The sequence below is a fragment of the Bacteroides fluxus YIT 12057 genome (genome assembly GCF_000195635.1).
GTDB lineage: Bacteria > Bacteroidota > Bacteroidia > Bacteroidales > Bacteroidaceae > Bacteroides > Bacteroides fluxus.
Window position 1 is genome coordinate 1 of sequence record NZ_GL882611.1, and the last position, 57,671, is coordinate 57,671.

At 43.9% G+C, this 57,671-nt stretch carries 45 protein-coding genes and 1 pseudogene (1 of these 46 running past the window's edge); 18 read left to right on the plus strand and 28 right to left on the minus strand.

Translation table 11 applies throughout. The features are described from left to right. Positions 1-107 precede the first annotated feature (107 nt). The 13 genes from lgt to HMPREF9446_RS19270 all read right to left on the minus strand — a co-directional run bounded on the left by lgt (position 108) and on the right by HMPREF9446_RS19270 (position 16,911). Complete coding sequence (lgt, locus tag HMPREF9446_RS02260) at positions 108-962, minus strand: prolipoprotein diacylglyceryl transferase (RefSeq protein WP_009123766.1); 855 nt, start codon at positions 960-962, stop codon at positions 108-110. A gap of 67 nt (positions 963-1,029) precedes the next feature. Beyond that, entirely contained in the window at positions 1,030-1,980 is a 951-nt protein-coding gene (locus HMPREF9446_RS02265) for a ketopantoate reductase family protein (RefSeq protein WP_009123767.1), read from the minus strand. Positions 1,981-1,995: 15 nt separating this feature from the next. Next, entirely contained in the window at positions 1,996-3,099 is a 1,104-nt protein-coding gene (gene ychF / locus HMPREF9446_RS02270) for a redox-regulated ATPase YchF (protein WP_005833927.1), read from the minus strand. A 361-nt stretch (positions 3,100-3,460) separates the two neighbouring features. Further along, on the minus strand, positions 3,461-4,594 hold the full coding sequence (locus tag HMPREF9446_RS02275; protein ID WP_009123768.1) for an OmpA family protein: 1,134 nt from the start codon (positions 4,592-4,594) through the stop codon (positions 3,461-3,463). Positions 4,595-4,735: 141 nt separating this feature from the next. Further along, positions 4,736-5,395 (minus strand): hypothetical protein, encoded by a 660-nt coding sequence (locus tag HMPREF9446_RS02280; protein WP_009123769.1) that lies wholly within the window; start codon positions 5,393-5,395, stop codon positions 4,736-4,738. Positions 5,396-5,429: 34 nt separating this feature from the next. Beyond that, complete coding sequence (locus tag HMPREF9446_RS02285) at positions 5,430-6,278, minus strand: helix-turn-helix domain-containing protein (protein ID WP_039968290.1); 849 nt, start codon at positions 6,276-6,278, stop codon at positions 5,430-5,432. Positions 6,279-6,746: 468 nt separating this feature from the next. Further along, positions 6,747-10,343 carry a FimB/Mfa2 family fimbrial subunit gene (locus HMPREF9446_RS02290; protein WP_009123771.1) on the minus strand — a complete coding sequence of 1,199 codons (3,597 nt, stop codon included), beginning with the start codon at positions 10,341-10,343 and terminating at the stop codon, positions 6,747-6,749. A 51-nt stretch (positions 10,344-10,394) separates the two neighbouring features. Then, positions 10,395-11,651, minus strand: a complete 1,257-nt coding sequence (locus HMPREF9446_RS02295; RefSeq protein WP_009123772.1) for a hypothetical protein — start codon at positions 11,649-11,651, stop codon at positions 10,395-10,397. A 77-nt stretch (positions 11,652-11,728) separates the two neighbouring features. Next, the gene (locus HMPREF9446_RS02300) at positions 11,729-12,697 is read right to left on the minus strand and encodes a FimB/Mfa2 family fimbrial subunit (protein WP_039968291.1); all 969 of its coding nucleotides are present in this window, start codon (positions 12,695-12,697) and stop codon (positions 11,729-11,731) included. Positions 12,698-12,832: 135 nt separating this feature from the next. After that, positions 12,833-14,359 carry an Mfa1 family fimbria major subunit gene (locus HMPREF9446_RS02305; protein WP_009123774.1) on the minus strand — a complete coding sequence of 509 codons (1,527 nt, stop codon included), beginning with the start codon at positions 14,357-14,359 and terminating at the stop codon, positions 12,833-12,835. A 67-nt stretch (positions 14,360-14,426) separates the two neighbouring features. After that, the gene (locus tag HMPREF9446_RS02310; RefSeq protein WP_009123775.1) at positions 14,427-15,911 is read right to left on the minus strand and encodes a DUF3868 domain-containing protein; all 1,485 of its coding nucleotides are present in this window, start codon (positions 15,909-15,911) and stop codon (positions 14,427-14,429) included. A gap of 33 nt (positions 15,912-15,944) precedes the next feature. Then, entirely contained in the window at positions 15,945-16,541 is a 597-nt protein-coding gene (locus HMPREF9446_RS02315) for a DUF3575 domain-containing protein (protein WP_009123776.1), read from the minus strand. 223 nt (positions 16,542-16,764) lie between these two features. After that, on the minus strand, positions 16,765-16,911 hold the full coding sequence (locus tag HMPREF9446_RS19270) for a transposase (protein WP_009123777.1): 147 nt from the start codon (positions 16,909-16,911) through the stop codon (positions 16,765-16,767). A gap of 72 nt (positions 16,912-16,983) precedes the next feature. Here HMPREF9446_RS19270 and HMPREF9446_RS19505 point away from each other — a divergent pair, with 72 nt between their 5' ends. Then, a complete protein-coding gene (locus tag HMPREF9446_RS19505) occupies positions 16,984-17,118 on the plus strand; it encodes a hypothetical protein (protein ID WP_458692655.1) in 135 nt (44 codons plus the stop codon). Here the strand turns inward: HMPREF9446_RS19505 and HMPREF9446_RS19510 are convergent. Both HMPREF9446_RS19510 and HMPREF9446_RS02320 read right to left on the minus strand, forming a co-directional pair. Beyond that, on the minus strand, positions 17,104-17,220 hold the full coding sequence (locus HMPREF9446_RS19510; RefSeq protein ID WP_458692656.1) for a DUF4372 domain-containing protein: 117 nt from the start codon (positions 17,218-17,220) through the stop codon (positions 17,104-17,106). The genes HMPREF9446_RS19505 and HMPREF9446_RS19510 overlap by 15 nt on opposite strands. Positions 17,221-17,717: 497 nt before the next feature. Then, positions 17,718-18,587 (minus strand): AraC family transcriptional regulator, encoded by an 870-nt coding sequence (locus HMPREF9446_RS02320; RefSeq protein WP_039968292.1) that lies wholly within the window; start codon positions 18,585-18,587, stop codon positions 17,718-17,720. A gap of 268 nt (positions 18,588-18,855) precedes the next feature. Here HMPREF9446_RS02320 and HMPREF9446_RS02325 point away from each other — a divergent pair, with 268 nt between their 5' ends. From HMPREF9446_RS02325 to HMPREF9446_RS02340, 5 genes and pseudogenes are all read left to right on the plus strand, one after another. Beyond that, positions 18,856-19,740 carry a shikimate dehydrogenase family protein gene (locus tag HMPREF9446_RS02325; protein ID WP_050797276.1) on the plus strand — a complete coding sequence of 295 codons (885 nt, stop codon included), beginning with the start codon at positions 18,856-18,858 and terminating at the stop codon, positions 19,738-19,740. Positions 19,741-19,760: 20 nt separating this feature from the next. After that, positions 19,761-19,952 carry a hypothetical protein gene (locus tag HMPREF9446_RS02330; protein WP_245532237.1) on the plus strand — a complete coding sequence of 64 codons (192 nt, stop codon included), beginning with the start codon at positions 19,761-19,763 and terminating at the stop codon, positions 19,950-19,952. Next, on the plus strand, positions 19,952-20,098 hold the full coding sequence (locus HMPREF9446_RS18590; RefSeq protein ID WP_009123784.1) for a hypothetical protein: 147 nt from the start codon (positions 19,952-19,954) through the stop codon (positions 20,096-20,098). Before HMPREF9446_RS02330 ends, HMPREF9446_RS18590 begins: the two co-directional genes overlap by 1 nt. Before the next feature lie 113 nt (positions 20,099-20,211). Next, positions 20,212-20,640 (plus strand): PPC domain-containing DNA-binding protein, encoded by a 429-nt coding sequence (locus HMPREF9446_RS02335; protein WP_148345693.1) that lies wholly within the window; start codon positions 20,212-20,214, stop codon positions 20,638-20,640. Positions 20,641-20,677: 37 nt separating this feature from the next. After that, positions 20,678-21,034: pseudogene (locus tag HMPREF9446_RS02340) on the plus strand (carbohydrate kinase); the annotation flags it as partial. A gap of 641 nt (positions 21,035-21,675) precedes the next feature. On the opposite strand, the gene HMPREF9446_RS02350 reads toward HMPREF9446_RS02340, so the two are convergent. From HMPREF9446_RS02350 to polA, 3 genes are all read right to left on the minus strand, one after another. Further along, a complete protein-coding gene (locus HMPREF9446_RS02350; protein ID WP_039968294.1) occupies positions 21,676-22,302 on the minus strand; it encodes an HD domain-containing protein in 627 nt (208 codons plus the stop codon). A 437-nt stretch (positions 22,303-22,739) separates the two neighbouring features. After that, positions 22,740-23,132, minus strand: coding sequence for a DUF3836 domain-containing protein (locus HMPREF9446_RS02355; RefSeq protein ID WP_039968295.1), 393 nt, complete (start codon positions 23,130-23,132; stop codon positions 22,740-22,742). Positions 23,133-23,410: 278 nt separating this feature from the next. Next, positions 23,411-26,272, minus strand: a complete 2,862-nt coding sequence (gene polA, locus HMPREF9446_RS02360; RefSeq protein WP_009123791.1) for a DNA polymerase I — start codon at positions 26,270-26,272, stop codon at positions 23,411-23,413. 86 nt (positions 26,273-26,358) lie between these two features. Between polA and HMPREF9446_RS02365 the strand changes: the two genes are divergently transcribed. Continuing rightward, positions 26,359-27,333 (plus strand): polyprenyl synthetase family protein, encoded by a 975-nt coding sequence (locus HMPREF9446_RS02365; protein WP_009123792.1) that lies wholly within the window; start codon positions 26,359-26,361, stop codon positions 27,331-27,333. Positions 27,334-27,535: 202 nt separating this feature from the next. Here the strand turns inward: HMPREF9446_RS02365 and deoC are convergent, their stop codons facing one another. From deoC to mnmG, 6 genes are all read right to left on the minus strand, one after another. Continuing rightward, positions 27,536-28,438, minus strand: a complete 903-nt coding sequence (deoC, locus tag HMPREF9446_RS02370; RefSeq protein ID WP_009123794.1) for a deoxyribose-phosphate aldolase — start codon at positions 28,436-28,438, stop codon at positions 27,536-27,538. Next, positions 28,425-28,763 (minus strand): nucleotide pyrophosphohydrolase, encoded by a 339-nt coding sequence (locus tag HMPREF9446_RS02375; protein ID WP_009123795.1) that lies wholly within the window; start codon positions 28,761-28,763, stop codon positions 28,425-28,427. The genes deoC and HMPREF9446_RS02375 overlap by 14 nt, the downstream gene beginning before the upstream one ends. Continuing rightward, positions 28,763-29,215, minus strand: coding sequence for a D-aminoacyl-tRNA deacylase (gene dtd, locus HMPREF9446_RS02380; protein WP_009123796.1), 453 nt, complete (start codon positions 29,213-29,215; stop codon positions 28,763-28,765). Before dtd ends, HMPREF9446_RS02375 begins: the two co-directional genes overlap by 1 nt. A 69-nt stretch (positions 29,216-29,284) precedes the next feature. Further along, a complete protein-coding gene (gene uvrC, locus HMPREF9446_RS02385) occupies positions 29,285-31,126 on the minus strand; it encodes an excinuclease ABC subunit UvrC (RefSeq protein ID WP_009123797.1) in 1,842 nt (613 codons plus the stop codon). Positions 31,127-31,265: 139 nt separating this feature from the next. After that, positions 31,266-31,790 (minus strand): adenine phosphoribosyltransferase, encoded by a 525-nt coding sequence (locus tag HMPREF9446_RS02390; RefSeq protein WP_009123798.1) that lies wholly within the window; start codon positions 31,788-31,790, stop codon positions 31,266-31,268. Positions 31,791-31,846: 56 nt separating this feature from the next. Continuing rightward, complete coding sequence (gene mnmG, locus HMPREF9446_RS02395) at positions 31,847-33,721, minus strand: tRNA uridine-5-carboxymethylaminomethyl(34) synthesis enzyme MnmG (protein ID WP_039968331.1); 1,875 nt, start codon at positions 33,719-33,721, stop codon at positions 31,847-31,849. A 617-nt stretch (positions 33,722-34,338) separates the two neighbouring features. Between mnmG and HMPREF9446_RS02405 the strand changes: the two genes are divergently transcribed. The 9 genes from HMPREF9446_RS02405 (at position 34,339) to HMPREF9446_RS02445 (ending at position 52,570) form a co-directional block, all read left to right on the plus strand. Then, positions 34,339-36,156: a glycoside hydrolase family 2 protein gene (locus HMPREF9446_RS02405; protein ID WP_039968297.1), complete on the plus strand. Its 1,818-nt coding sequence runs from the start codon at positions 34,339-34,341 to the stop codon at positions 36,154-36,156. 86 nt (positions 36,157-36,242) lie between these two features. Then, positions 36,243-40,196: a hybrid sensor histidine kinase/response regulator transcription factor gene (locus HMPREF9446_RS02410; RefSeq protein ID WP_009123804.1), complete on the plus strand. Its 3,954-nt coding sequence runs from the start codon at positions 36,243-36,245 to the stop codon at positions 40,194-40,196. Between the two features lie 220 nt (positions 40,197-40,416). Beyond that, positions 40,417-43,746 carry a SusC/RagA family TonB-linked outer membrane protein gene (locus HMPREF9446_RS02415; RefSeq protein WP_039968298.1) on the plus strand — a complete coding sequence of 1,110 codons (3,330 nt, stop codon included), beginning with the start codon at positions 40,417-40,419 and terminating at the stop codon, positions 43,744-43,746. A gap of 11 nt (positions 43,747-43,757) precedes the next feature. Further along, entirely contained in the window at positions 43,758-45,578 is a 1,821-nt protein-coding gene (locus HMPREF9446_RS02420) for a RagB/SusD family nutrient uptake outer membrane protein (RefSeq protein ID WP_009123806.1), read from the plus strand. A gap of 93 nt (positions 45,579-45,671) precedes the next feature. Further along, positions 45,672-47,228 carry a sulfatase family protein gene (locus HMPREF9446_RS02425; RefSeq protein ID WP_039968300.1) on the plus strand — a complete coding sequence of 519 codons (1,557 nt, stop codon included), beginning with the start codon at positions 45,672-45,674 and terminating at the stop codon, positions 47,226-47,228. A gap of 122 nt (positions 47,229-47,350) precedes the next feature. Beyond that, positions 47,351-48,316 (plus strand): glycoside hydrolase family 43 protein, encoded by a 966-nt coding sequence (locus HMPREF9446_RS02430; protein ID WP_009123808.1) that lies wholly within the window; start codon positions 47,351-47,353, stop codon positions 48,314-48,316. A gap of 14 nt (positions 48,317-48,330) precedes the next feature. Continuing rightward, positions 48,331-49,335, plus strand: coding sequence for a family 43 glycosylhydrolase (locus HMPREF9446_RS02435; protein WP_039968302.1), 1,005 nt, complete (start codon positions 48,331-48,333; stop codon positions 49,333-49,335). Between the two features lie 41 nt (positions 49,336-49,376). Next, a complete protein-coding gene (locus HMPREF9446_RS02440) occupies positions 49,377-51,407 on the plus strand; it encodes a hypothetical protein (protein ID WP_009123810.1) in 2,031 nt (676 codons plus the stop codon). Positions 51,408-51,436: 29 nt separating this feature from the next. Next, positions 51,437-52,570 carry an aldose epimerase family protein gene (locus HMPREF9446_RS02445; protein WP_009123811.1) on the plus strand — a complete coding sequence of 378 codons (1,134 nt, stop codon included), beginning with the start codon at positions 51,437-51,439 and terminating at the stop codon, positions 52,568-52,570. A gap of 84 nt (positions 52,571-52,654) precedes the next feature. Here HMPREF9446_RS02445 and ybeY read toward each other — a convergent pair whose 3' ends face one another. The 3 genes from ybeY to HMPREF9446_RS02460 all read right to left on the minus strand — a co-directional run bounded on the left by ybeY (position 52,655) and on the right by HMPREF9446_RS02460 (position 55,419). Further along, positions 52,655-53,068 (minus strand): rRNA maturation RNase YbeY, encoded by a 414-nt coding sequence (gene ybeY / locus HMPREF9446_RS02450; RefSeq protein ID WP_009123812.1) that lies wholly within the window; start codon positions 53,066-53,068, stop codon positions 52,655-52,657. An 87-nt stretch (positions 53,069-53,155) separates the two neighbouring features. After that, positions 53,156-54,388: a nucleoside recognition domain-containing protein gene (locus HMPREF9446_RS02455; protein WP_009123813.1), complete on the minus strand. Its 1,233-nt coding sequence runs from the start codon at positions 54,386-54,388 to the stop codon at positions 53,156-53,158. 26 nt (positions 54,389-54,414) lie between these two features. Continuing rightward, positions 54,415-55,419, minus strand: coding sequence for a M28 family metallopeptidase (locus HMPREF9446_RS02460; protein WP_009123814.1), 1,005 nt, complete (start codon positions 55,417-55,419; stop codon positions 54,415-54,417). A 169-nt stretch (positions 55,420-55,588) separates the two neighbouring features. Between HMPREF9446_RS02460 and HMPREF9446_RS02465 the strand changes: the two genes are divergently transcribed. Beyond that, entirely contained in the window at positions 55,589-56,365 is a 777-nt protein-coding gene (locus tag HMPREF9446_RS02465; protein WP_273156796.1) for a DNA alkylation repair protein, read from the plus strand. 171 nt (positions 56,366-56,536) lie between these two features. Here the strand turns inward: HMPREF9446_RS02465 and HMPREF9446_RS02470 are convergent, their stop codons facing one another. Next, on the minus strand, positions 56,537-56,971 hold the full coding sequence (locus tag HMPREF9446_RS02470) for a DUF6078 family protein (RefSeq protein WP_009123816.1): 435 nt from the start codon (positions 56,969-56,971) through the stop codon (positions 56,537-56,539). 176 nt (positions 56,972-57,147) lie between these two features. Here HMPREF9446_RS02470 and ruvB point away from each other — a divergent pair, with 176 nt between their 5' ends. Further along, positions 57,148-57,671, plus strand: partial view of a Holliday junction branch migration DNA helicase RuvB gene (ruvB, locus tag HMPREF9446_RS02475; protein WP_009123817.1) — the 5' portion only. Its footprint extends 514 nt past the window's final position; 524 of the gene's 1,038 nt are visible here — the first part of the coding sequence; it begins with the start codon at positions 57,148-57,150; its stop codon lies beyond the right edge, outside the window.

Below are 57,671 nucleotides of genomic sequence, written 5' to 3' on the forward strand. Positions count from 1 at the left end.
AAAAATATTAGGTGTGTTTGCGGAGAATCAGAATTAAATTACTGAATTACGGGATTATCCGCAACAAAGGTATGAAATTATCTTGTTAGCCCGTTCTCTTCGAAAGATTATCTGTGCTTTCGCGTTTTGCCGTAGAAGCACATGAAGTAGATTCCGATGAGAATGAATGGAATGCTGAGCCATTGTCCCATGTTCAATGCCATGCCGTCTTCAAAGTCCACCTGGTTCTCTTTCAAGAATTCGATGAAGAAGCGGAAAGTGAATATTTCCGTCAGGCAGAGTCCGAAGAAGAAACTGCGATGGTAGTAGGGTGATGAGGTTCTTTGTTTCTTTTGTCCTAGCTTGTATAGGTACGCCATTCCGAGGAAGAAGATGAAATAGGCGATTGCTTCATAAAGTTGTGCCGGATGCCGGGGTAGCATATCGACACGCTCGAAGACGAAAGCCCAGGGGACGTCAGTCGGTTTACCGATGATTTCAGAGTTCATCAGATTGGCCAGGCGGATGCAGCATGCGGTGATGGGAGTGGCTACGGCTATCATATCCAGTACATCCATGTAGTGTAACTTTGTCTTGCGGCAATAGAGCCAGAGGGCGATGATCAGTCCCAGAGTACCTCCATGGCTGGCAAGTCCTCTGTAGCCAATCCATTGCCACTCTCCGTTTGGCAGGAACTTGACGGGGAGTATCATTTCCCAAAGGTGATTCAGAAAATATTCCGGTTGATAGAACAGGCAGTGCCCTAACCTTGCTCCAAGGGTAATGCCTATGACACAATAAAAGAAAAGGGGAGAGAATTTCTCGTCACTGATTTTCCGGTCCCGGTATTCGCGCTGTACAATGATGCAGGCAAGTAAAATTCCGATACCCCATAGCAGGCCATAGTAACGCAGGGGGAGATGGCCGAAGAGATTGAACAATTCAGGTTCTGGATTCCAGTTGATGGAGAGGAGTGGTAGCATACGAATATTCTTTAAAGTTGCTGAAGTCGGTGTTTCTGTGACAAAGGTACGAAATTATCTCGTTTACTCATCCTTTTTCGAATTTCTTTGCCACCATCCTATACGTCGGTACCTCAACGCCTTGTTCTTCTGCAGCCGCAATCATGTCGAAAAGCAAGCCTTGTATTTCACTCTGGTGTCCTTTGGCCATATCTTTCTGCATGGAGGCGGTGCTTTCGGGGGCGAGTTTGTCTATTACTTTGAGGTTATACTCTACTATATCCTCCTTGAATTCTATACCCAATTTCCTGCCCAAAGCTGCGCTCTCTTGTGACAGTCCGATAAAGGTGTCGCGTACCTCGCCGGGTTTCTGCACTTCGCCCATGGGTACGTCATAATAGGCTCCGGTGACTGCCATGGCGGAGATAAACGACCATTTGACGAATGTATCCCGTTTGATGTCGTCGGAGATTTCGGCTTTGATGCCGCTTTCCTGCAAATCACGCTGTACGGTTTCCAATGTTTCACGGGAAACAATGGTGTTGCGGTGTGCTCCATAGACGAGCCGGAAGATCTTTCCCATCTGCGTGATTTCTCCCCGTCCGGATACGAAGCCTACGATGTAGATGCAGCCGTCGAGTACCGTAACGCCGGGTACCAAACGCTGAATACGGGGACCGGTTCCGTAAACATTCAAGATGGGGATGACCACTGTACGTTCGTGTGAGGCACGCTTGATTAGTTCCGTAATGGAATCTACGGAATAGCCTTTGACGCAGACGAAGATGACGTCGGCCTGGTAGTCCGTAGATGCGGAGGCAAGGGTAGTGTATTCTTCTGCCGTATAGGCGGGTATCTTCAGTGTATGTTCGCCTTTCAAATCGGAGTGCAGTTGCAATCCGTTTCCTCGTATGGCGGCAAGGTGTTCGCCGCGGGCAATGCAAGTGACCTCTTTGCCGGATAATGAAAGAAAGGCGGCGATGCTTCCGCCTACGCCGCCGGTACCTGCGATGAGGTATTTTAAATTACTGTTTACCATCTGTAGTGAATATCATTACACATTGAAGCGGAAGTGCATAATGTCCCCATCCTGCACCACATATTCCTTACCTTCCACACCCAGCTTTCCCGCTTCGCGTACGGCGGCTTCGCTGCCATACTTGATATAGTCTTCATACTTGATGACCTCTGCCCGGATGAATCCCTTTTCAAAATCCGTATGGATGACACCGGCGCATTGCGGAGCCTTCCATCCCTTGCGGTAGGTCCATGCCTTTACTTCCATCTCTCCGGCAGTGATGAAGGTTTCAAGGTTCAGCAGGCTGTAGATAGCCTTGATTAGGCGGTTGCAGCCGCTTTCTTTCAGTCCCAGGTCTTCGAGGAACATCTGCTTTTCCTCGTATGTCTCCAGTTCGGCAATGTCGGCTTCGGTCTGTGCGGAGATGATGATAAGTTCGGCATCCTCGCCCTTGATGGCTTCGCGCACCTGCTCCACGTACTGGTTGCCACCGGCGGCGCTGACGTCATCTACGTTGCAGACGTAAAGCACGGGCTTGGTAGTAAGCAGGAACATCTGCTTGGCACATTGTTCCTCATCGTCGTTCTGCGGGATGACGGTGCGGGCGCTTTGTCCTTGTTCCAGGGCATCCTTGTAGCGGAGCAAGAGTTCATACTCTATCTTTGCCGCCTTGTCACCGCCTACTTTGGCAATCTTCTCTACGCGCTTGATGCGGTTTTCCACTGTATCGAGGTCTTTCAGTTGCAACTCGGTGTCGATGATTTCTTTGTCGCGCACGGGGTTCACTGAGCCGTCCACATGGACGATATTACCATTGTCGAAGCAGCGCAGTACGTGGATGATGGCATCACATTCACGGATATTGCCCAGGAACTGGTTGCCGAGTCCCTCACCTTTGCTGGCACCTTTTACCAGTCCGGCAATGTCAACAATGTCGCACACGGCGGGTACGATACGTCCCGGGTGAACCAATTCGGCGAGTTTCGTCAGTCGTTCGTCGGGTACGGACACTTGCCCCATCTGGGCGTCGATTGTACAGAACGGGAAGTTTGCCGCTTGTGCCTTTGCGCTGCTCAAGCAGTTGAAAAGAGTGGATTTTCCTACGTTGGGAAGGCCCACTATACCAGCTTTTAATGCCATAGTGTTATCTTGTTTTTTAGTTATTGTTCAGTTAATTGGATGCAAAGATAGTGCAAACCGGAGGTAGAATAAAATGAACTCGTTCATTTTTTATGCTGAGGTGCGTCCTATCTTCGCTTTTTTAAGCAAAAAAAATGCTTACCGGGCAAACTTACGGAAAAATGCTTGATTTTGTCAGTGCACCGTTCCCTCAATCTTTACTTTTCGATGCATGCTAAAAGCCAGTTACCGATTGGCAACTGGCTACATTTTAGGTGGATTATAATCTGCATCATAACCCATGGATTATATGAAATCTTTGATATTTAAGCCTTTTGCAGATTATACTGTAGTTCACGAGAACTCATAGTCCTATATATTATTACTTTTCCTGCAAAGTGCAGATACTAACCCTGTTCCAGTCCGGTTCAGAAAACATATCCCCTATACCTTGCCCCTCCGCAGTAATGCGTGAAGCGGCTATACGGTATTTTTTCGTAAGGACGGATTTGACAGACTCGGCGCGCGCACGGGCAATTCTCTCATTCACCTCAATACTTCCTTCCGGTGAGGAATATCCCTTGATGACAACCTTGGATTCAGGATGTCTGTTCATGTAGGAAGCTATCCGTTCCACATTGGGTAACTGTGAAGCGTCAATCTTGGAACTACCCTGACGGAAAGTGACAATAGACTCCAATGTCTTGGCTTTTTCAACGATAGTTTCAATGATTGGTTTCTTGTTTTGACATTCGCTCAACTGCTTCTGTAGCATGTCCGCCCGATTGGAGGCATCCTCAATTTGTTTCCGGCTGTTTGAAAGTTGACTACGCAGATTGTTGATGTCGGTATTCAGGCGATCTACTTCTGCCTGATCATACTCCTTTGCATAGGTGAAATGGTGTCTGCCGGAGTTTCCCTTCAGATAATAGGTAATCCCCGCGAGTAGTTCAACGTGTGCATTGTTGGTATTGAAACGGCTCTTGTGCCGGTTGAAGTCACCTTCCATATCGTATACCAATGAAGGCTTCAGGCTGATCGCCCATGCTTTTTCCTTCCCGATGTTGAAGTTAAAATCCATTCCCAACCGTGTACCCCAGGAGTTGGCATCTCCCGTGCCATTGACATAGCTATGAAGCCAGCCTATTCCGGCTACAGCCTCCATTTCGAATGTCCGGGGTGTTCCGGGATAACCACCGAAAAGGTTCATTATGTTGAACTTGCTTAAAAGTTCAATATTCGAAGCGTCAAAAGCCGTCTTGCTACTACTTGTATTGATATATCCCATGGCTGAAGTCCCCAAGCTCAAAACCGGTGTTATCCGTTTTGACAGCTCAACACCCACAGCGGGACGGGAATTTTTCCAGAAGGCACTGTGTGTCAAAGGAGTGGTCACTCCACCTTTGATTCCGACAGACCAGTTGTCCGTAAACTTTGTTCCTTTCAATAAAGTCTGTCCATTTACGGTCAGGGCAGACACTCCAAACATACATAAAATTAAAATGTTCTTTTTCATAATTTCTGTTTTTAATTAAACATAAGGGAATTATCCCATATTATCAGTATATTTATTCGTTTAGAAAATAGGGACAGGATATCAATCAAATTTATGACAATTGTAAATGTTTAGGTATAAATATTTTTGTTTTCTTGCATTCTAGACAAAGAGATAACGGAACAAGGTACAGGTCTCTTTGTTTTCCAGAATATTCTTGTCTTTCAATTTTTCATACAACTGTTCTACTGACTTGACTCCCATACCGGACATTGTACGCAGGGCATCAAATCCATTGTATTTTATAAATCGCAAAAGATCTTCAAGAAGGTAAATATTGTATTTTCTAAGTGCTCGCAAAACTCGGAAGTTTATTCCCAATTTTCCCAACGGGGTAACCAACAAGTCCACATACTCTGATGGAATATCCTGATCCCTGACAGCTATTATCACATTCCTGAAATTCTGTCTGGAAATGTCTTGAGGACTTAGCAGAAGTGACTTGTAATTTCTACATCTGACATATGCGTTAGCCAGTTCCCGCTTCCATTCGGAATAAGATTTCCATTCCGAATAGACCTCCCGGATTCCTTTCTTATACATATATGCCAAATTTCTGGGAGCGATACCTGTTCTTCTGGAAACGGTTTGGGCGTCACTCCCTGTCAGGAGGGAGTAAAAAACATCCCGTACCCGGACGTCCTTTATCACTTCCGACATTTCTTTGATGATTTCCTTGTATACAGGAATGCAGATTGTAGGCAGTTCCAGAAAGGCGCCACCTGTTTTCTGACTATGCAAATCATTTTTTGAATATTCCATAATTCTCCCGTCGTAATGTAATTAAAAAATCCGTTTATTTTTTACTTTTTTCTCTCAACAGGGTGGGAGGCATCCCATACATTCTCCTGCAGTATGCAGTAAGATGGGAAGGTGAGCTGAAATCGAACTCTCTGGCTATTTGTTGAAAGGAAAGTTCCGGGTCACAAATCATTTCTAAGACTCGTTCCGCTTTTTTCTTCTGCATCCATTTATAGGGACTTTCTCCAAAACAGGAATGAAACTTCCGACTGAAAGAACGCTCTGAAACATAATATAAATCGGCAAATTCTTTAACTGAGTTCACTTTTTTATAATTCTCCAAAACAAACTTTTCAAAATGTTGTCTGATACTGGTTGATGTGGAGAAAAAAGCAGCCAACTCTTTTTTTGTATAAAACCCTTTTAGCACAAGCAGTATTTCCTGTTGTTTCAATAAATGCATATGCTTGCAAAGCAGTCCAGCCTCCAAATACGTACCAATAGAATCCAGCACTTTCATCAGATTTTTCCTAATGGGAAGAATGAGATCATCCGCTTCCATATCCTTGTCAGAAACAGGAAGCGAACCCAAAAACAGCTTGTCACATACACTTACATTCCTGTCCCAAAATAAAAGAATGCACTTCGATTCCATTGTGGATTGCATCCGGATTTCTACATTTTGAGGTATAAATATCATTTGTCCTTGCATAATTCGCAAACCCTCATATTCTCCTGAATTAACACAAACCTCGCCTTCAATCATAAAAAGGCTGCATGATGACTTGCTGTTGTTAATCTGATACATGTCATCCTTTTTCAATTGATGATAAGCAAATCCCATATCTGGATTCATTTGGTAGTTCAGACAGGATAAATGTTCATTTAGATATAGTAATTTCATGTTTTTTTAATAATAACAAACTGGAATAGCACTTGTTTTATATAAAAAAGACATTAAATTGCATAAAAAAGACATAATTAATCTATGTACATTTAATGCATAACAAACGCTTTGGATATAATTGGGGATAAATAATCAAAGCAGTTCTTTTGTTTTTTATCCCATTATACAAGATGCTATTGAAGTATAATACAATTAATAATGCACGAATAACTCTTTCAACGCTATTCATGTATTGAACAGGGACTATGATATATGGGAAGGATACAGGATAACAACAATGGAATAACTTATTGACCAAGCTGTATATAGCAGGTGTGTCAAAATAAAGATTTAGAACACAAATAACACAAATTACCCCCCTTGCTTTTTAATGACTACTGATAATCAGCGATTATCAGATTCGCTTTTTTTGCGTAATTTGTGTAATTTGCGTTCTTTTATCAGTTTTGACACACCTCCCATTGTCTATTTGGGAAGATATTTTGTATAATCATCCGTCACTTCAGAATCAACCACTGGACGTATAGAGTAAGTCATGGCACGCCTGTAAAGTGTGCTATTATTGGACTCTGAAGTCCAACCGCCCCATGAACCCAGTGAATTGAGCAGATAACGCCCTGCATGTGCATTACCATTTGCCTGTGAAACAGCAAATATACATGATTTGCTACCAGAGTTACCGTTCATAAAAGAACCATCATAAATACTTCCGGGCAGAGGTGTTATCAAACCGTCTGAAGAACTGCTACCTTTATAATATGCATATCTTAAAGTAACAGATTCGTCCTGAGACATGATCCGAAATCCGTACGGGGAAGGGTCAAACACGGTCTTTCCCCCCACAGCCTGGGGATTACTGCCGTTATCGACAGGCTTGTTCCAAGGATATAAAAACACCCACCGTGCCTTGAAATAACTTACATTAGCATGGGGGAACAGTTCGTACTGCCAGAAACTTTGATGAGACACAATCGTATTTGGATTCTCAATGGAAGCTTTCATTGTCAAAGTTCCTCCCGCTGCCTGCAAGGCATTCTGCCTACCATAATCGGCTCGATCTCCTTTCTGATTTTTAATAAAATCAAATCGTCTGCCATCACCGTCATAAAAAGGTACATTCACATATACATCATATGAAGGGAAAGGGTCTTTTCTTCCCCACTGGTATTGCATGCCGAATTCACGATAAGCATCCCCGCTATAGGAAGACTTGGGCTCTTCGTATGCTCCTAAAAGATGTGACATCAGTTTGACTTGTACCGCTCCATCTCCTCCGGTCCTATTAAGTGTCTTTACCGTAGGATATTCGTCCACAATCCAGATATGCCAGCTCCAAAGAGTCTGTCTCCGTTCCAGCTTTCCACTGCGTAATTCTATCAACACATTGCCTGCCATATCTCCGGCCTGCAAATAAATATAAGAATTCGGTCCGGTTCCGCCCAGTTCTTTCAAGACCTCCAGACCTGCTCTTTGGATAGGGGTATCTCCGCTTTTATTTATATCTGTCCATACGATATTGACCGTCCAGTCGTCGTCATCATCCAGCCTGTTAAGCATGAACTCCTCTTTGTCTCCCGGCAAAAGTTGCTCCGCGTCACCGGTAAAGTCCGCATCATGATCCAATAGTTTCTTATAATAATCATATGCCGTATTTACACGGGAAACAGGAATCAGTATTCCTTGTTTAGAACCTTTCTTCACCATATATGTATTCGCTTCAGGCTGCATGATACCGGAAATCAGCTGAATGGTGAACTCTCTTGCAGGAAACAGCCCTGTTGGTGAATAAATCTTGAACTTCGCTTTACCCGAAAAAAGTTTTGGATCAGTCAGATCATCCACCGGCGTAAAGGGCACAGGAGTACCTGAAAGGCTCGGATTCCGATCATGGAAATCTGCAAACGTTGGTATTACCGCACCTTGCCCATTGTCGGCTTCTGCAGAGAGCATCTCTATAACGTATTCGCTATTCGCTTTTACATAGTATTCCTTCTGCCGACCGTCCATTACATATATTCCCTGAGCCTCTTCCAGCAAAGTATGGGACATGTTCCGGCCATAGTAAGGAATCGCATTGTATTCTTTCTGCAGCAGACTAAGTTTTGCCGATGCACTTTTGCCTGTAGCCATATGTGTAATGCTGCAGGTGTAAGCTGTATTGAAATTATCAAAATACTCCTCATTATCCGTAATATCAGGGGCGGTCACAGTATATTTCCATACTCCTCCGGCAAGTTGGTCCACTTTTTCAATATTAAACCTGTTAAGGGATTCTGCATGGAACTGGGGTTCCAGATTATGTGGCTCTGTCTTTACATAGAATGTAACCTTAGCACCCGCTTCTTCGGCCGTAAGCTGTTTGCCATTATCAATGACCACCTTATCGCCCTGTCCATAATTCTCGCCATACTGGCTGATCTCTATAAACTCCAAAGGCTGGCTGCAAGCTTCATCTGCAAAAATCTGCAAAGTAACATTCATATCCTTTGACTGCTCAAAACTAAGGAACCATTTCATACGTCCTGCCTCCACATAGGCGGTTTTCAATTCATTCTGGGCATCCTCCTGTTTTTCCGGCCATGTACGGTCCGCATCCACTTGTTCCGAGACCGTAAAGGTGACAATCTGCTCGTCAGTCGGAGCTGTCTTGCCCGGATCTGCAGGAGCCACGGAATAAGTGATCCATGCAGGCAGACCTTTCACCGTGAATCCCTCGGGCCAGGAGGTCTGTATTTTCGCTGTCAGGCTTCCTCCCTCCCTATAGAAAGTAAATTGGTCATTGCTGACCCCCAACATATATTGTCCGTCATACTGAACGTTGGACATGGTAGACTCGTTCCATACTACGACATTATACATGATATTGGCAGCGGGGCCTTTTTTTGCATCCTCTTCCGTTTCGAATCCGGGACCGCCCACTTCCGTGACATTCACCAAATAACGATGATTACGCAACAAGGGCAGATACTCATATGTAGCGGATGCCTCGGTACCTGTACGTTTTAAATAGTCTATCCGGAAGAAAGTCTCCTTGTCAGGACGATTCTTGTCAGCACCGGTAAGTCCGACCACAATATACGGGCGTTTCAAATAATTTTCCATATCCTGTTCCGGAAGGGTTTCGCCATTGGCTCCTTGTGTGGCTTTTGTAGGAGTATTGACGGCTTCCGGAACATACACCTCACGCAGAAGTATCTTCTCTTCCGCTATGGAGGATGTCCTGTCGATCTTTCCTGTCACCGTTGGGGCAGGAGCGGGGATGGAAGGCTGTTTCGCTTTTCTTCCTGCCTCATCCCAAACTGCTTCATCCTCGAAAGGAGCGACCCGCCCTTCTGTATTGGTATTATAAAAATAAACCTTGGTCAGTTTGATACCTTCAATGCCCTTGGCCTTTTCGTCGAACACGGCAGCCCCTTCGGACGTACTGCTCAGGTTGAGCCCCACGTCCACACGCGCCACGGCACGGATCATATAGATGGTGCCGAGCGTCGGGACGGCACCGGAATTGTGGTCGACCGTAATCGCTGCGGAACTACCCCACATCGGAAGGTCTCCATTGTTCCAAATCCCGTCTTCAGGCATGTCATAAGTGAAAAGTTCCATGACCTCTTCCTTTGTTTTTCCGGCCAAAGCGTCCGCGACTGTCGCTTCTGACCGGCTGACATTTGCAAGCATTACAAAAGTGCTGGTATTATCCGAAGGGGTATTCTTCGCCAAAAGGGTTATTTTCCCCTTGCTCTTGTGGTCATCAGGGTCAGTGGAGGGGGTAAAGGATGTCACCTTGGCCTCATATGAGAACTTTTTGTCCTTATCAAATACAAGCACTCTAATCCTGTCCATATCCATGCTGTTCTCACCCTCCGGAGTAAGGGAACGGGTGAGGGGATTACGAAGTCCTAAACCTTCAAATGACAGGCTGACAGGTATCCATTTGCCGTCAGACGGCATTTCCACCCCGTTTCTTCTAAATTCATCAAAAGGGTCACTGCACCCCTGTATAAGGGGTATCCCGATAATTGTCGCCAGAAAAGCGAATATCAAAGTATAGTGTCTGAATTTCATATGCTTTATTCTTAAAACTATTTTCCTGATGTTATTGATAATGATGTCCCGCTACCAGGGAATGTCCACATTGACATCCTCCCAATTGTCCACGACAATGTCAAATTTTATATTGTCAGGTCCTTTCAGTGTGGAGAAGATCCGGTAAACGGTATTGCGGCGGATATTGTGATACGCATTGTCCGACCGGTCAAGATCCGGATTATAAAGTGGAATCTCATATGTCTTGTCAGGCTCATCAATAGGATAATGAACTGACAGTGACAATGTCAATGCTTCGCTGCTGTACTCCCCGGGAGCCACATAGATATACTTTGGGTAGACTCCTGTATAAGGAAGCAGCCTCTTCTTACATCTGGCTATGAAAGATGGGGAGCCCTCCTCATTGGCCCCATCGTGGAAACTTTCCCTTTCCGGCAATAACGGAGAAGCAACACCGTTCGGAAGGTTGTCTGCATATCTGGCTCCCCTGATATCAGGATTGCCGTTACCGGTAGCGGTGTATTCCCCGGCAGAAGGCAGCAGGGAATAACCGGTGGATTCGTTTTTTAGAGTGAGTTTGGTAACTCTGGACAATGGCAGCAACGGTGAAAGATACTCACCACTCTCATCAGCGGTCGTGAGAATGAACTCGATACGTGCATGTACACGTTCCAGAAGGACATTGGGAGAAAGGGGAACCCTGCCATTTCCCGGAATATTTTCCGGTACACGCACATTACATTGACCAATCATGGGAAGATATTTACGGCTCTCACCCTTCAGCTCGTCAGAAGTAAAAATCCCGGTTGCCTCCGTCAGTCTTGCCGGATCGGGAATGACGTGATCATCCCTGATTGTTTTCAAACCGGATTCGCAATTTACCAGCAACACAAAATTATACTCACCGGCCATCAATTCCAGATCCAGAGCAATATCGGAAAGCTGTGTGTTATCGGACTCCCTCACCTCAAAACGGTCAATGCCGGTTATGCCGTCAAGCGGATTTACCGTACCTTGGGGATGATAAAATATGGTTTTCACCGGAGTGCCCTCGCCGTGTTTGTAGGCGAATAGGAGAATATGTCTGATTGTTTTTTCATATTCCTCAGCACCGATATAATCCTCTTTCCATTCCTCGGACGCACGCATGCCGCCTCTTACCGCCCGGGTAACTCCGCTGTTGCTTATTTCCGCCACGATACGGATAGGGATAGCAGAGTCAGATCTGCCGTATTCTTCCTCATTAGGCGCCGAACATCCTGCCAGTTGTATTATCGCTATACAAGTAGCCATTAACAGTCTTGTCACAGTTCTGTTCTTCATCATCTGTTGTTTTTACGAAATATTATAACTCTATTTTTAAGTCAGGGGATAACAAGTGCTTTTATCCACACCGTGCTATATCAGTTTTCAAGATCTACAGGACGGTAAACTACATTCCAGTCCAAAACGGTTGCCTGTGTCAGCACCCATGTTCCTTTCTCATATTTAAGTTTCAGAGTAATGGGAAAATCATGGTCACATTCCAGGCTGTAGGGAGGCTCGCCCGAATCTTCCCGAAACATGATGATATCCTCTACCAGATTGGCCCGATAGAGAAGCTTTCCGGTTGTCCTGTTGATAACAGACAGGAGCGCATTCCTGCCTTCATCCAATTTCATCAGCGTAAAATCGGCCTTTAAACGCCCTTCCTTGTCATGTGTAGCTACAGCCGTATACTCAAAACGCTCGCAAGGGACAATTTGCCCTTCAAAGTCATAAACGCCGTTGTCGTCCTCTATCTTCACGATGAAATCCTCATCATTCGGAAACGGGGCGGATATGGACTCGACGGTAAGATGTATTCGGTATGTCAGTTCGTGCATGCTGATGGGCACCCGCTCGTAAACGCTTCCCGAGTCCTCCGGACTGTCCAGCCATGCGGAGGCAAGTCCCACATAAAGAGCTCCGGGAGCTGAAGAAATGCGTTTGTTTTCCAGTTGCAGCGAGACCAGCATCTCCTGCTTGGTGGTGACACCTTTCTCAAAAGCAGTGAAGTCATAGGCGGAAAGGTCGTTGCCGCCCCAAGCCACAAATGTGAGTTTGCCTGAATAGCTGAATGTAGCGGACAGGAAATAATCCGCCGAAAGAACGGCTTTCATATCGGAGAATTCGCCCACCAGTACATTTCTGTCATCAAAGGCAAATACCCGGACTTGTCTGATTTCTGACGGATAACTGGGAAATTGTTCGCAAGGGGTCTGCCTGTAGAATTGGAAATTGACACCTTGCGGACAATCGCTCAAGTCATCAAATACGGATAAATTACATCCCATAAGACAGCAGACCAGTAACACGAACAACGTGGCAGGGTATATGCATTTGATTCTCATTTGGTATAGTTTATATTTTTTTACATTAAAAGTTTGGTATCGGTATTATTCCATTTTATGATAGGGAGAGGGAGGGAAAATCCCCCTCCCTACAGTCATGCCAATAATTGCAACAAAACTTGTTTTGTCAAGACGTCAATCAAGAACGACTTCACGTGAGACGAGGTTCCATTGGAGGACTTTGGCTTCAACACGCATGTATGTTTCTTCTTTTTCAATGTCCGGATTGTCCGGATTCTCAGGTTCCGTAGGATCTGTCGGTTTGGGCAGGTTCGGGTCATTGGGGTCGGAAGAATCCCATGGCATTCCCAATCCCTGGAATGCTTTGACAGTCAACATATAAGTATTATTACGACGGGCATCGGCATTCACGACGGTCTTTTCCGTATCATCTGTCTGACGATTCCACAAGGCACGGTAGGCACATTTTCCATCAGTATATGTATAGGCTTTCTGATTCGGGGCCAGTTGGCTTTTTTCTGCTGCCTCCTTGGATGCATAGATAAGACCGTCATTTTCACCGCGGAAGAATGTCTCTCCTTGAACACCCGGTTTGCTGACCAGCTTATCATTCTCCCAATGCCATACTTCCTTAGGAGTATATGTTGCATATACTTTGGCATAGGCCAAACGGTAGAAACCGTAATCTTTATTCTGGGATGTGAATTCATTCTTGTCCACAGAATTCTCTAAGAAATAAATACCTCTTCCTCCTTTTGCGGCATCGGTACTTGCTGCGACAGAAATTGCTTTATAATTTCCAAGATCATCGTTTGTCTTGTTATCAGATGCTGATGCAAGATTTCCCAAACGAATTAAATATTCTTTTGCTCGACCTGAAGGGTCTTGAGCATTTTGGAAATCGGCATAATCATCAATAGCTGATTTGAAATCCTTATAAAGACCGTCGGCTACTGTTATCGTGCGTTCTCCGGCTTTATTACGGAAAAGGTAAGTTTTTGCCGCACCGTTGACAGCTGCATAGGTGATGTTGTCAATATCTACCTTGCCTTTACCATCGGCAGTCTCAGCGTTCAGGGTGGTGGCTTTGGCTACCAGACCTTGTGACACTACACGCTCCACGTCAAATGAAAAAACATTGTCACTCTCACCTGTACCATTTTTGACCGTTGTCTCGTCAATACCGTCTGTTATGTCCTTCTGTTCGACTTTTGAAGTCATTACAAACTTGGCATCTGTAGAAAGAGCCGCAATATCATCCATAGCAGAGGCCGTGCTACCATACACAAATGTGGATGCCGTGGCAATATTTGAGACAATATTTCCTTTGTTGAATAAGAGAGCCATGGATTGGCTTCCGGAAGTTGTTTGCCATGGGGAAACCTTGAAAGTGCCGGAATTGGCCCCTGTTTCCCAGAATTTATTTTCCCCTTCACTTGTAGCGAAGTCCCAGCTTTTGAGTGTTCCTGTAGCAAGGAGATCCAATGTTGCAAGTTTGGATTCTTCTTCTCTCCCCTCATAATCTTCCTGTGAGTCATTTACCGCCCGTGTGGCATTGTCTTTCATGGCGGAAATATACATTCCCGCAAATGTCGTCCCTTCAGTTGGTTTGTCCATTGAAGGAACGTCCTCATTGTTACAAGCTGTCACGCCTAAACTTAAGGCTGCAACTCCTGCTAAAAATAAATTGTTTACTTTCATAACTTTAATTATTAATAAATGTTTGGTAAATAAATAATTTAATTATTTGGGTATATGAGTTATATCTTTACTTATCGTTGTTTCCGTTCTGGAAATCCTTGGCACGTTCATCTCCCAGATTCCAGGCCTCTTTCAACAATTCTTCCGCTTTCTGCCAATCTCCTTTCATGTCATAGGCAACAGCCATGGGATAAACGGAACGACTGTCACTTTTTACTGTTTCCAATATCTGCAAAGCCCTGTCCGCATCCTTTTCATATTTTAAAAGGGCACTGGCATAATTGAGTGCCGCCAAAGGATCAAGTGCAAACTGTTCATAGGCTTTCCTGTATACACCCACAGGACTTTTTCCGCATTTGACATTTTGTTGCGCCAACTTGTACATTTCATACTGGCTCAGACACCCGGGAACAGTGGCAAACACCTCCTCCAATTCTTCATCCGTATAGGGACGCACATCAAACTTCATACGGAAAGTGGTACGGCGCAGGGCAGGATAAACCGTTGCAAGCAATTCCGCATAGACTGTTCCCCCCCCCAGAGAGCGGATGGTCGCTTCCCGTTCCACGTCAGTATCATATTTCTGAATCGCAGACAATATTTCATCCTTGTATGCCATGGAAGACGCTTTTATGGCATCCGTTAGCCCCTGCCAGTCTTCACCGGCTCCCTCGGCCTCGTATACAGGAGCTTTCTTGAGCTGGGGATACTTGCTCAATATGTGATAGGAAAGCGTATGGGTACGACGTTCCGCCAAATGTTTATTGTAGATAAAACCACCTTCCGGAGAGGCGTATCCGGTAATATGTATCTCATGGAGCTTGGCTCCTTTGATCTGAAGCCCTTTGGATATAAATTTGTCCAAACGGGTCAGTTCTTCCCTGTTCTCTCCAAAATCAGGGAGCAGCTCGTGTCCGGCAGATTTGAAAGTGACTTTGCAATCAAATTCTTCCTCATAACATTTTATTTCCACCTTTTCAGGAGTATAAAAAATGTATTCATAATCTGCAGGACCGAAAAGTTTCAGTTCTGCCACCGGTATATCAGATTCATTTATGCCTTTGCCACATTCTGCACATCCGTATATCTCTTCACGGAGAGAGAGATGTCCCGACGCCATCCAGCGTTCAAAAGGTATTGTTTCTTGAAAGGAAGTCCCGGACTTCTTAAAGCTGCCGAATTTGTAAACTTTCTCTACGGAAGGTAATGTTCCCATGTCACCGTCAAGATGTTTTTTGCGCATAACAGCTCTGTATCTTTTCTTTCCGGATATACACAAGGGAGCGAATTCCCTCTTTATCTTACCGTCAAAGGAAACCAGAGAAGGATAAACATAGACAATCTCCTGAGAACCTAGCCGGAGCGTGGAAGCCACATCAAAAGAGACTGTCAGCGTTTCCCCGCCACCGCTACGTTCAGTCTTCATGTTTGTATATTCCAAACGCAGAACATTGCTCTTAAGGGATTTGTCTTTCGCTTGACCCGGCTGGGATATACAACAAGCACATCCCAGAACAGATAGAATTCTCACATAATATAATATTGGTTTCATTGATTATTTTTTTATGTTTATATATAAAGAGATTTATTTGAGCATATAGATGACCGATACGGCAATTTTTGTGGGACCCAAATAATCCGCACTTCCCTTGCCTGCCTTCTTACCGCAGGAACCACATTTAAACTTGTCATACTTTACGCGTGCATATCCAATTCCGATAGAGGCCTCCATGCTGAATCTGTTAGACAGAATCCAATGATAGCCGGTACTGATACCTCCACCATAGAAATAACCTTCATAGCGGTGAGCTTTCATCTCCTTATGATGATTCTGAAGAACAAAAGGAATATTTATACCTCCCACATTCATTTGTCCACCATGTGCATGAAGTCCCCAAAACCATCCGTTGAACACTTCACAAGTCCAGTACCTTATTTCGGGTTGTACAAGCCAGTGGCTCCATTTACTGGTCTTGTAACCGCTTGCCATGGCATTATCTTCATAAAAAAAGAAATTCATACCTACCTGGGTATCCAAAGTCCATTTCTTTCCTAATGAAAACTCCAACGAAAGGTTAGGGGTCAACAAAGCATCATATGCAAGATTATTTTTTATCGCAATCTTCTGTGAAAAAGCAGATAGATTGAATAGTAGGAAAAAGAAAAGACATGCTTTTTTCATATTGTCACTGATTGTTTTTTGGGTTTAAAAAGCTCTATTTTAGAGTATTAATTTTGACGCTGCAAAGTTATAAATACAGAACAACGCCTTTGTTATACGCATTAGACATATAATTATATAAAGCAGTCTTTTTTTTAAAAACATGTGTAAAAAACGAAAATTACCCAATTATATACTTTAATGCACCAATCACACAAAATAAAAGCCGCACCCAAATTCAAACTTAGGTACGGCTATTCTTAAACTTCATTGCTTTTGAATCGTGTACAGATGCTGTAGAGATGTGGGCGTATGCTGGAACTTGTGCTTCTAGGCTATACAACACATGAGCTTTTACACCACCTTTCTTCTTCCGAGCCTGCTCCATCATAAAGAATGCAAAATCTTCAAAGATGCGGTAATCTCGATTTTGGTTGGCTGAAGCAAATGTTGTTTTAGCAATATGATTTCATCCCATTCCAAGATGATAATATTGGGTATGATGCGCTTCCAGCGCCACGACTACATCGCGCAAAGTTTCACGATTGCTAAGCTGACCAAACATCAGTGCAAGAAGTTGGTTTCAGCACGTGAATGACTTGACATATCGATTACCATTGTATTTGTCAACCAAGTGACGAAACTTATCTTTATCGAGAATTTCAACCAACTGGGCGAAGACATATTTGTTTTTGTTCATATGGAGTCTATCATATTCTGTTAGAGCATCACGCAAAAAGCAAGGATGAAAAGAGCGAGCACGCAAAGGGAAAGGAAAGCGGAAAGATGCTCCACACGGCACGGATGAGGAAAACCACCACCGAAAAAACTACCAACATGGGTAACACACCACCCAAACCAATCGTCATACCACTGATAAAGGCACACACGAAATGCACTGCTACATAGACCACAAAGCCGACCAACAATCACTTCATCCAAAATTTTATGCCTTGTCAGTGGCTTCACTTTGCTCGTATCCGCTCCCCTGAACCACGCAAGGGCAAGTCATGACGGGGTAATAAAAATGAGGAAATTGTTATTTGAGGAAAAAGAGATAAGGAAATATAGCAAGATTCGAGAGGATTGTTATCGTCTCAATCAATACATTACTGTATTAGTTATTAAACTTTTTCAAAAAGATATTTTCAAAAGAAATTAAGGCTACAAACTTTTCCTTTATTATTCTAAAGTTTTTTATAATTTTTCTATTTGAGTACGATATTCTTTCGGGGTCCGTTGAGTTATGCTTTCAAATTGTTTGATAAAATATGGGACATTACCATACCCTGATTCGTAGGCTATTTGAGAGACGCTCAAATTGGAATATGATAGTAACTTACAAGCATGTTCCACTCTAATTTCCGCAAGGCATTGGAAAATACTTTTATCTGTCCGCTGGCGAAAATATCGACATAATGCTGATGGATTTTGCTTAACGTAATCGGCTATTTCTCGCAATGTGATTTTCTCCTTATAATGGTTGAATAAATAGGTATATACTTTACTGACAGGTTCATTGGCTTCTACGGTAGAATTCGTACTACTGTATGCCGTACCGGACAAAAGTTTCGTATTTTTACATGCAGACAACCGCTCCAAGATTTGAAGGAGAGCTATTATCCGATGGGTATATTCATAATAATCAATTTCTTGGAACCGTTGTCCTAATTCCTCAAATAACTCTTTATCATAAAAACGTATCCCATATTGGCTCTTTTGAAGCAACTGATAAATGCACTGATAATCTGGAACATCCTCTAAATTGAAAGGAAATATTATTGGATGGAACTGCAAAGCTTCTCCGGCACTTAAATCAAAGTCCATCGTAGGATTCAGTTTAGCATTGCAAAGATGCAAATGTGGCACATTACTACCGATTAATGCAATGTCGCCCTGCTGATAGTCAAGAACCCCTTCTCCGACAAACTGTTTTCCACTTCCTCGTGTAAACAGCATAATTTCATATTCGATGTGCTTATGGCGAGGCAATACGAATTGAGGATAAGGAATGTGACTACACAATGTTGTCCGTTCATGGATAATTTTACGTTCCAGTATGCCCATATTCTCTTCTGTTTTATTTCTGCAAATATAAGAAAGTATTTAGCAAATATAATAGAATTATATATTAAAAATATGCCCTACCTTTGCAAAGTCAAAAGATTGATATTTAAAGGTATGAATAATAAACTGATAGCATCCGATATGGACGGTACGCTCTTGGATTCAAACGGAATAATAGACTACCTATGCCGGACAAAAGTAAGATAACGGTACAATGTCCCGCCTTCCTGGAATTGTAGAATTTAGTAACCAATATAATTATCCGATTATGAGTATCAATGATCTAAAAAATTACACCCCGGCTCCCGATTTTTTGCCGGGACTGGTCGGTTCATTTGCAAAACCCGCGTCCGAAAATCCTACTGTGGCTATTATGGAAGCCGCTTTCAAACATCACGATATACATTACAGATATATCAACTGTGAGGTGGGACCGGATAATCTGGAAGCTGCCGTAAACGGAGCTAAGGCCATGGGATGGAGAGGATTCAATTGCTCAATTCCCAACAAGATCAAGGTTATACAATATCTGGACGAGTTGGGAGACTCTGCTAAAATTATCGGGGCTGTCAACACAGTCATCATTGGAAAAGACAAAAGGACCAGAGGTGAAAATACAGACGGGAAAGGCTTTGTGAAAGCCATTTCGGAAGTGACCTCTATTCCGGGCAAAAAGGTGGTGCTGTTCGGAGCCGGTGGGGCTGCACGTGCCATCAGTGTAGAAATGGCTCTGGCGGGAGCTGCATCCATTACTGTTTTGAACATTGATGATGCAGGGCAGGAACTGGTCAATTTGTTAAACGACAAGACGCCCACCAAGGCGGACTTCGTCTTATGGAATCATTCTTACCAGATTCCGGTAGACACGGACATCGTGATCAATGCCACTTCCGTAGGACTTTATCCGAATGTAGATCAGCGTCTGAACATGGATTCTGACACCTTTCTGCCTCACATGGTCGTAGCTGACTGTATCCCTAACCCTGCATACACCCATTTTGTCAAGGATGCAATAGCACATGGATGCCACCATGTACTTCCGGGCATGAATATGCTTGTCAATCAGGCTGTAATAGCCGTGAAATACTGGACAGGTGTGGATGTGGATGCCGAGGTCATGCGTAACGAACTCAAAAAGGTACTTGGATTGTAATTAAGATAATGGACTTTTCAATGTGGATACAATCGTCTTCCGATTGGGGAATATTGCTTTTGTCTGCCCTGCTTATCGGTATGTCTAAAACCGGTATTCAAGGTATCAGCCTACTTGCTGTACCAATGATGGCAATGACTTTTTTAGTGGTACTGCTCGTGATGTTCTGGTCGGATTGGAAAGGTAAAGAAAATACACTTTCCTTCCACTAGTGGTACGGACCTTACTTTTTGTTCCGGCATTGACTTTGGGAACCGCCACATTCGGTGGTACACATGGATTTGAAGGATGGGGACACACTGATGTCGCTGAGGCTACACGTATGGTGGACATGTGTCTGGATGCCGGTCTGAATTAAAAGCTCAGTTGTTCTTTTAATAGATTATAAGTATATCATAAAGCACTATATATTCTTTAATCTTATTGCTTAATTTAATGGCATTGCAAATTAATATACAGGAGACAAGTAAAATGTACACATATAAACAAATAGGTAATAAATATATTATCAGTATCAACACCAGTGAGGAAATAGTGAATGCTCTAAATCTTTTTTGTGAAGAGAGAAAAATAAAATCCGGAAGCATAACTGGATTAGGAGCTATCAATGAGGTGACTCTTCGTTTCTTTCATCCGGAAACTAAGACATTTGTGGATAAAACTTTTCGGGAACAGATGGAAATATCTAATCTGACCGGGAACATTTCTACCATGAATGGAAAACCTTATCTGCATGTACATATCACTGTGGGAACAGTTGATTATTCATCTTATGCCGGACATCTGTTATCTGCTGTTTTAAACGGTGTCGGAGAATTTGTAGTGGAAGATTTTGAGGAGAGTATAGAACGTACTTACAATCCTGCCTTAGGATTGAATTGTTATGATTTCAATAAATAGAAACACGACATGCGCTAAATTAATTGTATAATGGGATATGCTTCCTGACGGGCGCAAGATAGGCGGAGCTCCAGCCTATTTTGCATATCATACTTTTCAATTCGGTATTGACGGTTATGCCGTAAGTGCTGTCGGGCAGGATATTTTAGGCGATGAGGCAATTGAAATATTGGGACAACAAGGAGTCAAATGCCTTATTCGGAAAGTGAATTATCCTACAGGAACCGTGAAGATTACACTAAATAATCAGGGTATTCCACAATACGATATAGAGGAATCTGCTGCATGGGATAATATCCCTTTTGATAGCGAGCTGAAACGACTTGCTTTAAGAACTCGCCTTGTTTGTTTTGGTTCGTTAGCTCAACGTAATCCTGTGAGTCGTGATACTATCTGCCTATGTCTGTACGCAGTATGGTCCGATGCCTTCCCTGCCGTCTGAATTGAAAAAAGCAATCATAGATTAATATGAGTATTAATCAGAATAGAAATCGGAGTGAAATAATTGTTGTGAAGAATTGGATTGTTTTTCTTACAGTATTGTTAACCGGTATGACGGTTCAAGGATGTGTTGCCATAAATGGAGAAACTAAAGATTTCGGGATAGATGTTGGTAATAAAGAACAGTTAGTTATTTTCATAGAAGGGACCCCTATACTGGAAAAGTCGGGTGCTATTTTCAGGTACGGTGAATTGGGGTGGAGATGAACAAGAGTCAATTCCAGTTGAGATACGTTATTTCAATCGGTCATCCGTCAATAAAAACATGATTAATTCTATCAAAGTAGGCTACAAATGAAAATAGAAAAATATATGAAGAAAATAATTCTTATAAATACATTATTAGATCTATTTTCTTATACAAATTAGAGATAGTAGCCCTACTTTTAATGGAATTTGGATAAACAGCTAATAAAAACAGTATTCTCTTGTTTGAACAAACTGTTTTAATGGTCTGAAACGGAATTGGGTATGTATGCAGGAGAGTAAGAAATAGTTATTATTTGATTATCAGTAAATTGCAATTATGGCTGCTTATTGCTTTTCTTCCTTGAACATTAGGCTGAACTTCAATTTTAATAATTCTTTGTCTGCAATGATGGCTTGCAGTTCTTTCAGCCGTTCCGCATTCTTTCCGTCGGGAAACCAAAGTTTCAGATAGCCCCCGGGTGCGTACTTCTCCATGAGATGTTTATGGAAGCGTTGGTAATGCCATTCTTCGTTTGCTGTGGGATTTTGTTTCAATCCATATTGTACCGTTCGGCGTAAAGTAATGTCTGGGTCAATGATGCGGTCTGCTTCAGCGACAATCTTTCCGTAAATACTGCGCGGTTCATGGTCGGCAGAGGCCCGGTGGTCTTCTACGGCTTCTTTCATAAGGAGAAGTTCCTTTGGGGAAAACCACTGCCGCAGAGTAGTGTCTGCCATCAATATCTCACCGGAGACAAGGTGATGGGTGGCACGGTCGCGGCAGAGTCCTGTATCGTGATAGGCGGCAATGGTGTAAACCAAGCGTTTGTCTGCGTTGGCATGTTGGCTGGCAAGGATGAGGCTCTCTTCAATGACGGCTTGTACATGCGAGAGGTTATGTGCCTTGTCAAAACTTTTGTAGCGGGGAATGATTTCGGTTTCGATATAGGAAATCAAGGATTGAGGTATCATGTTTACATTCTTTTGAGATGCAAAGATAATTAATTGGATAGCAGGATTTTGATTTCTCTCATAAAAATATTAGCCGAATGAATATATTTGAGTAACTTTAGCCTTGAAAAACAGAGCAGTGGTGATTTTAACGCTGTACCGGAGTTCACAGCATTAGGGTCTGTAGAGATGTTATAATTGATAATAAATCTGATACTTTATTATGGATGAGATGGGCAAACTAACGCCAATCATCATGTGCGGGCCTACGGGCAAGTACGGCTATGATCGGGGAGTGGCATTTAGAATCCGAACCTACAGGATTTGACCATTGGAACATTCACCGGAATGAAAAGAGCCGGAATACATCACGTATTCCAGCTCCCGAAATTTTATAAAAAGGTTTTTGGTTATTGTTAGGAGTAAATTGATTCTTTAAGAGAAAATGCGCAGGCTGGTTACATATTGGGGTTATCCATGATAACCGTCATTTCGGGAACCAATACGTATTCACCTTTTTTATTGTTCCACTTATAATAAGTAGTAGTGAGGGTTTTGCCTTGATAAGTGTAACGGATGCATAAGTCATTGACCCATGTGTTCTTGTTGGCGTTCCACTTCAAAGTTTCACTTTCTGTCATACGGTTCTGGTCATCGTATTTATAATTGTACTTCATATAATTGGCAAGTGTGTTGCCTTCTGCCTTGTAAACGGTTTGTCCAACCATTACGCCATTTACTTCTTCCGAATTGTAAATGAGGTTGCTTTTGTTGTCAGCAGATGCGTTTAATCCACAAACTAAGAGAAGTGCTGAGATAATCATTGTTTTTAAAGATACTTTTGTTCTCATGGCTTTATTGTTTTTTTGTTATTACTTACTATTTTCTATCATTGCTCTCTTAAAAGCGCTGCAAAGGTACATATTTAATTGACATTAAAACTGATATTCAATTAAAAAATATCAAAATGCTATTATTGAGTGGTCGTATATGCTTTCATTTTGGTAAGATAGATGAATAAAAAAATATCCGGCAGAAAGGTTGCCGGATATTCTGATGAGCAAACTGTATTTTAAAGTTTTACTTCTGTTGCTTTCTGATTGTAAGTTAAATAACGTTATTGATAGGATTAATGTGCCTCCAACCAGTTATTTCCCCATCCGCAATCGGCTTTCAGGGGTACGTGCATGCGATATGCATGCTCCATTTCTTCAATTACAATTTGTTGTACAAGTTCTTTTTCAGAGGCTGGAACGCTGAAATTTAATTCGTCATGGACTTGTAAAATCATCTTTGCTTTCAATTTGTTACTTGTAATGCGTTGATAGATGTGTGCCATGGCTACTTTAATGATATCGGCGGCGCTTCCCTGGATAGGAGCGTTGATAGCATTTCGCTCAGCATAGCCGCGGACAACGGCATTACGCGAGTTGATATCGGGCAGGAAGCGTTTGCGGTGGAAGATGGTTTCTACATATCCGTTCTCACGTGCCACTTGGATACTCTTGTCCATATATTCCTTGACTTGCGGATAGGTTTCAAAATATCCGTCAATCAGTTCTTTGGCTTCCTGGCGGGATACGTTCAGACGTTCGGCCAGTCCGAATACCGAGATACCATATATGATACCGAAGTTGGCTGTTTTGGCTTTACGCCGCATATCGGAAGTTACCTCCTCTATATCTATTTTATATATTTTGGCTGCGGTGGCGGCATGGATATCATGTCCGCTGAGGAAAGCGTCAATCATGTTTTTGTCTTCGCTGAGGTGTGCCATGATGCGGAGCTCGATTTGCGAATAGTCGGCAGAGAAGAACTCACAGCCGTCATCTGGTATGAAGGCTTTGCGTATTTCCTTGCCGTCCTCATCGCGGATAGGGATGTTTTGCAGGTTGGGGTTACTGCTGCTTAACCGGCCTGTAGAGGTCACTGCTTGGTTGAAGGAGGTATGGATGCGTCCTGTGCGCGAGTTGATTAGCTGTGGCAGGGCATCGATGTAGGTGCTCAACAGTTTTTTCAATCCACGGTATTCAAGTATCTTTCCAATCACCGCATGTTTGCCTCGAAGACTCTCAAGTACTTCCTCGGAAGTGACGTACTGTCCCGTTTTGGTCTTTTTGGCTTTCTCTACGATTTTCAATTTGTCGAAAAGTACTTCCCCCACTTGTTTGGGCGAACCTATGTTGAATGTCTCTCCCGCAAGTTCATAGATATTCTTTTCAATCTCTTGCAGACGGACAGTAAAATGTTCTGATGACTGTTTGAGAGCTTCCGTATCAAGACGCATGCCGTTGGTTTCTATGTTGACCAGTACGGGAACGAGAGGCATCTCTATTTCATAGAACAGGTGTTCGGCTCCCTGTTCCTTTAATTCTTTTTCAAGGACGTTTTTCAGCTTTAAGGTGATATCCGCATCTTCGCAAGCGTAGCGATAGACATCTTCCGCCGGGAGGTCACGCATGTTTTTCTGATTCTTGCCTTTGGCTCCGATGAGTTCGTCAATATGGATGGTTTGATAGTGCAGATAGATTTCTGCAAGGTAGTCCATGTTGTGGCGGAGTTCCGGTTGAAGCACGTAATGGGCAAGCATTGTGTCGAAGAGGGCTCCCCGGACTTGCACTCCATAATTTTGGAGAACAATCATATCGTACTTGATATTTTGTCCTACTTTCAACGATTTCTCGTTTTCGTATAGAGGACGAAGCTCGTTTATAATTTTTAAGGCTTCTTCACGATTGGGAGGAACGGGTACATAGTAGCCTTTGTTTTCAGCGTCACTGAAACTCATTCCTACCAATTCTGCTTCCATAGGTTCGGTTCCGGTAGTTTCGGTATCTATTGATAAAATTTCAGTTGTAAGTAACTTTTGAATTAATTTCCTTCTTTTTCCTTCTGTATCAATGAGTTGGTAATCCACATCGAGCATTTCTAAGCGCGTCAGATTTGAATTTTTAGAGCTGTCCGCACCGTCGCCCGCAAAATTCGCAAACAAATCGCCTTGAACAGGTCCCTTGTTTTCAGTAGTTTCACTCTTTTGCTGTGCAAACAAGGTTCCGGCAAAAAGGTCGGGTGTAGAAGGGCTGGAGGAAGAAGTGGAAGAGGAGAGGGGAGTGCTGTTTTTTTTGAGTACACGGTCTATAAGAGTCCGGAATTCCAATTCCTCGAAAATCTTGCGAAGTTTTTCCTCGTCCGGTTCTTCACGAACCAATGCATTCATGTCGAGCGTGATGGGTACATCAATTTTGATGGTTGCAAGAAACTTGGAGAAAATGATCATTTCACGGTTGGTCTCCACTTTTGTTTTCAGTGCACCTTTCAGTCGGTCTGTATGTTCCAACAGATTTTCTATGCTGTCGAATTCGGCAATTAACTTTTGTGCGGTTTTCTCTCCCACACCGGGACATCCGGGAATATTGTCGGAAGAGTCACCCATCAGTCCTAACATGTCAATGACTTGTGCGGTAGATTGGATATTGAATTTCGCTTTCACTTCTTCTATACCCATGACTTCAAAACCTCCGGTATGTTTGGGGCGGTACATGAATACATTGTCCGATACCAGTTGGCCGTAATCTTTGTCAGGAGTCATCATATAGGTAGTGATGCCCTGTTTGCCCGCTTCGGTGGCAAGGGTGCCGATCACATCATCGGCCTCATAGCCGGAAACTTCCAGGATGGGGATGCGGTAAGCGCGGATGATATCCTTTATGACAGGTACGGACAAACGGATGGCTTCCGGTGTCTCTTCCCGTTGTGCTTTATACTGTTCGTAGGCTTCGTGACGGAAGGTAGGGCCCGAAGGATCAAAGGCTACTCCGATATGTGAAGGGTTTTCCTTCTTCAGCACCTCTTCAAGTGTATTGACGAAGCCCAGAATGGCGGAGGTATTGAAGCCTTTGGAATTGATTCGCGGGTTCTTGATGAACGCGTAATAGGCTCGATATATCAGTGCGTATGCATCGAGCAGAAAGAGTTTATCGGTTGAATTCATAGATTTATCCTTTTTTTCATGGTAAAAGTACAAAAAAATACCGTATTAACCGTTTTATTACTATTTTTGTAGGCAAATAGCGATGCATGGACAACTCATCACTTATAAAAGCTCCGATTTCTGTGGAATTGGAGGACTTCAAAAAACTATTTGATAGTTCCCTTTCCAGTTCTAACCTTTTGCTGAATAGTGTCATTGCGCACATCCGGCAAAAGAATGGGAAGATGATGCGCCCTATGTTGGTACTTCTGGCGGCAAAACTTTACGGTGAAGTTTGCCCGGCAACTCTCCACGCTGCGGTTGCATTGGAACTGCTGCACAATGCCAGCCTTGTACATGATGATGTGGTGGATGAAAGTACCGAACGCCGGGGACAGCTTTCTGTAAATGCTATCTTTAATAATAAGGTGGCGGTATTGTCGGGTGATTATCTTTTGGCAACTTCATTGGTGCAAGTCGGCCTGACCCGTAATCATGCGATTATTGATATTGTTTCTTGTCTGGGACAGGATTTGGCGGAAGGTGAGCTTCTGCAGCTTTCCAATGTGAGTAACCTCCAGTTTTCCGAAGATGTGTATTTTGATGTGATCCGTAAGAAAACGGCTGTGCTCTTTGCCGCTTGTACAAAAGCCGGTGCCCTTTCGGTGGGAGCCGACGATGAAAAGGTGGAATTTGCCCGTTTGTTCGGTGAATATATCGGTCTTTGTTTTCAGATTAAGGATGATATCTTCGATTATTTTGAAAGCAAGGAGATAGGTAAGCCTACCGGTAACGACATGATGGAAGGCAAGTTGACGCTTCCGGTGCTTTATGCACTGAATTCAACCGCTGATAAGGCTGCGGAGAAAATAGCTCTTAAAATCAAGAATGGAGAGGCTTCGTCTGATGAAATAGCCCATTTGATCGAGTTTACCAAACTGAATGGTGGTATTGAGTATGCCAATGAAACAATGTTTGCTTTTAGAGAAAAAGCCCTTTCCTTGCTAGCATCCATACCTGATTCTGATGTTAAAACCGCTCTTGCGGTTTATCTGGATTATGTGGTAGAGAGGGAGAAGTAAAGCCTCACCCCGACCCCTCTTCGAAGGCGAAGGGAGGAGGAAGCAAAGATACCATAGAACTGAATAAGCACTGAAGTTTTGTTATATAAAAGCCGGTATTTTACAATTGAAGGATCTTGTAAAATACCGGCTTTATTCATATTTCCCTATCCCTGCTTTCATTTCTCCCCTCGTCTTCGGAGAGAGGGGCGGGGGTGAGGTTTTAGAAGAACTTCATTTCTTCCCCTTTAATCTCTGAAAGCAGCAGGTTGGCAAGCCGGCTTGTTCCTAAACGGAATAGTTTGTTATTCAGCCATTCTTCGCCAAGCACTTCCTTGACTATGGTATAATAAACTAATGCGTCATTTACGCAATTGATGCCGCCGGCGGGTTTGAACCCTACTTTATTGCCTGTCTGGGCATGGTATTCCTTGATGGCCTGGCACATTACGTAAGCAGCTTCCGGAGTGGCGGCAGGCTGTTGCTTGCCAGTGGAGGTCTTGATGAAATCTGCACCGGAGTACATAGATAGGATAGAGGCTTTCTTGATATTGGAGGCTGTTTTTAAAGCTCCTGTTTCAAGGATTACTTTCATGTGGTGTTCCTTGCATACCTCTTTGAGTTCCTGTATTTCTTCACACAAGGTTTCATAGTCTCCTGCCAGGAATTTGCCCACTGAAATGACAATGTCAATTTCGTCTGCGCCTTCCATGATTGCCATGGCGGTTTCTGCTACTTTTACTTCAATAAAGGTTTGTGAGGAAGGAAAACCGGCTGATACACAAGCTATCTTTACACCTTCTACCTCTAGCGTGTCCTTTACAACTTCTGCAAAGTTGGGATATACGCAGATTGCTGCCACGTTCTTCAAGTCGGGAAACTCTTCGTCGAATTGATTCACTTTTTGAGTAAACTTCATGACGCTTTCGTCATTGTCCGTGCTGTTCAGCGTAGTGAGGTCAATGCAATTGAATAAAAATTTCTTTACGTCAAGTGTATTGTTTGCAGGCACCTTCTCTGCGATGATTTTGGCTACTTGCGCAGCGATTTCCGCATCATCCAGCCGGGTGTTGTATTTTGCTAAGGCAGCATCATACTTACTCTGGGTAGGTTCATTTTTCTCCATGGTCTGTTAATTTAGGGTTGTTGATATGTCTTGTCTGGTCTCGTTTGGTTTTCTTCTCCAAATTGCGTGTAAAGGCCTCGGTCACATTGACTCCGGTCTGGTTGGCAATACAGAGAAGTACCCATAGGACATCTGCAATTTCATCGTCAAGATTGTCTTTCTCTCCTTCCTTGAAGGATTGGTCACCGTATTTGCGTGACATGACACGTGCGAGTTCTCCCACTTCTTCGGTCAGGACGGCCATATTGGTGAGTTCGCTGAAATAGCGTACTCCATACTCCTTTATCCAGGAATCTACCTGCTTCTGTGCTTCTTCTAATGTCATTATTCCTTGTTTTTTGTATCTATACAGATGGTTACCGGGCCATCATTCACTAATTCTACCTTCATGTCGGCTCCAAATTCGCCGGTACCTACTTCTCTACCTAATGCACAACTCAATTCTTTGCAGAATTGTTCATACAGTGGGATGGAAATCTCCGGCTTGGCGGCCCGTATATAAGACGGTCGGTTACCTTTCTTTGTTGAGGCATGTAATGTGAACTGGCTGATAACCAGTATCTCGCCATTTATGTCAAGGATGGATTTGTTCATTACTCCATTTTCGTCGTCAAAGACACGCAAGTTAACGATTTTCTTGCAAAGCCAGTCTATATCTTCTTTACCATCGGCTTCTTCGATACCTACCAGTATCATGAATCCCTTTCCGATAGCGGATTTGCAGGTACCGTTGATGGTAACGGAAGCGTGTCCGGCACGTTGTACAACTACTCTCATGCTGTTTATTCTAACTTATTCTGCTTGCAAAGTTACGAATAAATTCGGTAATAAAATACACGGCGATTTTCAATTTTCCGCTTTCGGTTTTTCGCTTTCCGTAAAGTACTCTTGGATTAGTTTGGCTTTTGCTTCTCCTACCACCTTGCCGAGTGCTTCGGAAGAAGCTTCTTTGATGCGTTTTACGCTCTTGAATTCTTTGAGCAGGGCAGCTTTTGTCTTCTCGCCGATGCCTTTTATCTCATCCAATGCGGAGGCTATCTGACGTTTGCTGCGCTTATCGCGGTGGAAAGTGATGGCAAAACGGTGTACTTCGTCTTGTATATGTGTCAGTAGCCTGAAAAGAGGAGTGTTTTGCTTCAATCCGATGGTCTGCGGCGGGAATCCGTATAATAGTTCTGAAGTACGGTGTTTTCCGTCTTTGGCAAGGCCGGCGATAGGGATGTCCAGCTTCAACTCGTCCATTACTTCTTTTACGGCGCTCATCTGGCCTTTTCCGCCATCGGTGATAAGGAGGTCGGGCAGGGGGAGTTTCTCTTCTACAGCGCGCTGGTAACGCCGTTTTACGACTTCTTTCATGGACGCATAGTCGTCGGGCCCTTCTACGGTCTTGATATTGTATTTTCGGTAGTCTTTTTTGGAAGGTTTACCTTTTAGAAAGACTACACAGGCTGCCACAGGATCGGAACCTTGGATGTTGGAGTTATCGAAACATTCTATCTGCATCGGAAGCCGGTCAAGATGCAGCTCCTGTTGTATTTCCTTCAGAAGGCGTACGGTTCTTTGTTCCGGATTCAGCTTTTCCGATTGTTTCAAGCGGTCTGCTTTGTATTGTTTTACGTTCAGAATGGAAAGTTCCAGCAGCTTTTTTTTGTCTCCCCGTTGGGGGATGGTAAATACTACATCTTTCAGTTCCATATCTACCTCGAAAGGGACGATTATCTCTCGCGAAAGGCTTTTGTATCTTTCCCTCATTTCGATAATGCCCAATGAAAGCAATTCTTCCTTGCTTTCATTCAACCGTTTCTTGTACTCGAAGGTAAAAGCTTGGTTGATGGCTCCGTTGGTGATGTGGAGGTAGTTGATGAAAGCAGATCTTTCGTCGTTGTCTTCTTCGATGGAGAATACATCGATGTTATGCAGCACGTTGCTTACCACCTCTGACTTGGAACGGTAATTTTCGATAAGCAGGTATTTTTCCTTGATTTTCTGTGCTTCTTCAAATTTCATTTCCGCAGCAAGTTCTTGCATTTGCTGGAAAAGCATCCGTTCTACCTCCTGGGTATTTCCTTTGAGTATTTCCTTGATTTCAGCGATGTTTTTCAGGTAATCCTCCTGGCTTTGCTTGCCGATGCAGGGACCCGCACAGTTTTTGATGTGATATTCCAGGCATACATTGAACTTTCCTGCACGGATGTTTTCGGGTGACAGGTTCAAGTTGCATGTACGTAGAGGGTACAGGTGTTTAATGAGATCCAACAGGGCATACATGGAAGGTATATGACTGTATGGACCATAATAGGAAGAACCGTTACGGATGATTTTCCGGGTTTTGAATACGCGTGGAAAATATTCATTCTGGACGCAAATGGAAGGATAGGTCTTGTCGTCTTTCAATAATACATTGTAGCGGGGCTTGTATTTCTTGATAAGGTTGTTTTCAAGCAGCAAGGCATCTTCTTCGGTATTGACCACAATGTACCGGATATCGGCAATCTTGCTTACCAATACCCGCGTTTTACCCGGTTCATGTTCCCGGTTGAAATAGGAAGATACCCTTCGTTTCAGATTCTTTGCCTTGCCTACATATATAATGGTTCCCTCGGTATTCAGATACTGGTAAATACCGGGGCTTTCAGGCAGATTGGATACAATTCCCTTCAGATAATCGTTGGTTCTAAGCTCTTCCATACTAGTATTTCTCGTATTTACACGAGAAGTGACGAGCTATAAGCTACCGCTTGCAGGCTGCTTGCGCTATGCGCATGGGCAATAGGTTGCAAATCGGCCATGATGTCCGTAAAAGGTACTTGTAGCCCGTCACTTGTCACTATAGTGATAACACTGATTCTACATCTATATCTTTACCGAATACGTCTTTCCCGTGCAGTTCTTTCAATTCTATGATGAAGTTTACATATACCTTTTGGGGATTCATCTGCTTTACCAGCTTACAGGCGGCTTCCATTGTACCTCCTGTAGCCAGCAGGTCGTCGTGCAGTAAAACAACATCCTCTTCGTTGATGGCATCTTTGTGCATTTGCACGGTATCTTTTCCGTATTCTTTGTCGTAACTCTCCTCAATGGTTTCTGCAGGTAGCTTGCCCGGTTTGCGGATAGGGATGAAACCTGCTCCCAGCCTGGTGGCAAGTATAGGTCCCATGATGAAGCCTCTGGACTCTATGCCCACTACTTTGGTAATTCCTTTGTCTTTATACATTTCATATAAAGTGTCTGAAAGTTCTTGCAGTGCGGCAGGGTTTTTGAATAAAGTAGTTACATCGTAGAATAGAATTCCCGGTATGGGGAAGTCTGGAATTTCGCGGATACTCTTGATGAGTGTTTCTTTGCTCATAATCAGTTTGTTTAATACGTTTATTGAATTGTTTGTTTCACGTGGAACTTTGCCCCTTATCGGCCGCAAAGTACCAATAGCACGTTGATGTCGCTTGGAGATACTCCCGGAATCCGGCTTGCCTGGGCTATCGTTTCAGGATCTATCTTCACCAGTTTTTGTCTGGCTTCAGTAGAGAGGGACTGGATGGATTCATAATCAAACTTTCCTTTAATCTTGATGCTTTCCAGTCTTGCCAACTTGTCGGCAATGATTCTCTCACGTCCGATGTATCCTTCGTATTTAATCAGAATTTCGGCGGCTTCAATGATCTCTTCTTTTCTATCGGAAATCTTATCCAATTCCTGCTTGAAAGCCTTAACGTGTTCGGCTATGTTCTCAATGGTAACTTGAGGACGGTTTATCAAATCAATCAACTTGCATCCTTGACGAAGTGGAGTAGTACCAAGTTGTTCCAATACGGGGTTGATTAGTGTCGGTTTCATCGAATAATTTCTTGCGAAATCAATGATACGGTTCACGGCTTCCCGTTTTTGAGTCAATAACTCATAACGCTCTTTTTTTACAAGTCCTAACTTCCATGCCTTTTCCGTAAGGCGCATATCTGCATCATCCATGCGGAGCAGAATACGATATTCCGCACGTGACGTAAACATGCGGTAGGGCTCATCCACACCTTTGGTAACCAAATCATCGATTAAGACACCGATATATGCCTCGTCGCGGGCTAAGGTAAACGGTTCTCCACCGTGGCAGTTAATGTGTGCATTGATACCTGCAATGATGCCTTGTCCGGCAGCTTCTTCATATCCGGTGGTTCCGTTTATTTGTCCGGCAAAGAATAAGTTTTTAATTTTCTTCGTTTCCAACGTATGTTTCAGTTGGGTAGGGTCGAAATAGTCATATTCAATGGCGTAGCCGGGGCGGTAAATCACCAGATCCTTGAATGCCGGTATCTTCTTCAATGCGGCAATCTGGATATCCAACGGCAAGGAGGAAGAGAAACCGTTCAGGTAGAGTTCCTGGGTTGTCTCACCTTCCGGTTCCAGAAACAGCTGGTGTTGCGGCTTGTCGGGAAAAGTCACAATCTTGGTTTCTATACTTGGGCAATAGCGTGGTCCGATGCTTTGGATTTGTCCGTTGAAAAGGGGAGAATCCGGTAGTCCCTCCCGTAAAATCCGATGTGCTTCCTCATTGGTGAAGCAGGTCCAGCAGGGTAACTGCTTCAGATGCCGTACGCCGGTATCCATGAAAGAAAACTTGTGGAAGTCGTTTTCCCCGTCTTGAATATCCATATACTCATAGTGTACGCTACGTCCGTCAATGCGTACGGGGGTCCCCGTTTTCATACGCCCGTAAGTAATGCCATGCGCTGCGATGGATTCGGTCAACTGATAAGATGCGGGTTCAGCCATACGTCCTCCCGGAAGCATGGTACGCCCTACGTGCATCAGTCCGTTGAGGAAAGTTCCTGCGGTGAGTACGATACATTTGGAATAGAAAGTCACCCCCCATAAGGTGACCAGCCCTATGACTTCTCCGTTTTCAACAAGGATTTCCCGGACGGTATCTTGCCAGATGCTCAGGTTAGGGGTATTTTCCAATATTTCCCGCCACGCCCAGATAAACTTGTTGCGGTCACATTGTGCACGCGGGCTCCACATGGCAGGACCTTTGGAACGGTTCAATATGCGGAATTGAATAGCAGTCTGATCTGTTACCAATCCCATATATCCGCCCAAAGCATCTATCTCGCGTACTATTTGTCCTTTGGCGATGCCTCCTACTGCAGGGTTACAACTCATCTGTCCGATCTTGTTCATATCCATCGTGATAAGACAGGTTTTTGAGCCGAGGTTTGCAGCGGCAGCGGCAGCTTCACATCCTGCATGTCCGGCACCGATTACAATAACGTCATACTTAAACTCCATTCGTTCAGTGTATTTTAAAACCATGCAAAGTTACTAAAAAGTTGTTTTGCTGCCTCGCTTTCTTTCTTTTCCTTATGAATTCTTACGAAAAAGCGTTGGTGCTCTCTATTTCTTCGATATATTGTGGGGTTAATTGGCGCAGAATCTCTTTTTTCCGTATTGCTGTGTGGATGAACAGAAAAAATGGAAGCAAATTGAATTTGTGCAAAACATATTGTTTTGATTATAATATATTGGTTGTGTTTTAGATTAAATAAGTGCTGAAATAAGGATAAAAAGAAAATCTAATGCTCTATTTTCTGATAAAAAGTTTGTTTGGAAAGCTTTATTCTTTAGAAGTAATAAGTCAAATTTCTGTTTTGATATGATGTTTGGTATGAGACATGACTTGAATATATAGAGTTTGAACTCAAAATATAATAGTTTCTTATTCTTAACCAAGGGAGTGTATTTCTTCGATTAATATCTTTCTTGAACTCGTTATGAAATAAGAATGGTATGCCTCTTTTTTCGGAAAAACTTGTAAGAGTTCTATTAATTGATTTTATTCTTCTATTTTATCTTTTCTAACTAGCTTATATTTGCATTCATTGAAATCAGTAAAATTTATCAATGCAATGAGGAAAGTAATTATTTTATCGTTCTTGTTTACATTATTTGTAATTGAAAGTTTGGCACAGTGGAAACCGGTTGGTAATAAAATTAAAACCAGTTGGGCCTCCCAACTCAATCCTGCAAATGTGTTGCCAGAATACCCTCGTCCCATCATGGAACGGAGTGATTGGAAGAACCTGAACGGATTGTGGAATTATGCCGTTATAAATAAAGGTGAGTATCTTCCGGCAGAATTTGAAGGACAGATACTTGTTCCTTTTGCCATTGAATCCTCCTTGTCTGGAGTTGGAAAAAGAATTAATGAAAATCAAGAACTGGTTTACCAACGCAGTTTTGAGGTTCCTTCAGTTTGGAAGGGCAACCGAGTGCTGCTGCACTTTGGTGCTGTCGATTGGAAAACGGATGTGTGGGTGAATGATGTGAAAGTAGGCAGCCATACGGGTGGATTTACTCCGTTCTCCTTCGACATTACTGCTGCCCTTTCTGCTAAAGGTAGTAATCAGTTGGTTGTAAAGGTTTGGGATCCAACGGATAAAGGACCTCAACCTCGTGGAAAACAGGTCGGCAATCCAGAAGGTATTTGGTATACTCCTGTAAGCGGTATCTGGCAGACGGTATGGATGGAACCAGTTTCCGGAAAACATATTGAGAGCCTTCGTATTACTCCCGATATTGACCGTAACCTGTTAACAGTAAAAGCTGAACTGAATATGGAATGTTCTTCTGATTTAGTGGAAGTGAATGTGTATGATGGTAATCTGTTAGTGGCTACTGGCAAAAGTATCAGTACGGAGTCGGTGGAAGTGTCCATGCCTCGGAATGTCAAGTTGTGGACCCCTGATTCCCCTTTCCTTTATACATTGAAAGTGATACTGAAAAGCGGAGGTAAAGTAGTGGATAAAGTAGACAGCTATGCTGCCATGCGTAAGTACTCCACCCGTCGTGATGCGGATGGCATCGTACGTTTGGAACTGAATAACGAGGCTTTATTTCAGTTCGGACCGCTCGACCAGGGATGGTGGCCTGATGGACTATATACAGCTCCTACAGACGAGGCCTTACTGTACGATGTACAGAAAACAAAGGATTTCGGCTTCAATATGATTCGCAAGCATATCAAAGTGGAACCGGCACGTTGGTACACACATTGTGACCGTTTGGGTGTCATCGTATGGCAAGATATGCCAAGCGGTGACCGTAATCCGCAATGGCAGAATCGTCGGTATTTTGATGGAACAGAATTGAAACGCTCTACTGAATCCGAAGCAATTTATCGCAAGGAATGGAAGGAAATAATGGATTGTCTTTACTCTTATCCGTGTATTGGTACATGGGTACCGTTCAATGAAGCTTGGGGACAGTTCAAAACGATAGAGATAGCCGAATGGACGAAACGATATGACCCAACCCGTTTGGTGAATCCGGCAAGTGGCGGTAACCATTATACTTGCGGTGACATGCTTGATCTTCATAACTATCCCCAACCGGAAATGTATCTATATGATGCACAGCGTGCTACGGTATTGGGTGAGTATGGTGGTATCGGACTTGTCTTGAAAGACCATATTTGGGAACCAAACCGCAATTGGGGATATGTTCAGTTCAACTCTTCCAAGGAGGTTACGGATGAATACTTGAAGTATGCCGATATGCTATATCAGCTTATCTCCAAGGGGTTTTCGGCAGCTGTCTATACACAGACTACGGATGTGGAAGTGGAAGTTAATGGTTTGATAACTTACGACCGTAAGGTTATAAAGTTGGATGAAAAGCGCATGAAGGAGATAAATACGCGTATTTGCCATGCATTGAAAAAATAATTGGATAATAATTTTATAGTGATGGGTGATTGGTGTAAATTGCCGGTCACTCATCATTGTCGTTGGATTTGAAACACAATATTGTTATGAAACGATTGATAATAAAGCTTTTCTTCAGTTTGTGTATCTGGACGGTGTTACCGACCTATGCGCAGGATGCTGTTCATTATTATTTCAGAACGATGGATATTCGGAATGGACTCTCGCAGAATACCGTATATCAGATTTTGCAGGATAGGAAGGGATTTATGTGGTTTGGCACCAAGGACGGTCTGAACCGTTACGACGGATTGTCTTTCCGCGTGTACAAGAAGGAGAACTCCAGCTTAGGCAAGAATTTCATAACTGCGCTCTATGAAGATCGTCGAGGCAATATCTGGATTGGCACTGATGGAGGGGTCTTTATCTACAACCCTATCTCGGATTCCTTTATTGCTTTCAATAAGGCAAGTGATAATGGAAGTATCATCAGAGATTTTGTTACCATGATTGGAAGTGATGAAAATGATAATATTTGGATATCGGTAGAAAACCAGGGAGTATTCTGTTATAAATTAGATGAAGGGAAACTACTGAATCATCTGCATGATTCGGGGCTTCCTAGTGTTACCCGTTTTTGGCTGAATGGGAACACATGCTGGCTGGCCTTGTATGCGGATAATCTTTACTATACGAAAGATACCTTTGAAACTCCTTTGCAGCCTTTCAAGGATGCGGAAGGAAATGAAATTTTCAAGAATGATATTGTCAATTGGCAAGTCAGCGGCCCCCATAACTGCGTGTATATTGCTTCGCTGAACGGGTTGACCGAGATAAACCAGACTACAGGCAAGACACGGAAGCTGCTGAACACCTATGTGAGAACTTTGCAGTTCAGGTCTGATGATGAGCTGTGGGTGGGCGCGGAGTCCGGTTTGTATATCTACAATCTGACGAATGACAAAATTACTCATTTGACCGTTCCCGACCAGGATGATTCGTATGCCTTGTCGGACAATGCCATTTATTCGCTCTGCTGCGACAAGGAGAACGGCATGTGGATAGGCTCTTATTTCGGGGGGGTGAACTATTGTCCTTATCAGTGGACTTACTTCGAGAAGTTCTATCCAAGAGACAATCTCAGGCATTTCGGCCGTCGTGTACGGGAAATTTGTGAAAGTAATGACGGCACCTTGTGGATAGGTACCGAAGATAAAGGCCTGTTCAATTATAATCCGGAAAACGGAAAGATAGAGCCCTTTGAGCATCCAGCCATTTATCAGAATGTTCATGGTCTTTGTCTGGATGGGGATGATTTGTGGGTGGGTACGTTCTCCGGTGGTTTGAACCGGGTGAATCTTCTTACTAAGCAGGTGAAACATTATGCCAAGGGTGAGAGTGAGAATTCTATGGTCGCAAATGACGCCTTTACCATTTGCAGGACAACTACGGGAGACGTGTGGATAGGTACTACTTCCGGTTTGTTGAAGTATAATCGCTCTACCGATGATTTTACTCGGATTCCTCAGTTGAAGAATATGTTTACATACGACATACTGGAGGATTTCAACGGGAATTTATGGTTTGCTACTTTCTCCAATGGCGTGTTTTGCTACAATGTCAGAAGTCGGCAGTGGAGGAACTATCTGTCCAATGAGAACGATTCAGCCTCTCTTTCCTATAATAAGGTAATCAGTATCTACGAGGACAGCAAGAAGCGTTTATGGTTCATGACGCTGGGTGAGGGCTTCTGCCGCTACAATCCGGAAACGGACAATTTTACCCGTTATGACATGTCGAGAGGGTTTCCGAGCAATACCATCTACAAGATGGTTGAGGACAAGCGGGGAAACTTGTGGATTACTTCTAATTATGGTCTGGTCTGCTTCAATCCCGATACGGAGAGCAAGCATGTCTATACTACGGCAAACGGGCTGCTGAGTAATCAGTTTAATTTCCAGTCCGGCTACATCGACAAGAAAGGGCGCATCTATTTAGGAAGCATCAACGGATTCATATCCTTTGACCCGGAAACCTTTGTGGAAAATACGTTCCTCCCTCCCGTAGTGATTACGGACTTCTATCTGTTCAACAAACGACTTTCGGCGGACAGTCCGGATTCTCCTTTGGAGAAGAGCATCACCTATGCGGATGAAATAGAATTGGATGCTGACCAGAATTCTTTCTCTTTCCAAGTTGCGGCCCTAAGTTACCAGGCACCAGAAATGAACAGTCTTGAATGTAAATTGGAAGGATTTGACCATGATTGGTATACGGTAGGACGGAATTCCATTATCAACTATTCAAACCTTCCTTATGGAAGCTATACGTTGCGTATAAAAGGTTCCAACAGTGACGGCAAGTGGAATGAGATAGAACGTGTGCTCGATATCCATATTCATCCCCCTTTCTATCTTTCCGCTTGGGCGTATACTGTTTATACGATATTGGCGTTATGTTCACTGGCTGCTGTAATCATCTATTTCAGAAAACGGACCCAGCAGAAGCACCAACAGGCTATGGATCAGTTTGAACGGGAAAAGGAACGGGAACTGTATACCGCAAAGATAGACTTTTTCACGAATGTGGCCCATGAGATACGTACACCGCTTACACTGATAAAGAGCCCGCTTGAGAATGTATTGGCTTCTCAGTCTGTGTCGGATGACATTAGGGATGATTTGGAGACTATGGAGTTGAACACTAATCGGCTACTCGATTTGGTAAACCAGTTGTTAGACTTTCGGAAGACAGAGACGCAAGGCTTCCAATTGAACTTTGTGGAATGTAATGTGTCTGAACTCTTACAGAAAACATATAAGCGTTTCAAGCCTCTGGCACGTGAAAGAGGCTTGGCATTGAGTATAGAGGTTCCCGAAAGTTTATATGCTTCGGTTGATAGGGAAGGACTTATCAAGATTATCAGCAATTTGCTGACTAATGCGATAAAATATTCGGAGACCTATATACGCATTAGGTTATATTCAGAAAGTGAGAGACTACTGCTTTCCATATGCAATGACGGTCTCGTCATTCCAGTGGAGATGCGTGAGGAAATTTTCAAGCCGTTCATCCAGTATAAAACCGGTACGCTACGTTCTGTGCCTGGCACTGGTATCGGGCTTGCACTTGCCCGTTCATTGGCCGAACTTCATGAGGGTGCGTTGTGTATGGAAGATTCGATGGAGAACAATTGTTTCTTACTGTCACTTCCGCTGAAGCACAAACAGACAGTGGCCATAGAGCATAAAGAACCTGTAACGGGTGGGGAACTTTTTGAGGAGAGTGGTGTAGGTATCGTTTTGGAACAGCACCGGTATACTCTTTTGGTGGTGGAAGACAGTTTGGAAATGCAGGCATTTGTCGTGAAACAGCTCTCCTCAGAATATCGTGTGCTGGCTGCCGTGAATGGGGCGGAAGCTTTGAAAATATTGAAGGAGTATACTGTAAATCTTGTCATTTCAGATATTATGATGCCTGAGATGGATGGATTGGAGTTATGCGAGCATCTGAAGTCTGAGCTTGACTATAGTCATATACCGATTATTCTGCTTACGGCCAAAACGACTCTTCAAGCCAAGATAGAGGGAATGAAACAGGGGGCTGACGCATATATAGAGAAACCCTTTTCCGTGGAATATCTGAAAGTTTGTGTGGCCAATTTGTTGAATAACCGTGAGAAATTACGGGCTTCATTCGTCAATTCTCCTTTTGTACAGACGGGCAGTATGGCTATGACAAAGGCGGATGAATCTTTCCTTAAAACATTGAAGGAAGTGGTGGTTGCCAGTATGCAGAATCCGGATTTTTGTTTGGACGACGTAGCAAGTCTACTGAACATGAGTCGTTCGAGTCTGAACCGGAAAATAAAGGGTATATTGGATATGACTCCGAATGACTACATCCGCTTGGAACGACTGAAGAAAGCGGCGCAGCTTTTGAAAGAAGGGGAGTGTAAAATCAATGAGGTTTGTTACATGACCGGCTTCAATACTCCTTCCTATTTTACTAAGTGCTTCCAGAAACAATTCGGTATTCTGCCCAAAGATTTCGTGAAATAATGAAACTATATAATCAGCTATTAGAATTTTTGTATCAATAATGCCTTGATGTATATATCCGCTCCAATTGTTTTATGAAATGATTGTTTTGTTGCATTTATAGTTGTATTTATGGATTATTTTTGAAGTGAAAAAATCCATTTGGTAATGTCTCGAGAATTTGTCGAATGGAATTGGATTTATGACTTAAAAACAATGTTTAATTAAAACTTTAAATCTTATGCAGGTAAATACAAAATTCCTCATGTGTTCGCTTATATGTATGGGGAGTCTTTCTGCGAATGCGGCGGGATCGGTTTCTTTGGCAAATGAAACGGTGCACGTATCTATCCTTTCGGCAGATCAAACAAAAAATGAATGGAATATTACCGGACGTATAATCGACAGAGATACTGGAGAGGCTCTTATTGGTGTCAGCATATTGGTTAAAGGGGCTTCTATGGGTGCGGTAACTGACGTTGATGGGAAGTTTTCATTGTCTGTGACTACGGGAGATGTTTTAGAGATATCATATATCGGCTATAAAAGCCAATCAATAGAGATTGGCAATCAGAGTATTCTGGATATCCGGATGGTATCCGATAACGAATTATTAGATGAAGTGGTAGTAGTGGGTTATGGTTCTCAGAAGAAAGTGAATTTGACTGGCTCTGTTGCCACGGTTAATTTTGATGATAAAACGTTGTCGCGTCCCGTAACTACACTTGCTTCTACTTTATCGGGTATGGTGGCCGGATTGAATGTGATGCAGACATCCAGTAAACCCAATTCGGAATCATCCACTCTACGTATTCGAGGTACAGGTACTTTAAATGATTCTGCGCCATTGGTATTGGTCGATGGAATGGAAATGTCCCTGAATAATGTCAATCCTAATGATATCGCTTCTATCTCCATCTTAAAAGATGCTGCTTCGTGCGCCATTTATGGTAACCGGGGGGCTAATGGTGTTATTCTATTAACAACCAAGAAAGGTACGGACGGGAAAATCAATGTAACCTATTCAGGTAAAATTTCCTATAATACACCGGCTAATCTGATCCATATGGTTGCAAACTATGCCGACTACATGGAATTTATCAATGAGGCTTCGGACAATGCAGGACAGGCACAGGTGTTTAGTCAAGCTACCATTGATACGTGGCGTGAAGCAGCTAGCAATCCGAATGGAATATCTGAATCGGGATACCCGAATTATGTGGCTTATCCGAATACAGACTGGTATGATGAGGTGTATAATCCGAAGTTGATGCAGGAGCATTCTATTACGCTTACCGGTGCGGAAAAGAGAACCCGGTATAGCTTGAATGCCACGTATGTAGATAATCCTGGCTTGGTGGTGAATTCAGGAATGAAGAAGTATTATATGCGTAGTAATTTAGAGTCACAGATTGCTAGTTTTTTTGCTGTGGGACTGAATGTATGGGGATATCATGTAGATCAGGAAAGAAACAACGTTGATGATCTGAATGGGTTGCAAATGCAGAAAAGTACACCGGGAACTTATCCGTACTACGATGGAAAATATGGAGCTCCCGAAGCTCTTGAGGAAGATCCGGTAGTCAATAATCCTGTTTATTATCTGAATAGTTCGGGAGGTTCTTATAAAACAACGAAATTTTTTGTGAACCCTTATATTAAGATTGATTTTCTTAAGAACTTTCATTTGACTTCTAACTTCTATTACGACCATTATCGACAGGAGAATCTGTGGCATTATTCCGATTATCAAGAAAGATTCTCATTCCAACGTGGAGAAACGATGAATGTTCCTCCTACTTCCGAATTGCTTGCAGAGTATCCTGTAAAATATTATATTGATGGGAATCAGAGCTGGAAAAATACTACCACCTTAAACTGGGGGCAGATTTTCAAAGGTAAACACGATGTGGCAGCTTTGGTGGGTTATGAGGAATTCCGTAAATGGGCACGTACTACCGATATTAGTAAGAAAGGAATGCTTGATACTAGTCTTACAGACTTTGACGCATTGACGGAACCAGATTATATCGACGGAAGCACTACAGAGTTTTCATCCCGTTCTGTCTTTGGCCGTGTCACTTATACATATGATTCCCGCTACTTATTTGAGGCAAATGTCCGTTATGACGGTTCTTCTCGTTTCTCTCCGGAGAATCGCTGGGGTATATTTCCATCTTTCTCGGCAGGATGGCGTTTGTCGGAAGAGAAATTCATGAAGAAATTGAATTGGCTTGACAACTTGAAACTACGTGTTTCCTGGGGACAACTCGGAAATAACTCAATTGGCAACTATGAATGGCAGGCTGTTTATGCTACGGCTCCCCATTATGCCTTTGGTAACAAGGAGGTTCCCGGGCTGGGTATGGGAAGCTTTTCTAACTACAACCTGGAATGGGAGACAACTACGGTAACCAATCTGGGTATTGATTTCTCTATGCTGAAAAATCGTTTGAGTGGAACAGTAGAGGTTTATAATAAGTTGACGGATGGTATTTTGTATAATCCGACTTTGTCACCTACTTTGTCTGGGTTCAGTTCTCCCCGCCAGAATATTGCAGAGGTTACTAATAAGGGGCTTGAAATAACTTTAGGTTGGAATGATCGGATTGGTTCTGTCTCGTACGGTATATCCGGAAACTTCTCTTACAACAGGAATGAAGTAACCAAATACAAAGGAGAACTTGTTCGCGGATGGCAGCAGAATGCGGATGGTAGTTCCACTTATTATACCAATCTGGGTGAAGTTTCTACAGGAGACTTACAGCGTGTTTTAGAAGGGCATATGATTAATGAATTTTATGTATTGAACATATATAAAGGTAATAATAATTATTTTAATATCGATGGTACGGTAAATCCGAAAGGAGGGCCTTCTGACGGAATGATTCGTACGGAAGATGATATGAAATGGTTACAAGCCATGACAGATGCTGGATATAAGTTTTATCCTAAACAGGGAATCGGCAAGAACAATATCTGGTATGGTGATATCATTTATGCAGACTTGGATGGAGATGGTATTTATGGTGATGATGATGATAAGGATTTTCAGGGTTATTCTAAAACACCGAAATATTACTTCGGCTTCCAGACAAACCTGTCATGGAAAGGCATTGACTTCTCTATGAATTGGGCTGGTGCTGCTGGATTTAAAATCAACTGGTATCAGGCAGGTGAAAATAGCAGTATAACCTGGTTTGGGTATGGAATGGGTAAAGATGTGGCTTATGACCATTATTTTTATGATCCCGAGAATCCGAATGATCCGCGGACAAATCTTACTTCAGCGAATCCTCGTCTCACTATGGATAAAGCTGCTCAAGTAAGTGCTTCTGGCCAGCATATTCTACATAATGGCAATTATTTGAAACTGAAGAATCTGACAGTTGGTTACACGCTTCCCAAAGATTGGGTACAGAAGGTACGCATGCAAAATGTGCGTTTCTATGTTTCGGGAGAGAACCTGTTGACGATTACTAAGTTTAAAGGTATTGACCCTGAAATGATGAGTGGGGTGGGCTATGCTCCTATGAGACAATATGCTTTTGGTGTAAATGTTACTTTCTAAAATAAAATGGTATGAACAAGATTAATATAAACAGAGGAAGAGGTCTGGCAAAAACAATAGCCGCAGTGGTTCTTGTGGGAATGTCAACCGCAGGTTGTGTAGATATGGATTTGACACCCAATGGAAAACCGACGGAAGGGAATGTATGGTCGTCTCCTACCTTGGCAGAACAGACGATAGCGGGTGTGTATAATCAACTGTATGTAGATTATAGCGATGTTGCTAATGGATGGTTTGATATATGGTCCAGTACTATGGATTACGGTATAGGTATAGCTCCTACTTTCAATTTTTTATTTGCGACAAATTCTCCGAGTTCTGTTAAGGGTAGTTCTGCTCCTTGGCAGAGATTCTACAAGGGGATTATTAAGGCCAATGATGTGATTGGTAATTTGCCTATGGTCGAGGGATTTGATGAGACTAAAAGAAGCCGCTATATTTCAGAATGTATGTTTCTGCGTTGTTGGTGGTATTATAGGCTGAATATTTTGTATAATGGAGTTCCATACTATAAAGATCCGATTAAGGATATCAATGAGGCAAAACTGGCACGTTCCACTCAAGATGAAGTCTGGGAATATATAGTGGATGATCTGACTTCCTGTATCAATAATCCGGATCTGCCGGATAAATACAGTTCAGATGATGCCAATTACGGGCATATTACGAAAGGTGCAGCTTATGCTTTAAGGGGAAAGGTGTATCTTTGGATGAAAGAGTGGAAAAAAGCGGCTGATGACTTCCAGGCAGTAAAGGATTGTGGATACACGCTCTATAAAGGTGCGGGTGAGGAGTCATATAAGAAATTGTTTAAAGTGGAAAATGAGCGTTGCGATGAAATGATTTTCTCTTTGCAGTGTATAGACCATCCGGATTATACTCAGAAAAAGAATAGAGGTTTTGGTAATAGATGCCTACCGCCGGACCCTTCAGGCAACGGTTTGGGATGGAACAATTATATCATAAACCCGCAGTTTGCCGAATCTTATGAAAACAAAGATGGCAGTAAGTTCGACTGGGACGATATTATACCCGGTTACAATGATATGGGTATTGATAAGCGTATGGTATATTTCCTGCGAAATAACATCACCGAAATTGAAAGAAAGAATGCGGTAGCAGCTGGGGCAGATATGTCGAAATATGATGTTTCCGGTAATGAAGAAAGAATTAAGAAGGCTTATGAGAACCGTGATCCGAGAATGGCAATGTCCATTATAACTCCTTATGCCACTTTTGTCGGAGGAGTTGAAGGTATTCCGAAGGAATACGTAATGCGTTATCCTTTTCGTTCTTATACCACATATGGAGATCTGAAAACAGATACAAGTTTGAAGTTCTATTACTTAAATCGTAAGTTCGTAGGTGAAGGGTTGGAGTTACCGAATATATATTCTGAATTGGATTTGCCGTTTATCCGTTATGCAGATGTTCTGTTGAATTGGGCGGAGGCATTGAATGAACTGGATGACCTTCCCGGAGCCATAAGTAAGGTAAATGAAGTGCGTGAAAGGGCGGGAGCTCAACTACTGGGAACAAATAAGTTTACTCAGGTTACAGGAAAAACTGATATGCATCAGCGTATCATGAACGAACGCCATTGGGAATTGATTGGTGAAGACGTGATTTATTTTGATGAGATTCGCTGGAGAACCTGGAAAGATTTGAAGTTTTATAAGGATAAGGAAGGTAAGATGAATGGTATGACTCAGATATGGGGAACCAGAACTAACAATTATGCTTGGGGAGGAGATCATTACTGGAGTCTTCCGATACCGGCGAGAGAAATGCAAATGAATCCTAATATGGTGCAGAATCCGGGTTGGGATTGATATGCTTGAGTCTCTGCATACTTCATAATCTCTTTATTGAGGTCGTGGAGTATGCGTTGCTTCTTATATGGTTATAAAAAAAATCAGATAGTTATGAATTTAAAAAAACATCTTTTTTCGGGAATCGTTCTCCAGGGAATAGGTTTGTCTTTGTTTGCACAGGCAGATAAACCTAATATTGTAGTAATAATGACAGACCAACAACGTGCAGATTTGTGTGGGCGCGAAGGTTTCCCTATGGATATTACTCCATTTGTCGATGAATTAGCACATCAAAATGCTTGGTTTGATAAAGCGTATACAGTTATGCCGGCCAGTACTCCTGCGCGCTGTTCCATGTTTACTGGCCGTTTCCCAACTGCAACCCATGTACGTACCAATCACAATGTGCGTGATATTAATTATGAGAAAGATTTGGTAGCCGTTCTGAAGGAGAACCATTATAAGACAGCTTTAGTGGGAAAGAATCATGCTTATCTGAACTCAAAGGATATGGATTTTTGGTCTGAATATTCTCACTGGGGGAAGAATAGGCCAGTGACGGAGGGAGAGCGTGCTACTTCCAAGTTCTTTAAAGAGGCAGTTGGACAGTATTTGGAACCTTCTCCAATACCATTGAAAGACCAGCAACCTACGAGAATCGTGGATGAGGCTATAGAGTGGATAGATAGTCAGAAGGACAATCCGTTCTTTGTATGGGTTTCATTTCCTGAACCACATAATCCGTATCAAGTTTGTGAACCTTACTACTCAATGTTTGCACCGGATAAGATTCCGGCTGTGAAGACTTCACGTAAGGATGTATTGAAGAAAGGAGAAAAGTATCAGATTTTGGCGGCACTGGAAGACGCTTCTTGTCCTGATCTTGAAAGAGACCTGCCTCGGTTACGGGGGAATTATATGGGAATGATTCGTCTCATTGATGATCAGATTAAACGTTTGGTTGAGAATTTGAAGGAAAAGGGATTATTTGAGAAAACTATTGTCGTTGTTTTATCCGATCATGGAGATTATTGCGGTGAATACGGATTAATTCGTAAAGGGGTAGGCTTGTCTGAGTCTCTAACCAGAATACCGATGGTTTGGGCGGGTTATCAGATTAAAAAGCAGCCTAAGGCTATAGATGCGCATGTTTCATTGGCTGACCTTTTTCCTACTTTCTGTACTGCGATAGGTGATTCAATACCGGTAGGTGTTCAAGGGCGTAGCTTGTGGCCTATGTTGACGGGTAAAGAATATCCGAAAGAAGAATTTTCGAGCGTTGTTGTACAGTTAGGCTTTGGCGGAGAAGATGTTCCTTTGGACGATAACTTGACTTTTGAGCAGGAAGGTGCGTTGGGCTCCAATAAAGTGGCTCATTTTGACGAACTGAATACATGGACTCAAAGTGGAACCTCCCGAATGGTACGTATGGGTGATTGGAAACTAATTATGAACAGTTATGGAAAAGGAGAACTGTACAATTTGAAGAAAGATCCGTATGAAATTAATAATTTATTTGGAAATCCGAAGTTGATAGATAAGCAGAACGAATTGTTGATAAAGTTGTTGGCATGGGAATTGCGTTTACAGGATCCGTTGCCATTACCAAGGCATCGTTATCATTTTAAACGAAATCTTTATAATTATCACTTAATACAAGAGCAATAATTAAAAGTGTAATATATAGATTGTATGAGAATCCCCCTTGAACTATTTTTATTAGGTTTTAGAAAAAATGCGGCTGCTTTTGGATCTCAAAAATGGTATGTTAATAGAATGCTCTATAAAATATGAATATGAAGAAGTGTATATTGCTGTTGTTGCTTTGCTTTTATTTTGCAGGATGTAAGGAGAAGATAGTTGTAGAATCAGGTTATCTCCCGATTGCTGATCCTTATGTGATACTTTATGAAGGCCAGTATTATGCTTACGGTACCGGAGGTACGGTGGAAGGAGAGGGCTTTGCCTGTTTCTCTTCTGATAATTTGAAAGACTGGACGCGTGAGGGGCAGGCATTGTCAGCTGCCGATTCCTACGGTACATGGGGATTCTGGGCACCGGAGGTTTACTATATTGAGTCGAAGAAGAAGTTTTATTTGTTTTACTCCACTGAAGAGCATATCTGTGTGGCAACGGCAGATGCGCCCCTAGGTCCGTTCCGTCAGGAGGTGAAGCGCCCGATATGGGATGAGAAGAGCATTGATACCTCTCTATTCATCGACGATGACGGCACGCCTTACCTTTATTTCGTGCGTTTTACGGATGGTAATGTCATCTGGGTGGCAGAGATGAACGATGACCTGACCGGCATTAAGCAAGAGACGCTGACGGAATGCATCAAGGTGGGAGAGCCTTGGGAACTTTCGCAGGACAAGCCTGCCAAGGTGGCCGAGGGACCTTCAATCTTGAAGAAGGAGGGTGTATATTATCTGGTTTATTCGGCCAATCATTTTGAAAGCAAGAACTACGGTGTGGGCTATGCAACTTCGGACAGCCCGATGGGACCGTGGAAGAAATATGAAGGAAATCCGATTCTGCAACGTGCAGACGGTTTGATGGGTACCGGGCATGGAGCGCCCTTCTGCTGCAAGGACGGTAGTTGGAAATACATTTTCCATGCACACTGGGATTCCACGAAGGTACAGCCGCGTACTTCGTACATCAAGGATTTTGTTATTTCCGACCAGGGAACGGTTTCTATCGGCGGCCCTCTTATCCGTCCACAGGTATTGGGCAGCACATCGTCTGAAAAATAAAATGAAAAAATAGTATGAAAAAGTTTCTTGTATTATCGGTGTTATGTTGTCTGATAGCTTATTCCTCATCATCGGCTACAAATAAAACAAAAACGGGTGAAAAGTCAAAGAATGTCTATTGTAATCCGGTGATAAACTATAGTTTGCCAGACCCTTCTGTGATAAAGGGCGATGATGGCTATTTTTATCTGTATGCCACCGAGGACATACGTAATCTGCCGATTCATCGTTCTAGGAATCTGGTGGATTGGGAATATGCAGGTACCGCCTTTACCGACTGTACCCGTCCCGATTTTGAGAAAAAAGGTGGCTTGTGGGCACCGGACATCAATAAGATAGGTGATAAATACGTGCTCTACTATTCCATGTCTGTTTGGGGAGGCGAGTGGACTTGCGGCATCGGCTGTGCTGTTGCCGATAAACCTGAGGGACCTTTCATGGACCATGGTAAGATGTTCCGAAGCAATGAAATCAATGTACAGAATTCCATTGATCCTTTCTATATAGAGGAGGGAAAAAAGAAGTATCTGTTTTGGGGCAGTTTCCGTGGAATCTATGCGGTTGAACTATCCGATGACGGCCTTTCCCTGAAAAAGGGGGCCACACCGCAGCAAGTGGCGGGAACGGCTTACGAAGGCACTTATATCCATAAAAAAGACGGACATTACTATTTCTTTGCTTCCATAGGGAGTTGCTGTAAGGGGCTGAACAGTACTTATACCACTGTTGTAGGGCGTTCGGACAACCTTTTCGGTCCCTACGTCAACAAGGAAGGCGACAGTATGATGGACAACAAGCACGAAGTGCTGATTCAGAAGAGCAACTCCTTTGTGGGCACCGGTCACAACTCCGAGATTGTGACGGACAATGCCGGTAATGACTGGTTCTTCTACCATGCAGTGAACACGAAGAATCCCGAAGGTCGCGTATTGATGTTGGATAAAATTAGCTGGAAAGCCGGATGGCCGACAGTAGAAGATTCCGTTGCATCTACAGAATCGGAAAAACCGGAATTTTGACTATTAGGGGATTTTTTTCTAATAATAAAACACATGTCACTATGAGACTAAAAAGATTGTTTTTGGGGGTAATGCTTGTTGCGGGTATTACGGGTGCAGGGGCAGCGAATGTTGCTCCGGAAGGCATCTTTGCTTCTATTTCCTTGAAAGTGCCGGGGAATGATGCCAAACAATATTCGCTGGCCTTACAGAAAACGCAGGATGGAATGTATAGCTGCCGGGCTTCGGAAAAGCTGCCGTTGGACATTACCCGCTTGGTGGTGGACAAGGGTGATAAACAACGTATTACCGTCACGCTGAAAGCACTGGAAAATGTGTATTTCAACTACGGGGAACAGATAAAGACCGGTTACAAACATTCGGACTGCCAGTTCTACATGCCGGGCTTCTGGTATCGCCGCAACCTGCGTTCGCCGAAGGAGGCGCCTTCTTTCCACACATCGGATAGCTGGTTGGTGCGTGAGGACCGTTTGAGCACTCCGCTGACGGCAGCTTTCAATCCGGTAAGCGGTAAGTCCATGTCGATTATCCGTATTGACAAGTTCGATAAGGAAGCTTTGGCCACTCATAAGGAGGGGGAGGTTATCTTGTCTGGAGAGACTTCCATCGGATATACCGGCTTCTGCAATGTGGACGGTATGACTGTCTTGGCATACGGTTTTCCCTATAAGGAAGCGCCGAAGACATACATCCGCAAACTGACGCTGGCTCCTGCCGTTGAGGCTTTCCAACTGCTTCGCAAGGGCGACAGCATCTCCATGACTTGGGAACTGTCCGAAAGGAGTGCTGCCGATTTCTCAGAGTGCGTACAGCGCACCTGGGAGTATTGCTATGACACTAACCGCCCGAAACCGGTTGACACGCCTTACACGGTGGAACGCATGAAGGAAGTGATGAGCAACTTCTTTGTGGAAAGCTATGTCAATAATACCCTTACTCATTATTACTCCGGTGTAGAGTTGGAGACTGCCACTTGTGCCAATACAGACGTTGCCGAAGTGGGCTTTGTGGGACGTACGTTGCTGAACGCCTTCAATGCTTTGGAATATGGCAAACAGCAGAAACGCCAAGATTTGGTGGACAATGCCAATCGTATTTTCGATACTTATCTTCAAAATGGTTTCTCGCCTGCCGGATTTTTCAACGAAGTGGTACATTACAGCCGTGGTTTCAAGGAAACCAAGCATAGCATCCGCCGTCAGTCCGAAGGCGTATACGCCATTCTGAACTATCTGAATTATGAGAGGCAACAGAAACGCAAACATTCCGAATGGGAGAAACGCATCAAGGACATGCTGGACAGTTTCCTCAAGTTGCAGAACGAGGATGGTAGCTTCCCGCGTAAGTTCAAGGATGATTTTTCTATCGTGGATGCCAGTGGCGGCAGCACGCCTTCAGCAACTTTGCCTTTGGTGATGGCGTCCAAGTATTTCAAGGACAAGCGTTATCTGGCAAGCGCCAAACGTACGGTGGGCTATCTGGAGAAGGAACTGATATCCAAGGCCGATTATTTCTCTTCTACGCTGGATGCCAACTGCGAGGATAAGGAAGCCTCCTTGTATGCTGCTACAGCTGCTTATTATCTGGCTTTGGTTACCAAAGGGGAAGAACGTGCGCACTATGCAGAACTGGCTAAGAAAGCCGCTTATTTTGCCTTATCATGGTATTATACTTGGGATGTCCCTTTTGCCGGAGGTCAAATGCTGGGAGATATCGGCTTGAAAACCCGTGGTTGGGGCAATGTGTCGGTGGAGAATAACCACATTGATGTGTTTGTCTTTGAGTTTGCCGATGTGCTGCATTGGCTTTCCAAGGAGTACAACGAACAGCGTTTCTCTGACTTTGCAGAAGTAATTTCCACTTCCATGCGCCAGTTATTGCCGTATGAAGGTCACATGTGCGGCATTGCCAAAGTTGGCTATTATCCCGAAGTGGTGCAGCATACCAATTGGGATTACGGACGCAACGGAAAGGGGTATTACAATAATATCTTCGCTCCGGGCTGGACGGTCGCTTCTTTATGGGAACTGTTCACTCCGGGACGTGCGGAGCGGTTCTTATTGAAAAAATGACAGTCTAAACTATAACTAATATTATATTTATGAATAAGATGATGACTTTGTTGGCAGGCGTGCTGCTGATATCGGCTTGCACGGGCAAGCAGGTGAGCGAAAAGACAGTTTCGGGACTGGAACCTGCCAACTTCCGCACGGAAGTGGATGGCAAGCGGACAGACTTGTTTGTTTTGAAGAATAAGAATGGTATGGAAGTTTGCATTACGAACTTCGGTGGGCGTATTGTATCTGTGATGGTGCCGGACAAGGATGGCGTCATGCGTGACGTGGTGTTGGGCTTCGATTCCATTCAGGACTACATCAGATTCCCTTCGGATTTCGGTGCTACCATCGGACGTTATGCCAACCGTATCAATCAAGGTAAGATTACAGTGGATGGGGTAGAGTACCAGTTGCCGCTCAACAATTATGGCCACTGTCTGCATGGCGGCCCCAGGGGATACCAATATCAAGTGTTCGATGCCCGCCAGTTGAGCAAGCAAGTTCTGGAACTGACTTACCTATCGAAAGACGGAGAGGAGGGTTTCCCGGGTAATCTGGCCTGCAAGGTCATTTTCTCATTGACAGATGACGATGCTATAGACATTCGTTACAGTGCCGAAACGGATCGTACCACTGTTGTCAATATGACGAACCATTCTTACTTTAATTTGGACGGTGACCCCTCCAAGTCTAATTCGGATTATCTGCTCACTATCCATGCAGATGCTTATACACCCGTGGATTCTACCTTCATGACTACCGGTGAGATTGCTTCCGTAGAAGGTACGGATATGGATTTTCGCACTCCTATAGCTGTTGGTTCTCGTATTGACAATGACTTTGAGCAGTTGAAGAACGGCAAGGGATATGACCACAATTGGGTGCTCAATACAAAGGGAGACATCACTCGTCCGTGTGCCACCCTTGAATCTCCTGTAACAGGTATTGTTCTTGATGTTTATACCAATGAGCCTGGTATTCAGATTTATGCAGGTAACTTCCTGGATGGTACGCTGACCGGAAAGAAGGGGATTGTGTACGGTCATCGTGCTTCCGTTTGCCTGGAGACGCAAAAGTATCCCGATACACCTAATAAGCCGGAATGGCCTTCGGCATTGTTGAAGCCCGGAGAGAAGTATGACAGCCATTGTATTTATCGCTTTTCGGTGAAGAAGTAACAAGAGAACTGGCAAACATCTATTTAAAGTCCTGGGAATGCGGATGGAAGGGTATACCTTCTGACCGTACTCCCGGGGCTTTGACTATCTCATCGCCAGCGCCTTGTTTTCCGCTTCTTCCATTATCTCCCGTTCGCCCGGTCCTTTGTCGTTGATGCCGCAAAGATGTAGGATACCGTGGATGATGACCCGGTACAGTTCCCGTTCGTAGTCGTTTCCCGCGAATTGTTCCGCATTGGTGCGCACGGTGTCTAGACTGATGAAGAGATCTCCGCTGAGGCGGTTCCCTTCACAGTAGTCGAAAGTGATGATATCTGTATAATAATCATGCTGCAAGTATTGGCGGTTTACTTCGAGTATTTTCTCGTCCGAACAGAAAATATAGGCGATTTCACCGATTCTTTTTCCATAAGTGGCGGCTACGGCTTTAATCCATTCCGTCGTTTCGCGCTTTTTGAGGACGGGCATTTCAACGCCGTCTGTCTGATAACTAACCATTTTATTTAGATTTTATGATGTACGATTTACGATTGAAATTACATGTTCCTACGATTGGAAATACATTCCCGCAATTAAGACAATGCCTTAAAAGAAGAACATATAACTGATAATGATTGCTGCGATGATACCGGAGAAATCGGCAATCAGCCCGCATGTCACGGCATTCCGTGTTTTGGTGATGCCCACGCTGCCGAAATATACGGCAAGGATATAGAACGTGGTGTCCGAGGCACCGCGTGCCACGCAACTCATACGGCCTACAAAAGAATCTGCCCCATACTGTTTCATGGTATCAATCATCAGCCCGTTGGCACCGCTGCCGCTCAATGACTTCATCAAGGCGGTAGGCAAGGCACCTACAAAACTGGTATCTACGCCGAACAATCCTACTACATAGCCGATGCCGTTTATCAATATATCCATAGCGCCGGAAGTACGAAAAACGGCGATTCCTACGAGGAAAGCGACCAGATAGGGGATGATACGTACGGCAGTGGTGAACCCTTCTTTGGCACCCTCGATAAAAGCGTCATACACATTGGTTTTCTTCCACAGTCCCCAAAGGATGAACAATAATATGATGGAGAACAGCAGAATATTGGCGATCAGTGTGGAATAGATTCCCATTTCGTCACGGCCGACGCATGTAAACAAGTAGATGAGCGCGGCAAAGAAAAGGCTGACGCAGCCTATCAGAATGAGAACAGGCTTGTTCAGCAGGTTGATGCGCTGTGCTATGCTCACTGCGATCACTCCGACAACCGTCGAGATGGCTGTTGTTATCAGTGTAGGGATAAATATGTCCGTAGGTTGGGCAGCCCCCATCTGCGAACGGTACATCATAATGCTGACAGGGATAAGTATCAGTCCCGAGGTGTTGAGTACAAGGAACATCACCATCGGGTTGGTGGCTGTGTCTTTTTTAGGATTCAGTTCCTGGAGTTCCTTCATGGCTTTCAGTCCCATCGGGGTAGCCGCATTGTCCAGCCCCAGCATATTGGCCGATAAATTCATGAAGATGGAGCCCATGGCGGGGTGTCCTTTCGGAATTTCGGGAAAGAGGCGGCAGAAGACCGGGCTCAGCCAGCGGGAAAGTGCGTTGATCATGCCGCTGTTCTCGCCGATTTTCATTATTCCCAACCAGAGGGCAAGGATTCCCGTCAGTCCCAGTGATATTTCAAAGGCGGTTTTGGAGGAGTTGAAAGTGGAGTTGACAAGTTCCGTGAATATCTCTGTGTCCCCCATGAAGATGAGCTTGCAGAGCGCTACGATAAATGCGATGACGAAAAAGGCTACCCAGATGTAATTTAAAACCATGTATCGTTACTTTGTTTCTTGTTAGGTTAATAGTTGCGTTCGTTGGCAAGATTCCAGGCATTGAGAAAAGCCGCTTTGGTGATATCTACGACTTTCTCCCAGTTCAGCCGTCCGGCGTGGTCTGAGGGTTGATGGTAGTCGGGATGACCGTCTGTGTGATACCAGATGATGGGAATGTCACGCAAGGCAAAGGAAGCGTTGTCACTGCCGCCTACGGGGCGGTCCCAAGAGCGGTAGTCCGGTTGCAGCTGCAGACCGTAGCGCGCGATGTCCTGTTTCAGCCAGTCACCGAAGGCGGGATGGGAGGCGGTGTAGAAATATACCACGTGCCGGGGCTGTTCGGGCTTGTTGTCGCGGCCTATCATGTCGAAGTTGAGGTAACCTTTCACTTGGGCGATGAAGGGACAGTTCTGTACAAAATACTTTGAACCGAGCAGTCCCTTTTCCTCTCCGTCCCAGAAGGCGAAAATGACATTTCTCAACGGCTTTTGTCCGGCAGCCGCGAAAGCGCGTGCTATCTGCAATACGGCGGAGACACCGGAGGCGTTGTCATCCGCACCATTGTATATACGGTCGTTTGCCAGTGTCTCGTCCATGCCTAAATGGTCGAAGTGCGCACCCACTATGACATATTCGTCGGTACGTTCACCGGGAATGAATGCCAGTACGTTGTCCATCTGCAAGGAACGGTATGTGCCTTGTTTGAGGGAGGCGACGGAGTCGGGGTGTACATACCACCGTCCACGTTGCTGCCTTTCCTTGCTGCATGCTTCGAAAGGCTGGTAGTAGCTGTCTTTGTTCAAAGGGGCTATGCCGGCTTCTTTCAGGCAGGACACCAGGTAGCGGGCGGCCACTCTTGAACCGTGCATGCCTGCTTCGCGTCCTTGCAGTTCGTCGTCGGCCAAAAAACCGATGATGGCCTCTGCCGAGGTACGGTTGATACTTTGTAGTCCCTTTTCACGTGGGGTCTGTGCATGTAGGGAGCATGCAACAAGTAGGGAGCAGATTGTCCCTAAGAAAGCTTTATACATATCGTTCGGTTTTGACAATTGGACGTAACGTTTGCAAAATTAAAGATAACTTTCCATAGTTCCGACAGATTTGTCGTATTTTTGTCCGTTGGCGAAAGAATTCAAATGCGTGTAAATCAAAAGGATGATGAGAAAACAAGAGAACAGGATGAAAGAAGTGGTGCAAAACATGCCGATTTCAACGGAAGAAATGGCTGTTGCCGCTGCCGGGATTCAGGAAGAACTGGAAGCGTACATTGACCCGGTGAAGAAAGAATATCTTCCCCGTTTCTTCAAAACCGGGAAGGGACAATATGGAGAAGGTGATAAATTTCTGGGAGTGGTGGTTCCGAATACCCGTCTGGTGGCAAAGCGGCATAAGGATGCACCTTTCGGGGTGATGGCGGCATTGCTGCGGAGTGAATGGCACGAGTGCCGTCTCTGCGCGTTGCTGATGTTGGTGGAGCGGTTCAGGAAGAGCGATGAAAAGAGCCGTAAAGACATTTATGATTTCTATCTGTCGCAGACTGCCCGGATCAATAATTGGGATTTGGTGGACTTGTCCGCTCCCGGCATTGTCGGCGAATACTTGAAAGACAAGCCCCGTGAAGACCTCTACCGCCTGGCAGGCAGCCCGTTACTCTGGGAGCAGCGCATTGCGGTGGTTTCTACTTATACACTGATAAAAAACAACGATTTCATCGATATCCTCCGGCTTTCGGAAGGGTTCGTCGCACAAGATGCATGTACCTCTGTCCATGCTCCGGAGGTGCCCCGTAACGCACCTCCTCTCCACGACCTGATGCAGAAGGCCGTAGGCTGGATGCTCCGCGAACTGGGCAAGCGCGACAAGGATCTGCTGGTGCAGTTCCTTGAAAAGTATTGCACGGTGATGCCCCGTACGATGCTTCGTTATGCCATAGAGAAATTTCCGGATGAAGAGAGGAAGGGATTCATGAAGCGATAGGAAGCGGCTGGCTGTAACCGTCGGGCTGCAAGCCGGATAGTTCGCCTGTGTCTTGCCACCGCTTTGGCAAGGTCTTGCCTGTTCGTTGGCAAAGTTTTGCCAAAGCGGTGGCAAAAGTTTGCCAAGCGTATGTCAATATGCTGGCAAAATAAGTGGTTGAAATTTAGTATATTACCATAAGTAGTCCTCTTCGTAGCCGTCAAATTCTTGAGAGGTGGTTGCGTTATGCCGTTTGATGATGTTCAGCACGGCCTGTTGCTCGTCGGGAGTGAGCAGGCGTTCGCCTTTGCGGCTGCGGTAGTACGTCCGCTGCCCGAAGTAGGCTATCAGGCTGACAATGATGCTTCTGCGCTGATTGTAGGGCAGATTGTCCAGTATATTCATGAATCCTTTGGCATAGCGCACTTTCCGGCTGGAACGGAAAAAGGGGCAGTCACCCTTTATGGTGGCAAGCCGTTTGGGACTGATAATGCTCCAGCAGTCCTTTTCGGCGGGCATGCTCTCCACGGACAATTGGCGGAGGCAGCCGTCGGCTTGGGGGCATCGTTCGTTGAGGCATAAGGGGTAGTCGAAGGGTATCTGGTTGAAATCTATTTCTTCTTTCATGATGTGTCGTTTTTTATGTGTATTATTATTAAGATGTAAAGGTATGCTTTCTTTTCTATATTATTACCTCTGATGTCGCATATCTCAAAATAAATTCGTTATTTTGCAGGAAAGTGTGGCATCTTGCGGAAAAGACAGATGAAACAGAAATAAAAAAGTTGTTTTGCGGGAAATAGATGGAACAGGAAGATTTTGATATACGTAATCAGCAGTTTTCGTCCGGCAAGGAGAAGGATTTTGAGAATGCTCTCCGTCCGTTGAATTTTGAGGATTTCAGCGGGCAGGACAAGGTTGTTGACAATTTGCGCATTTTTGTGAAGGCCGCCCGTCTGAGGGAGGAAGCGTTGGATCATGTATTGCTTCACGGTCCTCCGGGACTGGGGAAGACGACGCTTTCCAACATTATTGCCAACGAACTGGGAGTAGGTTTCAAGATAACCTCCGGCCCGGTACTTGATAAGCCGGGCGACCTTGCCGGCATACTTACCAGCCTGGAACCGAACGATGTCCTGTTCATTGACGAGATTCACCGTCTGTCTCCGGTGGTGGAAGAATATCTGTACTCTGCCATGGAGGATTACCGCATCGATATCATGATAGACAAAGGTCCGTCGGCACGAAGCATACAGATTGACTTGAACCCCTTCACATTGGTGGGCGCCACTACCCGTAGCGGCCTGCTTACAGCCCCGTTGCGCGC

What these genes read in the sequence shown, in the direction of transcription:
- lgt (WP_009123766.1), bottom strand. Translation starts at nt 962, where the DNA reads ATGCTACCACTCCTCTCCATCAACTGGAATCCAGAACCTGAATTGTTC.
- HMPREF9446_RS02265 (WP_009123767.1), bottom strand. Translation starts at nt 1,980, where the DNA reads ATGGTAAACAGTAATTTAAAATACCTCATCGCAGGTACCGGCGGCGTA.
- ychF (WP_005833927.1), bottom strand. Translation starts at nt 3,099, where the DNA reads ATGGCATTAAAAGCTGGTATAGTGGGCCTTCCCAACGTAGGAAAATCC.
- HMPREF9446_RS02275 (WP_009123768.1), bottom strand. Translation starts at nt 4,594, where the DNA reads ATGAAAAAGAACATTTTAATTTTATGTATGTTTGGAGTGTCTGCCCTG.
- HMPREF9446_RS02280 (WP_009123769.1), bottom strand. Translation starts at nt 5,395, where the DNA reads ATGGAATATTCAAAAAATGATTTGCATAGTCAGAAAACAGGTGGCGCC.
- HMPREF9446_RS02285 (WP_039968290.1), bottom strand. Translation starts at nt 6,278, where the DNA reads ATGAAATTACTATATCTAAATGAACATTTATCCTGTCTGAACTACCAA.
- HMPREF9446_RS02290 (WP_009123771.1), bottom strand. Translation starts at nt 10,343, where the DNA reads ATGAAATTCAGACACTATACTTTGATATTCGCTTTTCTGGCGACAATT.
- HMPREF9446_RS02295 (WP_009123772.1), bottom strand. Translation starts at nt 11,651, where the DNA reads ATGATGAAGAACAGAACTGTGACAAGACTGTTAATGGCTACTTGTATA.
- HMPREF9446_RS02300 (WP_039968291.1), bottom strand. Translation starts at nt 12,697, where the DNA reads ATGAGAATCAAATGCATATACCCTGCCACGTTGTTCGTGTTACTGGTC.
- HMPREF9446_RS02305 (WP_009123774.1), bottom strand. Translation starts at nt 14,359, where the DNA reads ATGAAAGTAAACAATTTATTTTTAGCAGGAGTTGCAGCCTTAAGTTTA.
- HMPREF9446_RS02310 (WP_009123775.1), bottom strand. Translation starts at nt 15,911, where the DNA reads ATGAAACCAATATTATATTATGTGAGAATTCTATCTGTTCTGGGATGT.
- HMPREF9446_RS02315 (WP_009123776.1), bottom strand. Translation starts at nt 16,541, where the DNA reads ATGAAAAAAGCATGTCTTTTCTTTTTCCTACTATTCAATCTATCTGCT.
- HMPREF9446_RS19270 (WP_009123777.1), bottom strand. Translation starts at nt 16,911, where the DNA reads ATGATGGAGCAGGCTCGGAAGAAGAAAGGTGGTGTAAAAGCTCATGTG.
- HMPREF9446_RS19505 (WP_458692655.1), top strand. Translation starts at nt 16,984, where the DNA reads ATGATTTCATCCCATTCCAAGATGATAATATTGGGTATGATGCGCTTC.
- HMPREF9446_RS19510 (WP_458692656.1), bottom strand. Translation starts at nt 17,220, where the DNA reads ATGAACAAAAACAAATATGTCTTCGCCCAGTTGGTTGAAATTCTCGAT.
- HMPREF9446_RS02320 (WP_039968292.1), bottom strand. Translation starts at nt 18,587, where the DNA reads ATGGGCATACTGGAACGTAAAATTATCCATGAACGGACAACATTGTGT.
- HMPREF9446_RS02325 (WP_050797276.1), top strand. Translation starts at nt 18,856, where the DNA reads ATGAGTATCAATGATCTAAAAAATTACACCCCGGCTCCCGATTTTTTG.
- HMPREF9446_RS02330 (WP_245532237.1), top strand. Translation starts at nt 19,761, where the DNA reads ATGTGGATACAATCGTCTTCCGATTGGGGAATATTGCTTTTGTCTGCC.
- HMPREF9446_RS02335 (WP_148345693.1), top strand. Translation starts at nt 20,212, where the DNA reads ATGTACACATATAAACAAATAGGTAATAAATATATTATCAGTATCAAC.
- HMPREF9446_RS02350 (WP_039968294.1), bottom strand. Translation starts at nt 22,302, where the DNA reads ATGATACCTCAATCCTTGATTTCCTATATCGAAACCGAAATCATTCCC.
- HMPREF9446_RS02355 (WP_039968295.1), bottom strand. Translation starts at nt 23,132, where the DNA reads ATGAGAACAAAAGTATCTTTAAAAACAATGATTATCTCAGCACTTCTC.
- polA (WP_009123791.1), bottom strand. Translation starts at nt 26,272, where the DNA reads ATGAATTCAACCGATAAACTCTTTCTGCTCGATGCATACGCACTGATA.
- HMPREF9446_RS02365 (WP_009123792.1), top strand. Translation starts at nt 26,359, where the DNA reads ATGGACAACTCATCACTTATAAAAGCTCCGATTTCTGTGGAATTGGAG.
- deoC (WP_009123794.1), bottom strand. Translation starts at nt 28,438, where the DNA reads ATGGAGAAAAATGAACCTACCCAGAGTAAGTATGATGCTGCCTTAGCA.
- HMPREF9446_RS02375 (WP_009123795.1), bottom strand. Translation starts at nt 28,763, where the DNA reads ATGACATTAGAAGAAGCACAGAAGCAGGTAGATTCCTGGATAAAGGAG.
- dtd (WP_009123796.1), bottom strand. Translation starts at nt 29,215, where the DNA reads ATGAGAGTAGTTGTACAACGTGCCGGACACGCTTCCGTTACCATCAAC.
- uvrC (WP_009123797.1), bottom strand. Translation starts at nt 31,126, where the DNA reads ATGGAAGAGCTTAGAACCAACGATTATCTGAAGGGAATTGTATCCAAT.
- HMPREF9446_RS02390 (WP_009123798.1), bottom strand. Translation starts at nt 31,790, where the DNA reads ATGAGCAAAGAAACACTCATCAAGAGTATCCGCGAAATTCCAGACTTC.
- mnmG (WP_039968331.1), bottom strand. Translation starts at nt 33,721, where the DNA reads ATGGAGTTTAAGTATGACGTTATTGTAATCGGTGCCGGACATGCAGGA.
- HMPREF9446_RS02405 (WP_039968297.1), top strand. Translation starts at nt 34,339, where the DNA reads ATGAGGAAAGTAATTATTTTATCGTTCTTGTTTACATTATTTGTAATT.
- HMPREF9446_RS02410 (WP_009123804.1), top strand. Translation starts at nt 36,243, where the DNA reads ATGAAACGATTGATAATAAAGCTTTTCTTCAGTTTGTGTATCTGGACG.
- HMPREF9446_RS02415 (WP_039968298.1), top strand. Translation starts at nt 40,417, where the DNA reads ATGCAGGTAAATACAAAATTCCTCATGTGTTCGCTTATATGTATGGGG.
- HMPREF9446_RS02420 (WP_009123806.1), top strand. Translation starts at nt 43,758, where the DNA reads ATGAACAAGATTAATATAAACAGAGGAAGAGGTCTGGCAAAAACAATA.
- HMPREF9446_RS02425 (WP_039968300.1), top strand. Translation starts at nt 45,672, where the DNA reads ATGAATTTAAAAAAACATCTTTTTTCGGGAATCGTTCTCCAGGGAATA.
- HMPREF9446_RS02430 (WP_009123808.1), top strand. Translation starts at nt 47,351, where the DNA reads ATGAATATGAAGAAGTGTATATTGCTGTTGTTGCTTTGCTTTTATTTT.
- HMPREF9446_RS02435 (WP_039968302.1), top strand. Translation starts at nt 48,331, where the DNA reads ATGAAAAAGTTTCTTGTATTATCGGTGTTATGTTGTCTGATAGCTTAT.
- HMPREF9446_RS02440 (WP_009123810.1), top strand. Translation starts at nt 49,377, where the DNA reads ATGAGACTAAAAAGATTGTTTTTGGGGGTAATGCTTGTTGCGGGTATT.
- HMPREF9446_RS02445 (WP_009123811.1), top strand. Translation starts at nt 51,437, where the DNA reads ATGAATAAGATGATGACTTTGTTGGCAGGCGTGCTGCTGATATCGGCT.
- ybeY (WP_009123812.1), bottom strand. Translation starts at nt 53,068, where the DNA reads ATGGTTAGTTATCAGACAGACGGCGTTGAAATGCCCGTCCTCAAAAAG.
- HMPREF9446_RS02455 (WP_009123813.1), bottom strand. Translation starts at nt 54,388, where the DNA reads ATGGTTTTAAATTACATCTGGGTAGCCTTTTTCGTCATCGCATTTATC.
- HMPREF9446_RS02460 (WP_009123814.1), bottom strand. Translation starts at nt 55,419, where the DNA reads ATGTATAAAGCTTTCTTAGGGACAATCTGCTCCCTACTTGTTGCATGC.
- HMPREF9446_RS02465 (WP_273156796.1), top strand. Translation starts at nt 55,589, where the DNA reads ATGCCGATTTCAACGGAAGAAATGGCTGTTGCCGCTGCCGGGATTCAG.
- HMPREF9446_RS02470 (WP_009123816.1), bottom strand. Translation starts at nt 56,971, where the DNA reads ATGAAAGAAGAAATAGATTTCAACCAGATACCCTTCGACTACCCCTTA.